We start from the raw sequence: 57,671 nt of genomic DNA on the forward strand, positions 1-57,671 counted from the left end.
TGGCCGCGGTGACCGGTGCCTTGTCCTTCGGCTTCACGACCAGGATGTGGTGCGACATCGTCGTGACGGCGCCCTGGGCGGCGTCGACCTCGTGGTGGACCGGGTCCTTCAGGTACCGGTCGACGAGCGTCTTGATCTCGTTCTCCATGGTCGCGGAGAACAGCATCCGCTGACCGCCCGCCGGGATCTGGTCGAGCAGCTCGGTGACCTCGGGCAGGAAGCCCAGGTCCGACATCTGGTCGGCCTCGTCGAGGACGGCGATCTGCACGTTCTCCAGGGAGCACGCGCCGCGGTTGATGATGTCGCGCAGGCGGCCGGGGGTGGCGACCAGGACGTCGACACCGCGCTCGAGGGCGTAGATCTGGTTGCCCATGGAGGTACCGCCGCAGACGACCTTCATCTTCAGCCCGAGGACATCCCCGTACGGCTGGAGCGCGTCGGCCACCTGCATGGCGAGCTCACGCGTCGGCGTCAGGATGAGGGCGCGCGGCTTGTGCTTCTCGGTCCGGCCGCCGGCCAGCGTGGTCAGCGTCGACAGACCGAAGGCGAGGGTCTTGCCGGAGCCGGTGCGGCCGCGGCCGAGGATGTCCTTGCCGTTCAGGGCGTCCGGGATGGTCGCCGCCTGGATCGGGAAGGGGCTGGTCACGCCGTTCTGCGTGAGCTTGCGCACGACGCCCTCGGGCAGGCCGAGGGAGGCGAAGGTGAGCTCGGGGGTGCTGTCCGCGCTGTCACCGTCTTCGGTGACGTCGTCGATGACGTCGTCGGTGACGTCGTCGGTGACGTCGTCGGTGACGTCGACATCGGTGGCGACGTCGATGGTGTCGATGTCGTCGGTGATGACGTCCGCGACATCGGTGACGATGTCAGCGGTGACTGTTGCGGTGGTGATGGTGTCGGCGTCCTCGGTGTTCTCGGGCACGACGACATGATCAGTACTGGCGATGGGCATACGAATGCGAAACCTTCCGGAGTCTCTTCGGCACGCGCCCGTCAACTCCGTGATTCGCAATTCGCAATATGACCGCCTCGATGCGGTCCACCACGGTAAGGGGAGAGTACGCGCCACACGGCGCGCTCTGCAGTGGCGCCGGGCAAATAGGATCAAACGATCTGCCACCATACGCACCCTGTACCCCCAAAAGCAAACCGGGAGCTCACAGCGGTGGCACGAGGCACTGAAGTAGGTTATCAGACCGGAGCCCCCGCCTCCGGCGCGGGCTCCCGGTGCACCAGTTGGGTCTCCGGCGGCTCGTGTGCCGACGAGGACGGCTCCGCGGCCGTCGGCTCCGGCGGGACCGAGGGCTCCGGCGGCACCTGTGTGGGCTCCGGATCCACTGGCCGGGTGGGCTCCGGCGGTTCCGGCCGGCTGTCAGGGGTCGGTCCCGCCGGCTCACCCGGCCCGCCGTCGTCCGGCGCCGGCCCGCTCGCCCCCGGGGAGGGCGACGCTCCGGCGGCGGGCGAGGCTCCCGCCCCGCCCTTCTTCCGCTCACCCTGCTCGCCCTTCTTGCCGCCGCCCTCACGGTGCTCTCTCCCGCCCTCGGCCGCCGCGGCACCATGACCGCCCTTGTCGCCCGGCGCCTCGGGCCCCCCGTCGGGCCCCCCGCCCTCCGAACGCTCCGCGGAATGCGACGGCTCGGCCCCGGCCGGCCCCTCCCCACCGACGCTCATACAGCCGGCGGCAGCGGCGGCGGCCAGGACGGTGGCGGCCAGGCGGACGGATACGTACAAGGGGCGCACGAGGCCACCTCCGGTCGGGACACTGGGTCGGACTGCCCAACTCCCACCGCCCGCAAGAGGACACGCCGTCAGCACACCGGTGACAAGCCGGTGACCTATCCGTAGCCGAGTGCGTGCAGTCGGGCGTCGTCGATCCCGAAGTGATGCGCGATCTCGTGCACCACGGTGATCTCCGCCTCGGCGACGACGTCCTCCCGGGATTCGCACATCCGCAGGGTCGGCCCCCGGTAGATGGTGATCCGGTCCGGCAGTACCCCCGCGTACCACTCGCCACGCTCGGTCAGCGGGGTCCCCTCGTACAGCCCCAGCAGCTCGGGATCGTCCGCCGGCGGCTCGTCCTCGACGAACACCGCGACGTTGTCCATCAGCCGCGTCAGCTCCGGCGGGATCCGGTCGAGCGCCTCGGCGACCAGTTCCTCGAACTCCCCACGCGTCATCTCCAGCACAGGGCCATTGTCGGCCATGACCCATCCGTACGAGTCCCGTCGAGCACCCCGCATATCCGGCGCGCCGTATGGGCATACGGGATCAATGGCACGCGTCCCCTCCGCAGTCAGGAACCTCCGACACCGCCTCCGAAGGGTCCCGCGAGCCCTCACCCGCCGTCACCACTCCCGCCGCCCCGCCGCCCCGGCCACCACGGCCGTCGCCGGCACACTCACCGCCCGGCCGTCCCGGCCCTGGAAGCGCGTCGCCGGACTCTTCGCCGTCGTCCTGCTGGGCGCCTGGCTCGGCCTGCTGATCGTGGGCAATGTGCGCGTCCCGGTCGGCCCCATGGACACGACCATGACCCTGCGCCCGTCCCTCACGGGCGGCACGAAGATCAACGTGTCCCCCCTGGGCGCCCTCGAACTCGACAGCCACCACGCCCCCGTCCGCCTCGACGTGAACGTCGACCAGCTGGACCCCGCCCGCTCCCAGGCCCTCGTGGACCACCCCGAGCGCCTCTCCGGACTCCAGGACGAAGTCACCCAGGACATCGCCCGCGGCACCGCCGACCTCGCCGTGCGCTCCGTCGTCGCCGTCGTCACCGGCGCCACCGCTCTCGGTCTCGCCGTCTATCGCCGCCCGCGCCGGGCGCTGGCCGCGGGCGGTCTCGCCCTCACCCTTCTGGCCGCGTCCGGCGGTACCGCTTACGCCACCTGGAACCCGGACTCCGTCCTCGAACCGAGGTTCTCCGGGCTGCTCTCCTCGGCGCCCTCCCTGGTCGGCAACGCCCGCAGCATCGTCACGGAGTTCGACGTCTACCAGAAGGAGCTGGCCCGCCTGGTCACCAACGTGACGAAGCTCTACGACGCCACCTCCACACTCCCCGTCTACCAGCCCGACCCGTCCACCCTCCGGGTCCTGCACGTCTCCGACATCCACCTCAACCCCGCGAGCTGGGCGATCATCGCCTCGCTCGTCAAGCAGTACCGGGTGGACGTCATCGTCGACACCGGCGACACCATGGACCACGGCACCGCCGCCGAGAACGGCTTCCTCGACCCCATCGAGGACCTCGGCGCCCCCTACGTCTGGGTCCGCGGCAACCACGACTCGCCCGTCACCCAGCGCTATCTCGAAGGCCTCGAGAACGTCCACGTCCTGGACGACGGCCGGGCCAGAACCGTCGCGGGCCTGCGCTTCGCCGGCATCGGCGACCCTCAGTTCACCCCGGACCGCTCCAAGAAGCCCGGCGCCGAACAGTCCCAGGAACTCGCGGGCGCCCGCCTGGCCTCCGCCCTGCGGGACCAGCGGGCCGCCGGCACCCCGGTCGATGTGGCGCTCGCCCATGAACCGTCGGCGGCCCGCGAGGTCGACGGCACGGTACCCCTCGTCCTGGCCGGGCACGTCCACCGCCAGAAGACCGAGGTCATGAAGTACGGCACCCGGCTCCGCATCGAGGGCTCCACCGGCGGCAGCGGCCTGCGCGCGATCGAGGGCGACCACCCCGACCCGATCGAGACCTCGATCCTCTACTTCGACCGTGACACCCGCCGTCTCCAGGCCTGGGACTCGATCAGACTGGGCGGCCTGGGCCTGACCACGGCAGAGGTCAGCCGGCACCTCCCGGAGGAGAACCAGCCGGGCGCGTCCCCGTCCGGCTCCCCGTCCGGTTCACCCACAGGATCGCCCGCTGACTCCCCTTCCGGCTCCCCCTCCCCGCCGTCGCCCCCGCCGCCCACACGGCTCCCCTCTCCCACCCCCTCGGCACCCACCCCGTAAACCGTTTTGGCGATCCCTCCCGGCATCACATATGCTTCGGACGTCCCCGACGCGCTGCGAAGCGCCCAGGCGGGCCGATAGCCCTCATCGTCTAGCGGCCTAGGACGCCGCCCTTTCAAGGCGGTAGCACGGGTTCGAATCCCGTTGGGGGCACGCACCACCCTGTGCGACACTGTCGTACGAAGCTTGGTCCTGTGGAGCAGTTTGGAGTGCTCGCCACCCTGTCAAGGTGGAGGCCGCGGGTTCAAATCCCGTCAGGACCGCTGAGGTTTCACGTGAAACCTCGTGGCTGGGTAGCTCAGTTGGTACGAGCGATCGCCTGAAAAGCGATAGGTCGCCGGTTCGACCCCGGCCCCAGCCACAACGCACACCCCCTCCGGGTTCCGGAGGGGGTGTTCTTGTGCACTCACCGGTCCTGGCGGCTCGAAGTGCGGCGAGGGCCGGGCGTGCGGGCCAAAACCGTTCGCCACAGAATTCTCGAGAATGAGATCCTGGTTCCCGTATGTCCACGCACCCTGCCTCCGCCCCCTCCTCCGGCGCCCTCTCCACCGGCGCCCCTTCCTCCGACACCCCCTCATCCGGCGCCCCTTCCTTCGGCGCTCTCGCCTCTCGCCTGACCAAGCTCTCGTTGCGCGACACGCAGCGGCTCGGGCGCAGGCTCGAGGGCGCACGCAGGATCCGTAAGCCGGAGGCCAAGGCCACCGTGCTCGGTGAGATCGAGGCGGAGGTCGCCAAGGCCGAGGAGCGGATGGCCGGGCGGCGGGCACGGGTACCGGCGATCACGTATCCGGAGCAGTTGCCGGTCAGCCAGAAGAAGGACGCGATCGCCGAGGCCATCCGCGATCACCAGGTGGTGATCGTCGCGGGTGAGACGGGTTCCGGCAAGACCACGCAGATCCCGAAGATCTGCATGGAGCTGGGCCGGGGCGTCCGCGGGATGATCGGGCACACCCAGCCCCGCCGGATCGCCGCCCGCACGGTCGCGGAGCGGGTCGCGGAGGAGCTGGACACCCCCCTCGGGGAGGCCGTCGGCTGGAAGGTGCGGTTCACCGACCAGGTGAGTCCGGACGCCACCTTCGTGAAGCTGATGACCGACGGCATTCTGCTCGCCGAGATCCAGACGGACCGCGAGCTGCTCGCCTACGACACGATCATCATCGACGAGGCCCACGAGCGGTCGCTGAACATCGACTTCCTGCTGGGCTATCTCGCCCGGCTGCTGCCCAGGCGCCCGGACCTGAAGGTCGTCATCACCTCGGCGACCATCGACCCGGAGCGGTTCTCCCGGCACTTCGACGACGCGCCGATCATCGAGGTCAGTGGTCGTACGTATCCCGTCGAGGTGCGGTACCGGCCGCTGCTCGAGGAGGACTCCGAGGACGCCGACCGCGATCAGATCACCGCGATCACCGACGCGGTCGAGGAGCTGATGGCCGAGGGGCCCGGCGACATCCTGGTCTTCCTGTCCGGCGAGCGGGAGATCCGGGACACGGCGGACGCGCTGACGAAGAAGGCGCTCCCCCGCACCGAGGTGCTGCCGCTCTACGCGCGGCTCTCGCACGCCGAGCAGCACCGTGTCTTCCAGCAGCACAGCGGCCGCAGGATCGTTCTGGCGACCAACGTCGCGGAGACGTCACTGACGGTGCCGGGCATCAAGTACGTCATCGACCCCGGGTTCGCGCGGATCTCCCGCTACAGCCACCGCACCAAGGTGCAGCGGCTGCCGATCGAGGCGGTGTCGCAGGCCAGCGCCAACCAGCGCAAGGGCCGCTGCGGGCGTACGTCGGACGGCATCTGCATCCGGCTGTACAGCGAGGACGACTTCGTCGCCCGCCCGGAGTTCACGGACGCGGAGATCCTTCGTACCAACCTGGCGTCGGTCATCCTGCAGATGACGGCGGCGGGCCTCGGCGAGATCGAGAAGTTCCCCTTCATCGACCCGCCGGACCACCGGAACATCCGTGACGGCGTGCAGCTGCTCCAGGAGCTCAACGCCCTCGATCCGGCGCAGAAGGACCCCCGCAAGCGGCTGACGGAGACCGGGCGGAAGCTGGCCCAGTTGCCGGTCGACCCGCGGCTGGCGCGCATGGTGCTGGAGGCGGACCGCAACGGCTGTGTCCGCGAGGTCATGGTGATCGCGGCGGCGCTGTCCATCCAGGACCCGCGCGAGCGGCCGGCCGACAAGCAGACCCAGGCGGACCAGCAGCACGCCCGGTTCCGGGACGAGACCAGCGACTTCCTCGCCTACCTCAACCTGTGGCGCTACGTGCGGGAGCAGCAGAAGGAGCGCGGCTCGTCGTCCTTCAGGCGCATGTGCAAGCAGGAGTACCTGAACTTCCTGCGGATCCGTGAGTGGCAGGACATCTACACGCAGCTGCGCACGGTCGCCAAGCAGATGGGCATCCACCTCAACGAGGAGGACGCCCCCGGCGACCGCATCCACGTCTCCCTCCTCTCGGGCCTGCTCTCCCACATCGGGATGAAGGACGTGGAGGAGTCGAAGGACTCCGTTCAGGCCGGGCGCAAGGACGGGAACGGTCGCAAGGACGGCGGCGGGCGCGGCGAGTACGTGGGCGCGCGCAACGCCAAGTTCGCGATCTTCCCGGGTTCGGCACTGTTCAAGAAGCAGCCGCGGTTCGTGATGTCGGCGGAGCTCGTCGAGACGTCCCGGCTGTGGGCGCGGGTCAACGCGAAGGTCGAGCCGGAGTGGGTCGAACCGCTCGCCGAGCACCTGCTGAAGCGCACGTACAGCGAGCCGCACTGGGAGAAGGACCAGGCCGCGGTGATGGCGTACGAGAAGGTCACGCTGTACGGCGTACCGATCGTCGCCCAGCGGAAGGTGAACTACGGCCGGATCGACGCCGAGGTGTCGCGTGAGCTGTTCATCCGCAACGCGCTGGTCGAGGGCGACTGGCGCACGCACCACAAGTTCTTCGCGGACAACCGCAGGCTGCTCACCGAGGTCGAGGAGCTGGAGCACCGGGCACGGCGGCGGAACATCCTGGTCGACGACGAGACCCTGTTCGACTTCTACGACCAGCGGGTGCCCGACCATGTCGTGTCGGGGGCGCACTTCGACTCGTGGTGGAAGCACGAACGGCACGAGCAGCCGGACCTCCTCGACTTCGAGCGCGAGATGCTCATCCGCGAGTCGGCCGAGGCCGTCACCAAGGCCGACTATCCGGACTCCTGGCGGCAGGGTGCCCTCACGTTCCGGGTGACGTACCAGTTCGAGCCGGGTGCGGACGCCGACGGGGTGACGGTCCATGTGCCGCTGCAGGTGCTGAACCAGGTCACGGACGAGAGCTTCGACTGGCAGATCCCGGGCCTGCGGGAGGAGGTCGTCACGGAGCTGATCCGTTCCCTCCCCAAGCCGATCCGCCGCAACTACGTGCCGGCGCCGAACTACGCGAAAACGTTCCTGGAGCGGGCGGTGCCTCTCCAGGAGCCGCTGACCACGACGATGGCCCGCGAACTGAAACGCATGGTCGGGGTGCCGTTCGACGCGGACGACTTCGACTGGTCCAAGGTCCCCGACCATTTGAAGATCACCTTCCGGATCGTCGACGAGCGGCGCCGGAAGATCGCCGAGGACAAGGATCTGGAAGCGCTCCGGCTCCGGCTGAAGCCGAAGGCCCGCCAGGCGCTCTCCCAGGCGGCGGCCGCCACGGCCCAGCGCGAGGGCGGCGAGTCACTGGAGCGGACGGGTCTGACCGACTGGACCGTCGGCGCGCTGACCCGTGTCTTCGAGACACGGCGGGCCGGTCAGCCGGTGAAGGCGTTCCCCGCACTGGTCGACGACGGCGACACCGTCTCCGTACGCCTCTTCGACACGGAGACGGAGCAGCAGCCGGCGATGTGGAAGGGCACGCGCCGCCTGATCCTGCGCAATATCCCGGTGAACCCTGCGAAGTTCGCATCCGAGAAGTTGACGAACCCCCAGAAGCTCGCCCTGTCGGCGAATCCGCACGGTTCCATCCAGGCGCTGTTCGACGACTGCGCGATGGCGGCGGCGGACCGGCTGATCGCGGACTTCGGCGGGCCCGTGTGGGACGAGGAGTCGTACCGCAAGCTGTACGAGAAGGTGCGCGCCGAGATCGTCGACACGACCGTCCGCGCGGTGGGCCAGGTACAGCAGGTACTGGCCGCCTGGCAGGCGTGCGAACGGCGCCTGAAGGGCGCACGAAGCCCCGCGCTGCAGGCCAATCTCCAGGACGTACGCGGGCAGCTGGACGCCCTGGTGAAGCCGGGGTTCGTGACGGAGACGGGGCTGCGCCGGCTGCCGGACCTGATGCGGTACCTGGTGGCCGTGGACCGCCGCCTCCAGCAGATGCCGGCGAACGTCCAGCGGGACACGGCCCGCATGGAGAAGGTCCACGAGATGCGGGACGAGTACGCCTGGCTGCTGGAACAGCTGCCCCAGGGACAGCCCGTGCCGCAGCGGGTGCTGGACATCCGCTGGATGATCGAGGAGCTCCGGGTCAGCTATTTCGCCCATGCGCTGGGCACCGCGTACCCGGTCTCGGACAAGCGGATCGTGAAGGCGATCGACGCCGCCGCCCCGTGACAGGCACGCCACGCAGAGTGAGCTCGACCAGCGGGCCGCGGCTCCTGTACAGTCTCTTTTCGCAGCGCAAGGCAACAATCGCACTGCGAAACTCCCCCAGCACCCTAAAGGCCTGGGAGGGGCTCCAGGTCCTGTGGAGCAGTTTGGAGTGCTCGCCACCCTGTCAAGGTGGAGGCCGCGGGTTCAAATCCCGTCAGGACCGCACGATTGGAAGGGCCCCGTCATCACGACGGGGCCCTTCCCCATTCCCCGCGCCAAGGGGGACGGGCACCGGACCGCGCCCGCGGCGACAGCCGCCCTCGGACACAGCACATCCCGTCAGGACCGCATGACCGGAGGGGCCCCGTCATCACGACGGGGCCCCTCCGCATTCCCCGCGCCAAGGGGGACGGGCACCGGACCTCGCCCGCGGCGACAGCCGCCGTCGGACACAGCACATCCCGCCAGCAGGGCCCCACCCTCGCGTGAGGCCCTACCCGCGTCCCCGGCCTGCCCCCTCCCCCGCAACCCTGTCGCCGGGGAGGCCGCGCCCGCCCCAGCAGTGGGACCCGTCTCATACGTCCCGCACCCCCCTCCCCGTACCCGCGACCCTGCCCCACTGCCGATATCCGCCACCCAACGCCCCTCACCGGCCGACTGAGGGCCTTTCAGGTGGTCCTGAGGGTTCGGGAGGCCCTCGCTCCGCTTCGTGCGCCCCTGCGGCCCTCCGGCGGGAGCCCGGACGGCTTGACGGAGCGGGATTCCCTGGGTACCTCAGAGAGCAGGGCCGCCCTCGGCGCGGCCACGGGAGGTGGCACATGCCGGCACCGGCCAGGCACGAGACACAGGCGTTGCTCCGCGCACACCTGTCGGCCGCCTCGTCGTTCGGGCATGCCACCCGGCACTGCCCGGTCTGCCACCGCCTGTTGCGGCTGGCCATGGACTCCGCTCCCCCCGCCACCACCGAGCACACCGAGCGGCCCCCGCGCCCCGCCGACCCCTTACGTCCGGCCGAGTCCACGGAGCGCCCCCCGGAGCGCGTCGAAGGCGAGGGCGCCCCCACCGCCTAGCCCAGCCGCCCCAACCCCCCAGCCTCCTGGCCTCGCAACCGAGTTGCCCCTCATCGCACCCAACGCCCGCCGCCCTAGCGCATATGCCGGTGGCCCAACAAGACGACCGGGATGTGACGGGTGTCACCGTGTGAGTTTCGGGAAGTCCGGTACCTACCCACCCCCTGCAACAAGTCAATTTAATATGTGCAATTGCACCACCCTCGGAGGCCCGCACAAACCTCCGCACAGGCGACCTCACAGGCACCCCCGAAGCCGGACGAGCCCGCGCAGGGAACCCCGTAGGGAACCCGCACGGGGCCCGCACGGAACCCGCACGGGCCCCGTGGGTACCGCACCGGCACACCACCGGGGGCGCACCGCACAAAAAAATCGCGCTGGACTCGGCGGAGTCCAGCGCGATCGACGACGCACCCGGTTCAGCTGCCGGGAAAGCTCTGATCGGCTTGGGCGAGGGGCCTGTTGGGGCAGTCCCCACGTCGTGTGGAGCTAGGGGCCCGAACACCTCGGCGAGTTGGGGGACCAGCCGGTTTGTCCGGGTTATTCAGTTGTTCAGGCCTCGCTGCGCTGCTGCGGAATGCCCGCGAGCAGGGCGCGGACCTCGGCTTCGCGGTAACGGCGATGCCCGCCGAGCGTGCGGATCGACGTGAGCTTGCCGGCCTTCGCCCAACGCGTGACCGTCTTCGGGTCCACGCGGAACATGGTGGCGACCTCAGCCGGGGTCAGCAGCGGCTCGGCATCAGGGGTGCGAGCGGTCATGAGCGGCCTCCTCGGGAGAACCGAACCTTCTCGGTTCTTTCCTCTAAATTCTGCACCTTGACCCGCGTTGCCCGAAATGGCGGACGCGAGTCGAGTCGGTTATAGGACGAACGGCTTGTCCTCGGCACTACAACTACACCATCCGTCCAGCCGCGTCGGCCAAACCGATGGAATTGCCCTCCCAGGTGTTCATCAGCCGCGGAAGCCGATGGACCATGCCATAGCGGACAGTCACGCGCTTGTGACGATCAGTCACAGGCGCGATCAGGAGGCACTGGTCCCCCCAAAGCAGGCAATGCTGAGATTCCGCCCATAGTCGAGCACAGCAGGACGGAGGAGTCCTCCCCGGACTCCTTGTCCTATTTTGGCACGAGGGGGGGCAAGGGGCGCAAGGGCCGCGTACGTGCGGTCCGTCACCCTTGACCGGCTTGGGGCATACGCCCGGATAGGCTCGTACGTCCGCTGTCCGGTCCAGGCTGACGAAACCTCAGGGCGACGACAAAACCCCAAGAAGGGCGTTTGGTCAAACGCCAGTTCGTTACCGCGGCCGGAACGGCCGACCGGGCCCTTCCCGAGCCCCACCGGAACATCGGCCGGGCCCCGACCCTCCGCGGCCGGCCGTCAGTTGGCCGACCGCAGGTCCCGGACCGAGCGCCAGCGCTCCACCAGCCGCCCGTACGCCTCCCCCGCGGTCTCCCCGTCGCCGCGGCGCAGCGCCGCGATCCCCTCGGCCACATCCGCCGCGGAGTGGTCGTCCTCCAGCGCGCCGGCCGGCAGGGCGTGCACCAGGCCGCCGTAATCCAGTTCGACCAGTGACCGCGGATGGAACTCCTCCAGCCAGCGCCCCACGTCCACCAGACCGTCGATCAGCGGCCCCTCGTCCATGGCGGTCCTCAGGGCCCGCAGCCCGCGCGCCACCCGACGGCGCGCCTCGACCATGGGAGTGCGGTACCGCAGAACGGGGGCCTCGCCGGTGGAGCTCGTGGAGCCGACGGAACCGGGTGCGCCCCGGGCGCCCTCCTCGTACTCGCGTTCCTCGTCCGAGACCAGCACGAACCAGTTGATCGGCACCTGCCAGGTCGCGGTGCGGATCCACGGCCGTGCGTCGGGGTGGGCCGTCAGCCAGCGCTCGTAGTCCTCGGCGGCCTGGCGCCGTACGAACGGGGGCAGGAGCGCGTCCAGGACCGGCAGGGGGAACTCCTCGGCGAGCTCTCCCAGTGCCTGCCAGCCGCGCAGCCGGGTGCGCCAGGGGCAGACGCAGACCACGCCGTCGATCTCCAGCACGAACGCGTCCTCGCTCTCCCGCACCGGGACCGGGACCGGTGGCGTCGGCACGACGTCGGCCAGGGCCAGGCGGAGTTCGTCCTGGTAGGAGGGGAGGTCGGGGCGGCGGGCATAACGGGCCCAGTGACCGCGCTCCGGCTCGGGGAAGGCGGTCAGTGGTTCGTACACGCGCAGGTAGGCCGCGTAGGGGACGATCACCGAGGAGACCTTGGGCACGCCTGCTCCCTCCCCCGCGCACCGGCGCGAAAACCTGCGGGTCCGCCCACGGGCGCCCGGGCGGCGAACGGACGGCGAACGGACGGCACGGACATACGGGCGATCCCGGCGAATCGTCGCACGGCGCTCCCGCGCGGAAAGCCGCGCGGGGGTGATCCTGGACACGTTGCCGCCCCCGTGGGCGGCAGGCTCTAACCTCGTGCTCACAGCCTCCGCCACCGCCCCCACAGCCACAAGCGCGGGGGAGTTTCGGGAACTGTGTCCACCCGCCGCTACTTACTCAGGAGTCACCACCGTGACCGACGTATCTGACGGCGTCCTGCACACCCTGTTCCGTTCGGAGCAGGGCGGTCACGAGCAAGTCGTGCTCTGCCAGGACCGTGCCAGTGGCCTCAAGGCCGTCATCGCCCTCCACTCCACCGCCCTGGGCCCCGCCCTCGGCGGCACGCGCTTCTACCCGTACGCGACCGAGGAGGAGGCCGTCGCCGACGCGCTGAACCTCGCGCGCGGAATGTCGTACAAGAACGCCATGGCCGGCCTCGACCACGGCGGCGGCAAGGCCGTGATCATCGGCGACCCCGGGACGGACAAGACCGAGGAGCTGCTGCTCGCCTACGGCCGGTTCGTCGCCTCACTGGGCGGCCGGTACGTCACCGCCTGCGACGTCGGCACCTATGTCGCCGACATGGACGTCGTGGCCCGCGAGTGCCGCTGGACCACCGGCCGCTCCCCCGAGAACGGCGGCGCCGGCGACTCGTCCGTCCTCACCGCGTTCGGCGTCTACCAGGGAATGCGGGCCTCGGCCCAGCACCTGTGGGGCGACCCCTCGCTGCGCGGCCGCAGGATCGGTGTGGCGGGCGTCGGCAAGGTCGGCCACCACCTGGTCGGTCACCTGCGCAAGGAGGGGGCCGAGGTCGTGATCACCGACGTGCGCGAGGACGCCGTACGACGGGTCCTGGACCGGCACCCGCAGGGCGTCACGGCCGTCGCCGACACCGAGGCGCTGATCCGCACCGAGGGCCTGGACGTGTACGCCCCGTGCGCACTGGGCGGCGCGCTGAACGACGACAGCGTGCCGGTGCTGACCGCCGCGGTGGTCTGCGGCGCCGCCAACAACCAGCTCGCCCACCCGGGTGTCGAGAAGGACCTCGCCGACCGCGGGATCCTCTACGCGCCCGACTACGTGGTGAACGCCGGCGGTGTCATCCAGGTCGCCGACGAGCTGCACGGCTTCGACTTCGACCGGTGCAGGGCGAAGGCGGCGAAGATCTTCGACACCACGCTCGCCATATTCGCACGTGCGAAGTCGGACGGGATTCCGCCGGCCGCGGCGGCCGACCGGATCGCCGAACAGCGGATGGCGGAGGCGCGCGCTTCACGCTGAACCCCGCACGGAAGCCGTACCGGAGCGCACGGCCCCTGTACCGGGCCCTGTACGGGGGCCGTACAAGGGCTGTACGGGGGCCGTACAGCTCCCGTACGAGAGCTGTACGGGACAAAGGTCGTGAGGCATACGGGGCGCGTACGGGCACCTGCGTGACGCGTCGAGGCGCGCACGGGGCATGTGCGGCACGGAGGGCGGGGGCGGGGCGGGCCGGTGGGTCCGCCCCGCACGCCGTTCGCACATTTGACCGGTACCCGCGGAGTGCCACTTCGAGAGAACTCTCACTTCTCCCGGCGGGTCGCCCCCCGACAAGTGCTTGAAAACGCACGTGACCAGGGAGAACAGGGTGTCCCGAGGGTCCCGGACGGGGCCACGTCATACGGGCGACGTACCGTATGGGCGTGGGCTCAGGTACCGTGGGAGCCCTACGGACCGGCCTCTCCAAGGAGAGTCCGTTCCGGACCATGAACGCGTGTCAAGACTCTGGGGCCGTCGAGCCCCGTCGTTGAGGGGGTCGAGCCATGGGGCGCGGCCGGGCCAAGGCCAAGCAGACGAAGGTCGCCCGCCAGCTGAAGTACAACAGCGGCGGGACAGATCTCGCACGCCTGGCTGAGGAGCTGGGCGCATCGCCTTCGAACACGTCACCGAATGTCATTGGTGACCCTGTTGAGGACGATGAGCAGGATGACGATCTGTACGCACGGTACGCCGACCTCTATGAGGACGACGATGACGAGGACGGCCAGTCCCCGCCACAACGTCGTGGCGCTTGACCTTGCACTGAACCACCAGCCCGGTCGGTGACTCCGGTCACCGACCGGGTTCTGTGCTGCCCGCCCGCACGGGCGGGCTCCGTACCGGGTGCGCTCCGCGTGCTCGGTGCCTTTCGCATGTCCGCGTGCTCGGGCGTCAGGACGCCCGAGCACAACCGGTCACCCGGCACGCCCGGCTCGCTCAGCCCGCGTAGTCACCCACCAGTTCCGCTCCCGTGGTCCGGTCGCCGCGGCCGGTGACCGCGCCGGCCACCCAGGCGTCCAGCCCCCGGTCGGCCAGTGTGGTCAGCGCCACGTCCGTGGACTCCTCCGGCACGATCGCGATCATGCCGACGCCCATGTTGAGGGTCCGCTCCAGCTCCAGGCGCTCGACCGAACCGGTGCGGCCGACGAGGTCGAAGACCGGGCCCGGGGTCCAGGTGGAGCGGTCCACGACCGCGTGCAGCCCGTCGGGGACGACACGGGCCAGGTTGGCCGCGAGGCCGCCGCCGGTGACGTGGCTGAAGGCGTGCACCTCGGTGGTGCGCATCAGGGCCAGGCAGTCCAGCGAGTAGATCCGGGTGGGCTCCAGGAGCTCCTCGCCGAGGGTGCGGCCCAGGTCGTCGATGTGGCTCTCCAGGGCGAGTCCGGCATGGTTCAGCAGGACGTGCCGGACCAGCGAATACCCGTTCGAGTGAAGTCCGGAGGCGGCCATGGCGATGACCGTGTCGCCCTCGCGGATACGGTCCGGGCCGAGCAGCCGGTCGGCCTCCACGACGCCCGTACCGGCGCCGGCGACGTCGAAGTCGTCCTCGCCCAGCAGGCCCGGGTGCTCGGCCGTCTCACCGCCGACCAGGGCGCAGCCGGCCAGCACACAGCCCTCGGCGATGCCCTTGACGATCGCGGCGACCCGCTCGGGGTGGACCTTGCCGACGCAGATGTAGTCGGTCATGAACAGCGGCTCCGCGCCGCACACCACGATGTCGTCCATCACCATGGCCACCAGGTCGTGGCCGATGGTGTCGTAGACGCCCATCCGGCGGGCGATGTCGACCTTGGTGCCGACGCCGTCCGTGGCGGAGGCGAGCAGGGGACGCTCGTAGTTCTTCAGCGCGGAGACGTCGAAGAGGCCGGCGAAGCCCCCGAGGCCGCCGAGGACCTCGGGACGCCGGGTCTTCCTGACCCACTCCTTCATCAGATCGACCGCTCGGTCGCCCGCGTCGATGTCGACGCCCGCGGTCTTGTAGGACGCCGCCGCGGGGCCGGCGCCAGTGTTCTCAGACATGACTGTGAGAGCCTTCGTCTCGTTGCGGCAGGGCTTACGGGCGGCGGATCGCGTCGACCGCGGCCGGCTCGGCCGTACCGGCGGCCAGCTCGGTCTCCAGCAGCCGCTTGCCGAGGAGCTCCGGGTCGGGCAGATCCATCGGGTACTCGCCGTCGAAGCAGGCCCGGCACAGGTTCGGCTTGGCGATGGTCGTCGCCTCGATCATGCCGTCGAGGGAGATGTACGACAGGGAGTCGGCGCCCAGTGTGGTCCCGATCTCCTCGACGGACATGCCGTTGGCGATGAGTTCGGCGCGGGTCGCGAAGTCGATGCCGAAGAAGCAGGGCCACTTCACGGGCGGCGAGGAGATCCGGATATGCACCTCGGCGGCGCCCGCCTCACGGAGCATGCGGACCAGGGCGCGCTGGGTGTTGCCGCGCACGATCGAGTCGTCGACGACGACCAGGCGCTTGCCCTTGATGACTTCCTTGAGCGGGTTCAGCTTCAGGCGGATGCCGAGCTGCCGGATGGTCTGCGACGGCTGGATGAACGTCCGTCCGACGTACGCGTTCTTGACCAGACCGGCGCCGAAGGGGATGCCGGACGCCTCCGCGTAGCCGATGGCGGCCGGGGTGCCGGACTCCGGTGTCGCTATCACCAGGTCGGCTTCGGCGGGCGCCTCCTTGGCGAGGCGGCGGCCCATCTCCACACGCGACAGATAGACGTTGCGTCCGGCGATGTCGGTGTCCGGGCGGGCCAGGTACACGTACTCGAAAACACAGCCCTTGGGCTTCGCTTCCGCGAACCGGGAGGAGCGCAGGCCGTTCTCGTCGATGGCGACGAACTCGCCCGGCTCGATCTCGCGCACATAGCTGGCGCCGCAGATGTCCAGGGCGGCGGACTCGGAGGCCACCACCCAGCCGCGCTCCAGGCGGCCGAGGACCAGCGGGCGGATGCCCTGCGGGTCGCGGGCCGCGTACAACGTGTTCTCGTCCATGAAGACGAGGCTGAAAGCGCCCTTCACCTGTGGAAGGACCACGTGCGCGGCCTGCTCCACGGTCACCGGTTCGCCGTCGGCGGCGTGCTGGCCGGCCAGCAGGGCGGTGATCAGGTCGGTGTCGTTGGTGACCGCCGCCCTCGGGGCGCGGCCGTTCTCCTTGGGGAGTTCGGCGACCAGCTCGGCGAGCTCCGCCGTGTTGACCAGGTTGCCGTTGTGGCCGAGCGCGATCGATCCCTGCGCGGTGGCACGGAAGGTCGGCTGGGCGTTCTCCCACACGGAGGCGCCGGTGGTCGAGTAGCGGGCGTGACCGACCGCTATATGACCCTGGAGCGAACCGAGCGAGGTCTCGTCGAAGACCTGGGAAACCAGGCCCATGTCCTTGAAGACGAGGATCTGGGAGCCGTTGCTGACCGCGATACCCGCGGATTCCTGGCCCCGATGCTGGAGGGCGTAGAGCCCGAAGTACGTGAGCTTGGCGACCTCTTCGCCCGGAGCCCAGACACCGAAGACGCCGCAGGCGTCCTGGGGGCCCTTCTCTCCAGGGAGCAGGTCGTGGTTGAGTCGTCCGTCACCACGTGGCACGCCACCGAGTGTAGGCGAGATCGAGTGCTGATCCGAATGGGGTACGCGGCCTCAGCCATGGCTCACGTGGTGGCGAAGACCTCGACGGGCTGACCGTTTTCGCTGGTCAGCGTCATGTTCCGGTGATCGGCCCGATGGCTGAGCCTGGTGTCGAAAAGTCTCGGCAGCCGCTTCTCGGCCTTCATGAGTGAGTCTTCGCACACCATTCGGGTCGTGATGGGCGTGCCGACGGTGATATGGCCGTCGCGGACGGTGGCGCCGGCGTTCACCTTGTGGCAGCCGAGGTTCCCGGAGACGGCGCCCTCCTCCCCGTCGAAGGTGGGGTGGGCGCGGCCCTCGGCTTCGGGGGTTTCCCTGTGCGTCGGCCCGTCTCCTCACGTCATCAGCGGCAGGTACGGCCCGAGGTCCGCCCGCTCCCCGCTCGCGCCGACCGTGCCGTCGGCCACCGCGTCCCGCCACGCCGTGCGCCCGGTGGCCAGGCGGAGCCAGGTCAGCGGGTCGGTCTCGACGACGTTGGGAGGGGTGCCCCTGGTGTGCTTCGGCCCCTCCACGCACTGGACAACCGCGTACGGCGGGATCCGCACCTCCGTCGAGCCGCCGGGCGCCTTCGCGGCGAGCGTGTCGGCCAGCATCCGGGTGCACGCGGCCAGGGCCTGACGGTCGTGGGGGATGTCCAGGCCGGGCACGGCGGCGTTCAGGTCGTCGGTGTGGACGACGAGCTCGACGGCACGGGTGACCAGGTGGTCGGTGAGGGCCATGGCATCGGCGCGCATCGCGAGGACGCGGGTGTGCGGGGCGGCGGCGAGGTGCCGGGCCAGGTCTTCCCCGGTGCGGGTGAGCAGGGCGTCGAGGTCGGGGGTCGCCCCGGCGAGGTCCCGGGAGGCCTCGGCGATGGCACCGGCGTGGGCGGCGGTCGCGGAGGGTTGGTCCAGCAGTGCGAGGCCGGGCTTCGCCGGTTCGTCCCGCTCCAGGGCCCGGCCGACGCTCCCGACGGTCAGGGCCAGGTGCGCGACCAGGTCCCGTACGGTCCAGTCGCCGAGGCGGGTGGGCAGCGCGAGCTGCTCGGGGGTGAGGGTCCGGACGGCCGCGCGGACGTTCTCGAACTGGGCCAGTACGGCGGCCCGGGTCCTGGCGGGGTCGTAGGAGCGGGTGCGCTTCTTGGCCGGTGGCATGGCGGCAGCCTATGCGGGGGTGGAGGGGGCCGGGCCGGGGGTGACCGGTGCCGGTTCGGGTGCGTCGAACACCTCGCCGCCCCGGGGGACGCCGACGCCGCGCCAGGTGAACGGGACACCCCGCGCGATGTCCGGGTCGGGGCCGTCCATCAGCTGGAAGTGCAGGTGCGGCTCGGAGGAGTTCCCCGAGTTGCCGCAGTGGGCGAGCACCTGCCCGGCCCGCACCCTGTCGCCCTCGCGGACGGTGAACGAGCCGCGCCGCACGTGCGCGTAGGCGGCGTACGTTCCGTCGCCGAGGTCCAGCACCACGTGGTTGCCGATGATCCGGTGGACCCCGCTCATCTCGCGCACCGGGCCCTCGACGAGCATCAGGTACAGCAGCCCGGGCAGCGAGGCGCGGCTGAGGTGGTCGCGCTGTCCGTCCGAGACGCGGACGACCGTGGCGTCGGCGACCGCCCGCAGCGGGACGCCGAACGCGGGGAAGTCGGCAGGACGGCGGGCGAGCGGCCACAGCGGGGAGAACGCGGGACGGGCGCCCGGCTCGGGCTCGGCGACGATGTCGATGGCGTACGTCTGGCCGTAGGCGTGGACGCCGTGGCTCGGGGTGCGGTCGGCCGGGCTGTTCAGCGCGGACCAGCGGCCGGTCACGGGCGGGGCGACCTCGACCGGCTCACGCGCGACGCGCGGGTGGTCCGGGGCGCCGCCGCCCCACCGGTTGACCACGGTGATCAGGACGTAGGCCAGGAACAGCGGCAGCAGGTTCCACAGGATCGGGTAGCCCCAGCCGAGGCAGATGTGGGCGGTCACCAGGGCGATGAAGCCCAGCTGCAGACCGCGGAAGGTCCTCATGGCGAGTTTGCGTCCGGACATGGTTCCCCCTGGTCGTCATGGGTACGGCGAGCCGATGCGGTGAGCAGGCGCCGTGAGCAGGCGCGGCGAGCAGATGCGGTGAGCAGGCGCGGTGAGCAGACACGTCAGGGCCGTGCCGCGGACAGCAGCACCAGCAGCGGTACGACCCGGCCCGCCGGCACCTCGTGGCGGCCCCGGCCGGTGGTGTGCAGCCAGCCGGCGCCGGTGAGCTGGCGCAGATGGTGGTAGATCTGGCCGGTCGTGCCGACTCCGTCCAGCTCGGCGAGTTCGGCGGCGGTGCGCCGGCCGCCGAGGATCTCGCGGAGCAGCCGCAGCCGGACCGGGTGGCCGAGGGCGGCGAACGCCTCGGCGGCGTCCTGCCAGTCGTCGTTCAGCAGGCCCGGGGTGAGCGCGCCGTGCTGCCACTCGTACTGCTCGCCGGTCGGCAGCCGGACCGCGCCGGTGAACAGCACGCCCCCGTCGACCGCCCTCAGTTCGGTGAGCTGGTTCTTCAGTCCTTCCAGCGCCCAGAAGTCACCCTCGCCCGGGCGGGGGGCGCCGCGGCGCGCCGTCTCCGCCGTCTCCAGTGCGGCGAGCCGACGTTCGAGGTCGGCGACGCGTTCTTCGAGTTCCACGATTTCGAGATTACGTAACTACGTAACCATTGGCAACCCCTTCCGGCCGCGGCCCCCGCTCAACGCCGAAGCCCCCGCCCTGACCCGGGCGGGGGCTTCGTACGGAAAAGGTCGTGCGGAGGGCGTACGGGAAGGGCGGAGCCGGTCAGGCCAGCAGCGCCGGGATCGTCTCCTCGTGGACCGTGCGCAGCTCGTCGAGGGTGAGCGTGAACTCGCCCTGGAGCTCCACCGTGTCCCCGTCGACGACGCCGATGCGCGTCGCCGGGAGACCGCGGACACCGCACATGTCGGTGAAGCGGAGCTCCTCCGAACGCGGCACGGCCACGACCGCGCGGCCGGCCGACTCGGAGAAGAGGAACGTGAACGCGTCGAGCCCGTCCGGCACGACCAGACGCGCGCCCTTGCCGCCGAGCAGCGCCGACTCGACCACGGCCTGGACCAGACCGCCGTCGGACAGGTCGTGCGCGGAGTCGATCATGCCGTCGCGGGAGGCGGAGATCAGGATCTCGCCGAGCAGCCGCTCGCGCTCCAGGTCCACCGCGGGCGGCAGGCCGCCGAGGTGGTCGTGGACGACCTGGGACCAGGCCGAGCCGCCGAACTCCTCACGGGTGTCGCCCAGCAGGTAGATCAGCTGGCCCTCCTCCCGGAAGGCGGCCGGGGTGCGCCGGGCCACGTCGTCGATGACGCCGAGGACCGCGACCACCGGGGTCGGGTGGATGGCGGCCTCGCCGGTCTGATTGTAGAGCGAGACGTTGCCGCCGGTCACCGGGGTGCCGAGCTGCAGGCAGCCGTCGGCCAGGCCGCGCACGGCCTCCGCGAACTGCCACATGACGGCCGGGTCCTCGGGCGAGCCGAAGTTCAGGCAGTCGGAGACGGCGAGGGGCTTCGCGCCGGTCGTCGCCACGTTCCGGTAGGCCTCGGCGAGCGCCAGCTGCGCGCCCGTGTACGGGTCGAGCTTGGCGTACCGGCCGTTGCCGTCGGTGGCGATGGCGACGCCGAGGCCGGTCTCCTCGTCGATCCGGATCATGCCGGAGTCCTCGGGCTGCGCGAGCACGGTGTTGCCCTGCACGAAGTGGTCGTACTGCTGGGTGATCCACTGCTTGGACGCCTGGTTCGGCGAGCCGACGAGCTTCAGGACCTGGTCCTTGAGCTCCTCGGACGTCTGCGGCCGGGGCAGCTTGTTCGCGTCGTCGGCCTGGAGCGCGTCCTGCCAGTCGGGACGGGCGTAGGGGCGCTCGTAGACCGGGCCGTCGTGGGCGACGGTGCGCGGGTCGACGTCGACGATCTTGCCGCCGTGCCAGTAGATCTCCAGGCGGTCGCCGTCGGTGACCTCACCGATGACGGTGGCGATGACGTCCCACTTCTCACAGATCTCGAGGAAGCGGTCGACCTTCTCCGGCTCCACCACCGCGCACATGCGCTCCTGCGACTCGCTCATGAGGATTTCCTCGGGAGACAGGGTCGAGTCGCGCAGCGGTACGTCGTCGAGGGTGACGCGCATGCCGCCGGATCCGTTGGAGGCCAGCTCGGACGTGGCGCAGGACAGGCCGGCCGCGCCGAGGTCCTGGATGCCGACGACCAGCTTCTCGCGGAACGCCTCCAGGGTGCACTCGATGAGGAGCTTCTCCTGGAAGGGGTCGCCGACCTGGACGGCGGGGCGCTTGGAGGGCTTCGCGTCGTCGAAGGTCTCGGAGGCCAGGATGGACGCGCCGCCGATGCCGTCACCGCCGGTGCGGGCGCCGTACAGGATGACCTTGTTGCCCGTGCCGGAAGCCTTGGCGAGGTGGATGTCCTCGTGCCGCATGACGCCGATGGCGCCGGCGTTGACCAGCGGGTTGCCCTGGTAGCAGGCGTCGAAGACGACCTCGCCGCCGATGTTGGGCAGGCCCAGGCAGTTGCCGTAGCCGCCGATTCCGGCGACGACGCCGGGCAGTACGCGCTTGGTGTCCGGGTGGTCGGCGGCGCCGAAGCGCAGCGGGTCCACGACGGCGACCGGGCGGGCGCCCATCGCGATGATGTCGCGGACGATGCCGCCGACGCCGGTCGCGGCGCCCTGGTAGGGCTCGACGTAGGACGGGTGGTTGTGCGACTCGACCTTGAAGGTCACCGCGTAGCCCTGGCCGACGTCGACGACGCCGGCGTTCTCGCCGATGCCGACGAGCATCGCGTCGGACTGCGGGGCCTTCTCGCCGAACTGGCGGAGGTGGACCTTGGAGGACTTGTACGAGCAGTGCTCGGACCACATCACCGAGTACATGGCGAGCTCGGCGCCGGTCGGGCGGCGGCCGAGGATCTCCACCACCCGCTCGTACTCGTCCTTCTTCAGACCGAGTTCGGCCCACGGCAGCTCGACGTCGGGGGTCTCGGCCGCGTGCTCGACCGTGTCCAGAGGCGTCCTGCTCATGCGCTTACCAGCTTCTTGAGGATCGAGGTGAAGAACGGGAGGCCGTCGGTGCGGCCCGTACCGATCAGCGGCTCGACGGCGTGCTCGGGGTGCGGCATCAGGCCGACGACGTTCCCGGCGGCGTTGGTGATGCCGGCGATGTCGTCGAGCGAGCCGTTGGGGTTGCCGTAGCCGTCGGCGGCCTCGCCGTCGGTGGCGTAGCGGAAGGCGACCCGGCCCTCGGCCTCGAGCTCGTCCAGCGTGCGCCGGTCGGCGACGTAGCGGCCGTCCATGTTCTTCAGCGGGATGCTGATCTCCTGCCCGGCGGTGTAGTCGCCGGTCCAGGCGGTGTCCGCGTTCTCCACCCGCAGCTTCTGGTCACGGCAGATGAAGTGCAGATGGTCGTTGCCGAGCATGCCGCCGGGGAGCAGGTGCGCCTCGGTGAGGATCTGGAAACCGTTGCAGATACCGAGGACCGGCAGTCCCGCCTTCGCCTGCTCGATGACGGTGTCCATCACCGGCGAAAAACGGGCAATGGCGCCGGCGCGCAGGTAGTCGCCGTAGGAGAATCCGCCGCAGAGCACCACGGCGTCGACCTGGTGGAGGTTCTTGTCCTTGTGCCACAGGGCGACCGGCTCGGCGCCCGCGAGCCGGATCGCGCGCCGGCTGTCACGGTCGTCGAGGCTGCCCGGGAAAGTGACGACGCCAATACGAGCGGTCACTTCACGGCCTCCGTGACTTCCTCGACCCTGACGGTGAAGTCCTCGATCACGGTGTTGGCGAGGAAGGATTCCGCAAGATCATGGATGCGGGCGAGCACGGCCTCGTCGACCGGCCCGTCAACTTCCAGTTCGAATCGCTTTCCCTGGCGGACGTCCGAGATCCCTTCGAATCCCAACCGCGGCAGTGCGCGCTGCACCGCCTGGCCCTGGGGGTCGAGGATCTCCGGCTTGAGCATGACGTCGACTACGACGCGTGCCACTGGCACTCCCGGTGTGTGGTGCTGAGCAGGTTCCTTCAGACTACCCGCACAAAATTTCTACGCGGGTAGAGTTGGAGGAATCTACGTGACCCCGATCACGATCCGGCAACCATGGGAGGCCTGCGGGAAAAGATCCGGGAAAGATCCACGTTCTGTCACGTATCGCTATTGCGCACAGGACACGCGGGCAGATTTAGTCGAGCTTCACAATGCAATGCCGGGCACTGTACAAATGAATTGTCATTAGCAGATACTTTGCCCGATTACAGGCGGACAGCCGACATCTCGGCGACGCTCCGGCACGACATCACGGACGTCACCACAGAGGTGTCGCACGAAGGGACCGATATTCGTGGCGCAGAAGGTCGTGGTCACTCTCTTTGACGACATCGACGGCTCGGAAGCGGCGGAAACGATCGCCTTCGGACTCGACGGCAAGTCGTACGAGATCGACCTGAACGAGATCAACGCCGACGGACTGCGGAAGGCGCTCGCGCCCTACGTGGAGGCCGGCCGCAAGCGTTCCCGCTCGGGGCGGGCGTACAAGCAGACGGAGATCGCCCCCGATCCGGCGGCCGTGCGCGCCTGGGCCCAGTCGAACCGGATGGACGTCCCCGCGCGCGGGCGGATCCCCAAGCGGGTCTACGAGGCGTTCGCCGCGGCGCGGTGAACGGACCGCGGGGCGGAGGCCGGTCGGGCACAGGGCCGGGCGGCCGTCGTTGCCCGCACGGTGGTTCCGTGGCCCGCGCGGTGGTTCCGTGGCCCGCGCGGTGGGCCGCGGGCCACGACGGCCGGGAGAGCCGGCTACCGACCCCACGGAACAGCCGACTTGCGCAGCACCCCCACTGATCAGCTAGAGTCTGGAACACGCCGAGGGGCAAGGCCGAAAGGCCCAGCTCACGGGGTACATGCGGGTGTAGTTCAGTAGTAGAACATCCCCCTTCCAGGGGGAAGGCGCAGTGTGCAATTCCTGTCACCCGCTCTGCGTAGCCGTACCGATCGGTCGATTCGATCAGGTAGGCTGGTGCTCGCACCGATCGGTGAAAGCCGGTCGGGAGCAATGCGGACGTAGCTCAGTTGGTAGAGCGCAACCTTGCCAAGGTTGAGGTCGCGAGTTCGAACCTCGTCGTCCGCTCGGGAATCAGACCCCGGTCCACCGGACCGGGGTCTTTTCGTGCGCCCGTATCCCCCGTGTACTCAGGCCTCACGTGCCGCTCCGGTCCCACGTGCCACGTACCCCGGCCCCGGGCTCCGCCGGGCATCTGACATTTGTCATGCGCGCCGATGACAGGGCGCACTGCTGTCCGGCCGGTACGACCGGGATGATCGAGGCATGCAAGCGAACGAACACGAACGCGTGATCGAGGTCACCGACCTGCGCCGTGTGTACGGGGGCGGATTCGAGGCCGTGCGCGGGGTCAGTTTCTCCGCCCGGCGCGGGGAGGTCTTCGCGCTGCTCGGCACCAACGGCGCGGGCAAGACCTCCACCGTCGAACTGCTGGAGGGCCTCGCGGTGCCGACCGGCGGACAGGTCAGGATCTTCGGGCACGACCCGTACACCGACCGTGCCGCGGTACGGCCCCGCACCGGCGTGATGCTCCAGGAAGGGGGTTTCCCCTCCGACCTGACCGTCATGGAGACCACCCGGATGTGGGCCGGCTCCGTCAGTGGCGCCCGTCCGCCGCAGGAGGTACTGCCGCTGGTCGGCCTGGCCGGCAAGGACGACGTACGGGTCAAGCAGTTGTCCGGGGGTGAGCGGCGCCGCCTCGACCTGGCCCTCGCGCTGCTCGGCGACCCCGAGGTGCTGTTCCTCGACGAGCCGACGACCGGCCTGGACGCCGAAGGCCGGCGCGACACCTGGCGGTTGGTGCGGGCCCTGCGCGACAACGGCACGACCGTGCTGCTGACCACCCACTACCTGGAAGAGGCCGAGGCGCTGGCCGACCGCCTCGCGATCATGCACAAGGGGCGCATCGCCACCACCGGCACGCCCGCCGAGGTGACCGCCGCGCAGCCGTCCCGGATCACCTTCGAACTGCCCCAGGGCTACCTCCCCGGCGACCTGCCGCCGCTCGACGAGCTGGGCGTGACCGGTCACGAACTGGACGGACGGACCGTCAAGCTGCACACCCGCGAGCTGCAGCGGGCCGCCACCCGCCTGCTGGTGTGGGCCGAGCGGACCGGTCTGGAACTGAAGGGACTGGACGTGCGCTCGGCATCGCTGGAGGAGGCGTTCCTGGGCATAGCCCGTGAGGCCTCCGCGCACGAAACCCCCGACCAGGGGGAGAGCAGCACCACCGGAAAGGAGTACGCGGCATGAGCGGGACGGCCGACACGACCAAGGGGACGGCCGGAGGAACGGCCGGGGAGACGGCCGGAGCAACGGCCGGGGCGGGGAGCGGGCGGAACACCGCGGCCAGCACCCCCATAGGGCGCATGCGGGCCCTCGCCCGCGCCGAGTTGACGCTGCTGGGGCGCAGCAAGGGCACGCTCTTCGCCGCGCTGTTCGTGCCGCTGGTGCTGCCGCTCAGCCTCTACTCGGCGGCCGGACAGATGGACCTCGACGAGGTGGGGCTCAGCATCGGCGCCATGATCCTGCCCGGCGCGATCGGCTTCTCCCTGCTGTTCGCCGTCTACTCGGCGCTCGTCAGCGTCTTCGTCACCCGGCGCGAGGAACTGGTGCTGAAGCGGCTGCGCACCGGCGAACTGCGGGACGTCGAGATCCTGTGCGGGGCCTCGCTGCCGTCCCTCGCGACCGGGCTGGTGCAGTCGCTGGTGCTGGCGGTGGGCTGCGCGCTGCTGCTGGACGTGGCCGCGCCGCAGGCCGTCCACCTGTCCGTGCTGGGGCTGCTGCTGGGCCTGGTGCTGTGCGCGGCGCTCGCCGCGGTCACCGCGGGCTTCACCCGGACCACCGAGAGCGCGCAGGTCACCGCGATGCCGGTGGTCATGATCTCGATGCTGGGCTCCGGGATGGCGGTCCCGCTGGAGGTCCTGCCCGACCGGCTGGCCTCCTTCTGCGAACTGCTGCCCCTCACACCCGCCGTGACCCTGCTGCGCGGCGGCTTCACGGGCAGCCTGTCGGGCTCCGAGACACTGTTCGCCGTGGCGACCGGGGTGGCCTGGGTGCTGCTGGCGGTGTTCGCTGTACGCCGGTGGTTCCGCTGGGAACCGCGACGCTGAGGCACGCGGGCGCGGGCGCGGGCGCGGGCGCGGGAGCACACGAGCACGGAAGCACGCGAGTACAGGAATGCGCGGGCGACGGGAGTACACGGGCGCGAGAACGGCCCGGGGAGCGAGGCGGCGAGAACATGGGCAGGCCGGGCGAGGAGATACGCGGGCCGGGTCGTTGGTGGCGGCGCAAGAGCACCCCGGCGAAGGTGGAGGCGTACACAAGGTGGTCGTTCCACTTCATGGCGCTGTTCGAGTTCATGGTGGCCGGCGGATCGCTGCTCGGACAGCTGGTGCGGGGCGAGCGCGGTGGGGCGGGTGAGCCGGGTCCGACGGTTCTGCTGTTCCTCCTCGTGGCCGGGCACTGCGTGCTCTGCGGCGTGCTCGCCTCACGGTCGCTGGACTGGCACCGCGGGCAGCGGGCCAGGCCGACGCGGCTGCTCTGGGCCGTCGGAACCGCCACCGCGGCCGTCGCGGCGATGACCGTCGTGCTCACCGGCCCCGTCGGCCCTGGCGGGACCGACCGGAGCGTCGACGATGTCGCCTTCGGGACCTTCGTGCTCGTCATGGCCTTCGGTGCGGGAACATCCACGCTCGGCATGCGGAACCAGCGGCGGGTGTTCGCCGGTGTCGCGGGTTCCGCGGCGGGCTCGGGACTGGTGGCCTTCGCCTTCGGCGTACCCGGCGCCGTCGCGCTGGCCACCGCGGTGGTGGTGCTGTTCACCGCCGGATTCCTCACCCTCACCTACGTCCTCTCGCTCTGGCTGCTCAACGTCGTCCACGAACTCGACGAGGCCCGCGAGACCCGTACCCGGCTCGCCGTCGCGGAGGAGCGGCTGCGGTTCGGCAGGGACCTGCACGACGTCATGGGCCGCAACCTCGCCGTGATCGCCCTGAAGAGCGAGCTGGCCGTCCAGCTGGCCCAGCGCGAACGGCCGGAGGCGGTGACGCAGATGGTCGAGGTCCAGCGGCTGGCGCACGAGACCCAGCGGGAGGTGCGCGAGGTCGTACGCGGCTACCGCGAGGCCGACCTGAGCAGCGAACTCGCGGGCGCGAAGGGCGTGCTGACCGCGGCCGGCATCGACTGCACGGTCACCGGCCCCGCGGTCGGGCTCCCGGCGCAGGTGCAGTCCGCGCTGGGCTGGGTGGTACGGGAAGCGGCGACCAACGTGCTGCGGCACGGTGACCCGCGCTGGTGCGCGGTGGAGGTACGGGTGCTGGAGGAGCGTGCGGTGCTGACGGTGGAGAACGACGGGGCACCGGACGGCTCCGACGCCGACGGGCCGGGCCGGGGATCCGGCCTCATCGGGCTGCGCGAGCGGCTGGCGGAGATCGGCGGCACGCTGCGGGCCGGGCCCGCCGGGGACGGACGGTTCCTGCTGACGGCGGAGGTCTCGTTGCCGTCAGCAGCGGGGGCGGAAGCAGGGGTGGAAGCGGGGACGGACCTGGACTCACGGGACTCGGACGTGTCTCCGAGCGTGGTGGAGTCCGATCGGTTCCGTATCGCGGGAACCAGAAGCGAGGTCACGCCGTGACGACACCGTCCCCCTCCCTTTCCCCGCCCCCGCCCCTCCGGCTGCTCCTCGCCGACGACGAACATCTGATCCGGGGGGCCCTCGCCGCCCTGCTGTCGCTGGAGGACGACCTCCTGATCGTCGCCGAGGCGGCCACCGGCCCGGAGGCGCTGGCGATGGCACGGGCGCACGCCCCCGACGTCGCCGTACTGGATCTGCAGATGCCCGGCGCCGACGGTGTGAAGGTCGCCACATCCCTGCGGGCGGAACTCCCCGGCTGCCGCGTGCTGATCGTGACCAGTCACGGACGTCCCGGGCATCTGAAGCGGGCCCTCGCTGCGGGGGTGCGCGGCTTCGTCCCCAAGACCGTCAGCGCACAGCGCCTCGCGGAGATCATCCGTACCGTGCACGCGGGAAACCGTTACGTGGATCCCGAGTTGGCGGCCGACGCGATCGCCGCCGGTGACTCGCCGCTGACCGCGCGTGAGGCCGAGGTGCTGGAACTCGCGGCCGACGGGGCACCGGTGGCGGAGATCGCGGAGCGGGCCGCGCTGTCCCAGGGGACCGTGCGGAACTATCTGTCGTCCGCCGCCACGAAACTCGGTGCGGAGAACCGCCACGCCGCGGTACGACTCGCGCGTGAACGAGGTTGGGTATAGTTGTTCTCGCGCCACGGCGCATGCGGACGTAGCTCAGTTGGTAGAGCGCAACCTTGCCAAGGTTGAGGTCGCGAGTTCGAACCTCGTCGTCCGCTCGGGCAGCAGGAAGACCCCGGTCCATCGGACCGGGGTCTTCCTCGTACACGCCCGGCGTGAGGACCCGGCACCCGCCGGGCCCCCTGCCCCGGGCCCGGGCCTCAGCTCCAGCTCATGCCGGTCAAACGCTCGTACGCCTCCACGTACTTCGCCCGGGTCGCGTCCACCACGTACTGCGGCAGCGCCGGCGGGGGCTGCTCACTCGCCCGGTCCCAGCCCGACTCGGCGGAGGTCAGCCAGTCCCGCACGTACTGCTTGTCGTACGACGGCTGCGCGCGGCCCGGCTCCCACTGCTCGGCCGGCCAGAAACGGGAGGAGTCCGGGGTGAGCACCTCGTCCGCGACCACCAGCGTGTCGCCGTCGAAGCCGAACTCGAACTTGGTGTCCGCGAGGATGATCCCCCGTTCCCGGGCGATGTCGCGGGCCCGCGTGTACGCGGCGAGGGTGGCCTGCCGCAGCTGCGCCGCGGTGTCGGCGCCGACCTGGCGGGCGACCTCCTCGTAGGAGACGTTCTCGTCGTGCTCGCCGACGGCGGCCTTGGTGGCCGGGGTGAAGATCGGGCCGGGCAGTTCCGACCCGTCCACCAGTCCTTCGGGGAGTGCCAGGCCGCAGACCGTACGGGACTCCTGGTACTCGGCGAGACCCGAGCCGGTGAGGTAGCCGCGGGCCACGCACTCCACGGGGGCCATCCGCAGCGACTTGCAGACCAGGGTGCGGCCCGCCCAGTCGGCGGGGGCACCCATGGGAAGTTCGGTGCTCAGGACGTGGTGCGGGACCAGGTCGGCGAGCTGGTCGAACCACCAGAGGGAGAGCTGGGTGAGAACCCTGCCCTTGTCCGGGATCTCGGTCGGCAGCACCCAGTCGTAGGCGGAGATGCGGTCACTGGCGACCATCACGAGGTCGCCCGCCTCATTCCGGTACAGCTCGCGCACCTTTCCGGTGTGCAGATGCACCAGACCCGGAACCTGGATCGGCTCGGGCTTCTCGACGAATCCGGACACGGTTCCTCCGCGTGGTTCGGACCAACAGGGCACCCGCGGGGCTCGCACTAGGTGGGGTGGGAGACGGCGGGACAAGTACCTCCGATTGTCCCGTACGGGCGCTCGCCCCCGCTGGTCGGGGCGGTTGCGGCGGGTCGGGGCGGGGCAGAGGCCGTCGGGCGGCGCCAGCGGCCGGTGGGGCGGCGACGGCGGCCGGGCGACGGCGCGGTCGGACAACAACGGCGGTGGGCGACGGCGGTGGGACGCCAGCGGTCGATCGGACGACGGCGCGGTCGGACGACAACGGTCGGGCGGGCGGCGACAGCGGTGGGGCGGCGACAGCGGCGGGCAAGCGGGTGGTGGCGTGTGCCGGGCAGCCAGAACGTCGGCCGGCCGGGTCAGTCGCTCTTGCAGATGCGGTCGAGGAGGTTGGCGGTGGCGCGCTGGATACGCGGGTCGGTCCGGCCGGTGCGGCCCAGGGCCGGGGACCAGGCGAGCGTGCCCGACGCGAAGACCCAGGCCCCGGAGGGCGCCCGGTAGAGCGAGGTCTCCTGGTGCCGTCCGGCACCCGCCCCGTCGGTGTACGGGGAGTGGGCGAGCAGCACCCGCTCCTCGTGCTCGGGCAGCGGGGTGCGCGGGAAATAACGGTCGGCGCCGACCGCGACCAGCCCTTCGATCGCTTCGCCCTCGAAGCTCCCGGTCGCCTCCCACAGCCAGTGGCCGGCGTTGCGCACGATCAGCGGATGCGGCTCGGGGACCCGGCCCGCGTACTGGACGCCGATCAGTTGCTGCTCCGCGCGGTCCGCCTCCCGCCACAACGTCGCCCTGCCCGGCACCCTGCGGTCCTGGGTTCCGCGGTCCTGGGTCCTGCGGTCCGGGCCCCGACGTCTGCCGCTGCGGCTTCGGCTTCGGCAGGTCAGCAGACGGTCGGGGACTCCGGACGGGGAGGGCGCGAGTTCCACCTGCCCGTACAGCGTCCGGGCGGAGAGGAAAACCAGGGAGGTGCCGTACTCACGGGCGTGTTCCGCGGTACCGCGCATGGCCTGGGACCAGTACGCGTCGGGGCCCGGGAAGAGGAGGCCCTTGTACCGGGTGGGGTCGACCAGGCCGGCGTGCAGGTCGCGGGCGTCGGCATAGGCGAGGTCGTAGCCGTAGCGCTCGGCCCAGCGGATGACGTCGTAGGCGTGACCGGCGGACGGTGGCAGACCGGCGCCCGCGTACGGGCGGTCGAAGGAGACGGTGGTCGCGGAGTCGGAGTGGGGGCCGATGTCGGAGTGGGGGTCGCTGTCGGAGTGGGGGTCGCTGTCGGAGTGGGGGTCGCTGTCGCCCTCGCCGGGCAGCCGACCGCCGCCGCCCTCGTTCCCGTCCCTGTTCCTGTTCCTGTCCCCGGGCTGGTGGAGGGTCCCACCGGTCGTGTGGGTTCCGCCCCTCCCGTCGTCCTCCGGATAGCGGTTGTGAAGCTGCCAGGTGATGTCGGGCAGGACAAGGAGCAGGTCGGCCGGGCGGTGGTCACGGACCGTGAAGGGAATCCGGGCGCGGTTGCGGCCGTCGGCGGTGGTCAGAACGGCCACATAGGCGCCGACGCTCCAGTCCGACGGGACCGGCAGCCGCCAGGACAGCCACCAGTGATGACAGGAGACCGTACGGTCGGCGGTGAGCGGCGAGGGCTGCGCGATGCCGGCGAGGCGCGGGCTGGACATGATCCGGGTGGCGCCCTGCCCGTCGTAGTGGCCGACGCGGTGGACGTCGACGCGGAACTCCTGGGGCGGGTCGACGGTGATGTGGAAGTCGATCACCTCTCCGGGTGCCACCCCGCCGGTGGAACTGAACCCCTCGATCCGGCAGTGACCCTGCTGCGCACCCATGGTGGCTCCCCTCCCGCAGGCCCCGTCGCCGACGGTCAGCAATGTGCTTGTCGTATGTCGCAAGCCCTGGCCGAGGAGCGCGAACGACCCCAGCACATCACATTACGCATGCGCGGCGTTACCCTTCGTCGCGAACCGGCCATAAGCGGAAGGGCTGATTCCGGGACAGTCGGAAGAGGTGGAGGGAACGGAGAGGAAGCGTTGAGTGCCGGGACGGGCTCCGGCACTCCGGCTCTTCGGCGCTCCGGCACTTCGGCCGTCCCGCTTCCCGCCTTCCCGCTCGGCCGGCTCAGACGAGCCGGACCGGCTTCTCCGGGCGTATGCCCTGCCGGGCCAGCCACAGGCGCAGGGCCGTGGGATCGCCGTCCTCGATCAGCATCATGACCTGGGCGGACAGGTCCGTGACGCGGGCGCCTCCCACGAGGAGAGCCGGTCCGTCGAGCCAGTCGAGTCCGGGGGTCGCGCCTGTGGTGTCCATGGCCGCGCAGCAGACCATCGCGGTGATGTGGTCGGCGAGCAGTTCGCGTCCGGTACGCGGGGGCTGGATGGGCAGCAGGGGCAGCGCCCGGTCGTCCCAGAGAGAAGCGGGGTCGGCCGGCGCGGCCGGCAGGGCCTGGGCGGTCAGCGCACCCGGAGCCGTCGAAGCGCTCGCGGCCGAGGCGGCTCGCGCGGCGGCCGCCGCGCCCTCGCGGGCCACTTCGGCGCTGATACGGGCGGCCAGGGCCGCGCTGCGCGGGGTGGTACCGACGAGGTCCTCGTCGTCGTCCGGGTCGGCTCCGGCGACGAGGGCGGGGGCGGGAGCGGCTTCTCGTTCCCCGCCCGCCCCGCGCCCTTCGCCGGCGGGCGGGTACGGGTGCGGAGGCCGTTCCGCGCGGAAGTCCGGTCCCGGACGCGGACCCTGGCGCGGGTCCGGATCCGGGTCCCGGCGCGGGTCCGGATCCGGGTCCGGACCGGGGCCCGTCAGGTGGTCGAGGACGCGGGAGAGCGTCGGGCCGTCGGGACCCCGGCTCTCCGTCCCGGCGCCGGGACGTACGCCGAGGGTGTCCAGGACACGGTGGAGGCGGGCCGCGTCCGTACGCCACTTACGGTCGACGACCTCCTCCGGGTAGTCGCCCCAGTGGACCGGCGACCAGTCCGGTCCGCGCCCGGCGGGGCCGCCGTGGAAGAGGCGGGCGGCGAGGAGGGAGGTGGCCTCGTCCACCGTGCCGGGCTCCTCGAGCAGGTCGCAGGCGGGACGCTCGCCGAGGCGGGAGGCGAATCCCTCGGCCAGCCGGTCCCGGCGGGACAGTTCGGTGAGCGCGGCCACCACCCCCGCGTTGAGCCGCGAGGGCCAGCGGCCCATCCGCCAGGCGGGCAGCGCGACCCGGGTGAGCAGCCGGTCCCAGCCCGCGTACGCCAGCCCCACCTGCTCCTGGGCAACGATCCGCAGTCCGTAGTCCACCGTCTGGGCACGCTCGGCCGCCGCCGCGGCGACCCCGCGCTCCATCTCCGCGGCATGGCCCCGGCAGCTGCGCAGCAGTACCCGCGCGACCCAGCCGACGCCCGCGAACACCGTACGGAACAGCGGCCCGCGGCGGTGCTCCGAGGTCACGGCCACCGCCGCGTCGAGACCGCGGACGAAGCGCCGGGCGGCGGCTATGTCCGGGTGTGCCGAAGGCCCTGTACCGGCGACGACCGGCGCGAGGACCGCGCGCAGCTCGCCGACCCGCATCCACCACAGGAACGGGGAGCCGATCACCAGCACGGGCGCGGCGACGGCCCGGCGAGGCGGATGCCGGCCCGCGTCCGCCATGTCGTCGTGCTTCTCGGCGGGCGGGGGGCGGCCGTGCGCCGGGTGGGTGCGGTCCTCCAGCCAGCTGTCGCAGTCGGGGGTGAGCGCTATCGCGGACGGAGCGGGGACGGCGAGCCGGTCGGCGAGGTCGCGCACCATCCGGTACAGGTCCGGGGCGGCCTCCTCGGCGATCGTGACCGTCGGGCTCATGGCGGGCCGGGCACGGGTGACGACCAGGGCGACCCCGGCGGCGACGAGCAGGACCAGCACCGCGAGCGGCGTGAGCGTCCAGCGGACGGCATCCCAGCCGGCACCGGTGAAATGGCCGGTGGGGACGCCGACGAGCAGGATCACGGCGACGGCCGCGGGCAGCAGGGCGACGGCCAGTGCTCTGCCGCGCAGGCGCAGCACCGCGAGCGCTCGTGAACGCGCAGCCTGCGCGCCCGCCTCACTGATCATGCCGCCTCCGCTCATGACCCGCCTCACCCCCCTCCCGACGGTTCTGACGCTGTCCCGGCGTTACCCACTCCCCCACTGTGGCACCCGTCACTGACATCGCAATGCCGGTGGGCCAAGTGCGCGGGACGCTTGCGCGGCACCCTAGTTGGGGCTCCGGCCCTCGTCAGCCGGATAGCGCATCGGTCACTCGATGGAATGGCTCAGGGGAAAGGTGGATGACGAACGGCAAGGATCGGGCCCCGGATCCTGAGACGGATCCGGGGCCCCTGAGGTTGAGTGCCGTTCGTGGCGCGGCCCGACGGCGCGCCCGCACGGTCGACCTGCGCCGGCCGCGCGAGCCACCGCTGAGCGGCAGGGGCCCGCGCGGGCCCGCGCAAGAGTCCTTACGCGGTCTTGGCCGCCTCGGCCGCTTCCGCGGCGATGTCCGTACGGTGCTGGGAACCGTCGAGGCCGATGCGGGCCACCGCGCGGTAGGCACGGGTGCGGGCCTCGGTGAGGTCCTCGCCGGTCGCCGTGACGGACAGCACCCGGCCACCCGCGCTGACGGTCGCGTCGCCCTCGCGCTTCGTCCCCGCGTGCAGTACGTACGCGTGCGGGGCGTCCTGCGCGGCGACCTCGTCCAGGCCGGTGACGGCGTCCCCGGTACGCGGGGTGCCGGGGTAGTTGTGCGAGGCGACGACGACCGTGACGGCGGCGTCGTCACTCCAGCGCAGCGGCTCCAGATCGGCGAGGTTGCCGGTGGCGGCGGCCATCAGCACCCCGGCCAGCGGAGTCTTCAGGCGGGCCAGCACGACCTGCGTCTCGGGGTCGCCGAAACGGGCGTTGAACTCGATCACGCGGACGCCGCGCGAGGTGATCGCGAGACCCGCGTAGAGCAGACCGGAGAACGGGGTCCCGCGCCGCCGCAGCTCGTCGACGGTCGGCTGGAGCACCGACTGCATGACCTCGTCGACCAGCTTCGGGTCGGCCCACGGCAACGGGGAGTACGCCCCCATGCCGCCGGTGTTGGGGCCCGCGTCGCCGTCCAGCGCGCGCTTGAAGTCCTGGGCGGGCTGGAGGGGCAGCACGGTCACGCCGTCGGTCACGGCGAAGAGGGAGACCTCGGGGCCGTCCAGGTACTCCTCGATGACGACCTGCCTGCAGGCGTCGGCGTGCGCCCTGGCCTCCTCGATGTCGTCGGTGACGACCACGCCCTTGCCGGCGGCGAGCCCGTCGTCCTTGACGACGTACGGCGCGCCGAAGGCGTCGAGCGCGTCGGCGGCCTGGACGGGAGTCGTGCAGACGTACGACCGCGCCGTGGGCACGCCGGCTCCCGCCATGACCTCCTTCGCGAAGGCCTTGGAGCCCTCGAGCAGCGCGGCCTCCTTCGAGGGGCCGAAGGCGGGGATGCCCGCGTCGCGCACGGCGTCGGCGACACCGGCGACGAGGGGGGCCTCCGGGCCGACCACCACGAGGTCCGCACCGAGCCGTGTGGCCAGCGCGGACACGGCCGCACCGTCCAGGGCGTCGACCCGGTGCAGCTCGGCGACCTCGGCGATACCGGCGTTGCCGGGGGCGCAGTGCAGCGCGGTGACGTCGGGATCGAGGGACAGGGAACGGCACAGGGCGTGTTCGCGGGCACCGCTGCCGATGACGAGGACCTTCACGGGAGTCAGCCTAACGGGAGTCGAGGGTTTGCCTTGTACGGGCTTCCGAAGGACCGGGCCGAACCCGTTCGTGGCTTCCTCCAACCCGGACGCCGGCCGGGCAGACCCCACCCGGGTCACCGGGCCGCTGCCACCGGGCTCTGTTTCCGGGTCGCCGTCGCCGGTTCTCCGCCACCGGGCGCTCTACTCGTTCGTGATCTCCTCGACCACCGTCGCGCCGAGTTCCCGGACGATCAGCTCCTTCCCGGAGAGGGCGGACTCGTCCAGGTCGGGGTCGTCGTCCTCCGGGGTGTCGTCCTCGGGGGAGACGGGGGGCGGCGGCTCCGGGGCGTAGGGCCGGGACGCCGGGCCGGGGGCAGGCGCGGGTGCGGAGGAGGCCGTCGGGGCGCCGCCCGACCGCGCGGAGGCGGAAGGACCGGCCGGGGCAGCCGGGCCCGGGGTCTCCGAAGGGCCCGACGGCTGGGAGGCGCCGGGGCGCTGACCGGCACCGGCACCCGCACCCCCGTACCCGCCGCCCATGCCCCCGGCGCCACTGTCGGAGCCGTACCCCGCACCGCCACCCCGGCCGCCGACGGGGCCGGAGCCCGGGGCCTGAGCCGCCGCACCGCCCCCGGAGGGGTCGACCACGGCCTCGATCCTCCACTGCACGTTGAACTGCTCGGCCAGGGCCTGCCGCAGTACGTCCTCGCTGCCGCTGCTCAGGAAGTTGTCCCGCGCGCCGGAGTTCACGAAGCCGATCTGGAGGATCGTCCCGTCGAACCCGGTCACCTGGGCGTTCTGGCTGAGCAGGATCCAGGTGAAGCGCCGACGGTTCTTGATCACTTCAAGGATGTTCGGCCAGAGCGTCCGGGGGTCGAGCCCGCTGCCGCCTCCTCCGGAGGGCGCGGGGGCCGACGGAGGCGCGGACGCGAAGGCGGGTGCGGGCGCCGGGGTGGGAGCGGGGGCGCTCGGAGCAACCGGAGCCTGCCCTCCTCCCGCCGCGGCGGCCGTGGGCCAGCCACCGGGCCGCCGCCCGCCCCCGGCGGAGGCGGCGGTGGGCCAGGCGCCGGGAGCCGGCGCACTGGGCGGCGCGGGCGCACTCGACGCCGCGGCCGGAGCCTGAACCGGAGCTGCCGGAGCCGGTGCAGGAGGTACAGGTGCCTGTGCCTGTGCCTGTACCTGTGCAGGCGCCGCGGCCGGAGGCTGCTGAGCCGCGGCCGCTGCCGCCCCCGGCCCCTGCACGGGCTGCTGAGGCTGATCGGGCGCGGGCGCACCCTGCCCCCGTACCGCCGCCCGGGCCGCGGCCGGACCGCCCCCCGGCGCGACCGAAGCCGGCGGGACCGGCGCCCCCGCACCACCGCCGTGCCCCTCGGCCCCGGGCACGTACCCCATGGCGGGCATACCGGCTGCGGAACCGCCCGCCGAGAAGTTCACACCGCGCTCGATCCGGTCCAGGCGGGCCATGACCGACCGCTCGTCGCCGTACGCGGCGGGCAGCAGCACGCGCGCGCAGATCAGCTCGAGCTGGAGCCGGGGCGAGGTGGCGCCCCGCATCTCGGTGAGCCCCTCGTTGACGAGGTCGGCGGCACGGCTGAGCTCGGCGGCGCCGAAGATGCCGGCCTGGGCCTGCATCCGCTCGACGACATCGGCGGGAACGTCGATGAGCCCCTTCTCCGCGGCGTCCGGAACCGCGGCGAGGATCACCAGGTCCCGGAGCCGCTCGAGCAGGTCGGTGACGAACCGCCGCGGGTCGTTGCCCCCCTCGATCACACGGTCGACGACCTCGAAGGCCGCGGCACCGTCCCCCGTGGCGAAGGCCTCGACCACGGAGTCGAGCAGCGAGCCGTCCGTGTACCCGAGCAGGGAGGTGGCCATGGCGTACGTCACACCGTCGGAACCGGCACTCGCGAGCAGCTGGTCCATGACGGACATGGAGTCACGCACGGAGCCCGCGCCGGCCCGCACGACGAGCGGCAGCACTCCCTCTTCCACGTGGCTGTTCTCCTGCCCGCACACCTCGCCGAGGTAGTCCCTCAGGACCCCCGGCGGCACCAGCCGGAACGGATAGTGGTGCGTACGCGACCGGATCGTCCCGATGACCTTCTCGGGCTCGGTGGTCGCGAAGATGAACTTCAGATGCTCCGGAGGCTCCTCGACGACCTTGAGCAGGGCGTTGAAGCCCTGCGGGGAGACCATGTGGGCCTCGTCGATGATGTAGATCTTGTACCGGCTGCCGGCGGGCCCGAAGAACGCCTTCTCGCGCAGGTCACGGGCGTCGTCCACACCACCGTGGGAGGCGGCGTCGATCTCGATGACGTCGATCGAACCGGGCCCGTTGCGCGCGAGGTCCTGACAGGACTGGCACTCACCGCACGGCGTCGGCGTGGGACCCTGCTCGCAGTTCAGGCACCGGGCGAGAATGCGCGCGCTGGTCGTCTTGCCACAGCCTCGCGGACCACTGAACAGGTACGCGTGATTGACCCGGTTGTTCCGCAGCGCCTGCTGCAACGGGTCGGTGACATGTTCCTGCCCGATGACCTCGGCGAACGACTCCGGGCGATAACGGCGGTACAGCGCGAGAGACGACACGCCTACGAGGTTATAGGCGCCCACCGACAACCCACCCCGCCCCGCCCCACGGCGGAGGGACGGCACACGAAAGCGCCCCCCACGCACCCGCCAGAGCCGACCTACCCTTGCTGCCTTCCGGCCCTGGGGGAGTTCAGTCAGATAGCGCCACGTGAGGGGCTGCGCACAGGCTACCCCATGTCACGGGGGCAGAACGAGTTCGCAAGCACTCCTTCGGGTCATGTAATGTTCCTCCCGGAGGATTCGCCTAGTGGCCTAGGGCGCACGCTTGGAAAGCGTGTTGGGGGCAACCCCTCAAGGGTTCGAATCCCTTATCCTCCGCCAGTGCCTCACCGGGCACGAAATCGAAGGCCCCGACCGGGAAACCGGACGGGGCCTTCGGCGTTCCTCCGTACCCTCGCACCGAGGGCACGACCGCCGACCGACTCCTCAGATCTGCACCACGTGCACGTCCTTGGCGTCCAGAGCCTTCAGATAGGCATCGAGGTCGGCCGGATCGCTGGTGAAGACCACGGCACTGCCGTGTCGGGCCGCCGTCAGAGCCACCAGGGCATCCACGGCGTCCGGCCGCTTCTTCGGGGGCAGCTCTGCCGCACCAAGGGCGCTTCCGATGCGCTGCCATTCGGTGATGTCCGGGCCGGTGGCGCACATGATGCAGGCCGTCTGCCCCACGCTGGTGGGGCGCATGGCTGGGGCCGAACTACGAGCCTGCGGCACCGTGCAGTCCTTCATCACCCCGGCCAAGGCATGCACCGTGGCGGGGCTGGGCCGCCAGACTTGTGCCAGTACCGGTCCGAGCACGAGCGCCCGATGCGGCGTGCCCTGGAGGCCGGCGTGCAGACGCACGGCCTTCGCCTTGCGATCCGCGAGCGCAATCAGCATGCCGGTGTCGTAGACCGGCACCCGGGCAGTCACGCCGCGTTACCGGATCGGGTAGCAGGACCATCTGCGCCATAGACGAGCCCCATGGCCTCCTGCACCTCCTGCCGCTCTTGCTCCGTGAGGTCGTCGTCAGCGACTTCAGGCAGCGGTGCCAGTGCCGCAGCCTCCGCCTCAGCTGCCGCGATCACCGCGTCAAGTCGGGCGAACTGCGCCTCGGCCGCTTCCGCCTCGGCCATCTGCCGGGTCGCAGCGTTGACGAGATAAGCGGAAACATCCATGCCGGCCCGCTCCGCGTGAGTCCGGATGCGCTCGGCATGATCACTGTCCAGGCTGATACTGATCCTCGTCTTCGGCATACCAGAAGTGTATGACGCGTATTACGACCCCGCCAGGCATTCCTCCCGACGAAGGCCGGCGACTCAGGCTGTCACGACTCGACCACGGTCGCCCGAGCTCTGCCCGACAAGGTTCGCGGTCTCAGTCCTGGTCTCGTTCACCGCTGTACGGCGCCATCCGACCGTGCGGCAGTTCCGTCACCCGCCGCAGACCATGACGCACCTGATCGCCGCCGGACGGCCTGACGAAGACTTGGAAAGCGTGTTGGGGGCAACCCCTCAAGGGTTCGAATCCCTTATCCTCCGCCAGTGCCTCACCGGGCACGAAATCGAAGGGCCCCGCAGCTTGCTGCGGGGCCCTTCGACGTTCCGGAAGGATGTGTCGCCCTCGCCTGGAACCGTGCATCGCCGACTGCCCCGCCACGGCCGAACCAGCACGACTTGATCTTCACGACCGGTCATCGTTGCGCTGAACCGCCGAACGAAGCCCGCAAGCCGCCCACCCCACCGGCTCGCACATGCCATTGACGCCGGCCAGGCCATCACCGTCCAGCGCGTCGCCGCCCCGGACGACCGAACCGTGCGCACCCTCACCTCCGCCCCGGCCACCCACGAGGCGCCGAGCGTTTTTCGCCCCTTCCCTCATTCCACAGCGTCATGAGCGGCACGCCCCGAACGAAAGGGAAGATGGTATCGACAGGGATAGTATCCCGATTGAAACTATCTTCTACGGAAGGTCCGCCATGCGCCGCTTCATCGGACGGGGCCGCGAGCTGAACATCCTCGGCAACGCCTTGCAGGCGGTTCATGATGCCGTCGGGTCGGCGAAACCCGGCCAGTGCATCCTCATGCGCGGACGAAGGCGGGTCGGCAAGTCCAGCCTCGTCGAGGAATTCCTCCAGCGCACCGAGGCGCCGTACCTTTTCTTCACCGCGGCGGGCGGCACCGCGGAGGACGAGCTGACGGAGTTGCTCGATGCCGTCGCCAGATCCACCCTTCCGGAGCGGGAACTGTTCTCGGAGGAGACCCCGGAGCAGTGGAACGCGGCATTCCGGCTGCTCGCGGAGCTCCTTCCCGACGACAGCCCAAGCGTGGTCGTCATCGATGAGGTGCCGTATCTCATGGATCGCGTCGACGCCTTCGAGGGCATGCTCCAGCGGGCGTGGGACCGCCTGCTCAGCCGCAAACCCGTGCTCCTCCTCCTGGTCGGATCCGACCTGTCGATGATGGAGTCGCTGAACAGCTACGACCGCCCCTTCCACCAGCGGGGCCGGGAAATGGTCGTGGGGCCGCTGAACCCGGCCGACATCGGCGAGATGCTCGGTCTTCCGCCCGCCGCCGCCTTCGACGCCGCCTTGATCACGGGCGGTCTCCCGCTGATCTGTGCGGAGTGGCGGCCCGGAGCGGACGTCTGGGAGTTCCTCCGTGACTCGCTGGACAACCCGACCTCGGCACTGCTGGTCTCCGCCGAGCGCTCCCTGGCCGCGGAGTTCCCACCACAGGCGATGAGCAGGGAAGTCCTGCGGGCCATCGGAAGCGGGGAGCGAACCTTCACCAACATCGCGCGCGCCGCCGGCGGCATCGCCCACACCACTCTCACCCGGGCCACGGACGTCCTGACCGAGAAGCGGGTGGTGGCAGCCGAACTACCCCTCTCGCTGCGGCCGTCGAGGGAACGGCGCTACCGAGTTGCCGACCCTTATCTGCGGTTCTGGCTCGCGTTCCTGGATCCGCATATGGCGGAAATCGAACGGATGCGGGGAGACCTCACGCTGAGCCGGATCAAGGAGCGGTGGACGAGCTGGCGGGGCCGTGCGGTCGAACCCCTGGTCCGGGAATCCCTCGCACGCCTCCTGCCGGACGGGCTCCTGCCCGCCGCCCCGGCGATCGGCGGTTACTGGACCCGCAGCAACGACATCGAAATCGACCTGGTGGGCGCCGATCGGCAGCCGGTGGCGAAGCAGTTGCTCTTCCTCGGCTCGGTCAAGTGGCTGGAGAATTCCGCGTTCGACGACCACGACCTTGCCGCGCTGCAGAAGCACCGGGCCGCGATCACCGACGAGCCGGTACCGCTCGTGGCGGTCTCACGCAACGGAACCAGCTGTTCCGGGCTCCGGGCGGCATACGGACCCGACGTACTGCTCAGCGCCTGGCGCAGGGCATGACCAGGGCCTGGGCTCCCCCGGTTGCAGTTCTGGTCGCATTCGCCTCCATCCGGCACCGTCCGGACGGGGGAGGACACCAGGGGGCGCCCGCGTCGAACGCCGCCGGCACGCCCGCGAGTCCCTCGCCTCCGGTAAGGCGGCGGACCGCCGCTCGCGGCTGATCGCATGGGCGAGAATCGGGAAGGGGGAAGGGGGAAGGGGGAACCGGACAGGAGAGCTTTTGTGGCCACACCGCGGATCGACTACCGGGCGTTGTTCGCCGTGCTGCCCAGCCCTTGCCTGGTGCTGGACCCCGACCTGGTGATCGTCGAGGCCAACGAGGCCTACCTGCGGGTCACGGACCGGGCCCGGGAAGAGCTGCTCGGCCGGCACCTCTTCGCCGTCTACCCGGACAATCCGGCGGATCCGGACGCCGACGGGGTGCGCAATCTGCGGGCCTCCCTGCGGCGGGTCGTCCGCTCGAAGGAACCGGACACGATGGCGGTGCAGAAGTACGACATCCCGGTCTCCGGCCGCCCGGGAGTGTTCCAGGAGAAGTGGTGGTCGCCCCTCAACACACCCGTCCTCGGAGCCGACGGAGAGGTGCGGTGGATCATCCACCGGGTGGAGGACATGACCGAGTTCGTGCTGACCCGCCCCCTCCACCCCAGGCCGGACGACCCGAGCGGGGAACACCGGGCGATGGAGGCCGAACTGTTCACGCGGGCGCAGGAACTCCAGGACCTCAACGAGGAACTCCGCGAGGCCCACGACCGGGAACGCCGTACCGCCCTCGCCCTCCAGGAAGTCATGCTGCGCTCTCCGGACCTGGCGGGCCATCGCGAGATCGCCGTGCGCTACCTGCCCGCCACCCGGTCCCTCAACGTCTGCGGCGACTGGTACGACGTGGTGGACCTGTCCGACGACCGGTTCACCGTCGCGGTCGGCGACGTGGTCGGCCACGGCCTGGAGGCCGCCGCCGTCATGGGCATGCTCCGCAGCGCCCTGTCCGCCGCCGTCCGCGCCATCGACGAACCCGGCAAAGCGATGGACGTCCTGAGCCGGTACGCCCGCACCTTCGAAGACGCGCTGGCCACGACCGCGGCCAAAGCCGTCGTCGACACCCGCCACCGGCGCATCACCTACACCAGCGCCGGCCACCCCCCGCCCCTCCTGGCCCGGCCGGACGGCACCGTCACCCTGCTCGACGAGGCCACCGACCCTCCCCTGGGCGTCCTCGCCGACCTCAGCACCCCGCGCCCCAGGCCACGGTGCCCTACACCCCGGGCGACACCCTCGTGCTCTACACCGACGGGCTCATCGAACGCCGCGGCGAGGACATCGACGCCGGCCTGCACCGCCTCACCGAGGCCCTCGGCCATCACACGTCCCTCGGCCCCGACCAACTGGCCGACACCCTGCTCACCCGCCTCGGCGTGGCCGACGGCGGACGAGACGACGTGGCTCTGATCGTCGTCCGCCTGTAAACCCGCCCCTGCCCGCTCGGCGCCATGAGGTTCCACGTCTCATGAACCGCATCGATGTCCTCGAGGGCATGCTCCGGCGGTCAGGGCCGCGACTCCGGCCAAGAACGAGCCCCTTCGTCCTCATCCGCTCTCCAGGCGGATCGCTGCGCTCACACGTCATCGACCGGCCGGAGCCCCGGCCCTCGCGTGGGGAGCCGCGGGCGTCCGCCGGGGGCCACGGAGGCGGCCGGCGGGAACGGCACCGAGCGGGAACGGCACAGGGGAGGAAATGAAAACAACCCGTCAGGAGAGACTCCTTCTCTCAAGAACGGGTAAAGTGAGAGTAAAATACGAAGTAGGCAATTGCGGCGAGGGTCGCATCACCCCGTCTCCGCTCGTTCGGCAGGTTTTCCTCCCACAGGACTACCGCGACCCTCTCCTACCGAGGTCCAATGGTGGGGTTCAGCCCTTCGCGCCCGCGCCGGTCGGAAGAGGTACGCAATGGATCCGTGGCTGATCTGGTTGATCATCGCAGCCGTGCTGGCTGTGGCGGAGATCTTCACTCTCACCGCCGCGCTCGGAATGCTGAGTGCCGCCGCACTGGTCACGGCGGGGTGCGCCGCACTGGGACTTTCGCCGCCCTTCCAGCTCCTGGTGTTCGCCGTCGTCGCCACCGTCACCGTGCTGTTCGTGCGCCCCCTCGCGGTACGTCACGTGCTCCAGCCCCAGGTGGCGCGATTCGGTATAGACGCCCTGGTCGGCAAGGCCGCCTATGTCGTCTCGGAGGTGTCGGGGCTGGGCGGCAGGGTACGTATCGACGGCGAGGAGTGGACGGCCCGCGCCTATGACGAGACGCTGGTGATTCCTCCCGGCAAGACCGTCGATGTCATAGAGATCAGTGGCACCACAGCTTTCGTCTACCCCCGGGACTGAAAAAATGGAGACCTCTGCGTTTCTCATCGCCGGTCTGATCATCGCGTTGTTCGCGATCTTCACCGTGGTGCGGGCGGTGCGCATCGTTCCCCAGGCGCGCGCTCGTAATGTCGAGCGGCTCGGCCGTTACCATCGCACCCTGAATCCCGGTCTCAACCTCGTCATTCCCTACATCGATCGCGTTCACCCGGTGATCGACCTGCGGGAACAGGTCGTCTCCTTCAAACCGCAGCCGGTCATCACCGAGGACAACCTGGTCGTCGAGATCGACACCGTCCTGTACTTCCAGGTCACCGACGCGCGAGCGGCCTTCTACGAGATCGCGAACTTCCTTCAGGCCGTCGAACAGCTGACCGTCACCACCCTGCGCAACGTCGTCGGCTCCATGGACCTGGAGAAGACGCTCACCTCACGCGACACCATCAACAGCCAGCTCCGCGGCGTGCTGGACGAAGCCACCGGCAAGTGGGGGCTGCGGGTCAACCGGGTGGAGATCAAGGCCATCGACCCCCCGCAGACCATCAAGGACGCGATGCAGAAGCAGATGCGCGCCGAGCGGGACAAACGGGCCGCGGTCCTCGGGGCCGAGGGACAGCGCCAATCCCAGATCCTCACCGCCGAAGGCGACAAACAGGCCGCCGTCCTGCGCGCGGAGGGCAACCGCACCGCCGCGATCCTGCAGGCCGAGGGCCAGTCCCGGGCCATCGACGAGGTCTTCCAGGCCGTGCACCGCAACGACCCCGACCCCAAGCTGCTCGCCTACCAGTACCTCCAGGCCCTGCCGCAGCTCGCGCAGGGCTCGGGCAACAACTTCTGGGTGATCCCGAGCGAGATCACCTCAGCACTCCAGGGCGTGTCCCAAGCCTTCACCCAACAGCTGCCCCGGTCGCCGGCCACCCGCGAGAAACCTGTCGACGACGACATGGTCGTCCAGGCCGCCCACGACACGGCGCAGGCCGCGGAAGCCGCCGCCAAGGCCGTCGCCGACGCCGCCGAGGCCGACGGCGCCGTCCCGGAAGTCCTTCCGTCCGAGCCGCCCCGCTGACAGCCTGACGACAGCCCCCGCACCGGTGTACGGGGGCTGCGGGCCGTCGGAGCCGGGAGACGCCGACGCCCCGACGAGACCGGTTCCGGGCGCCGGCGTCCCACCCGTGTTACCGTGAAGAGTTGCAGTTTTGGTTACCAGAGGCTTGTGAGTGCTCTTCCGACCTTCCGTCGACGAGCACTCTTTTTTCGTCCTCGAGAGGCTTCACGGCTTCCCGGGGAACAACAGCCAGGTGAATCATTGTTGCGACCACGGGCCCACAAGGTGTGGGCCCCGGGCACTGCCCAAAAGGAGATACAGCATGGCATCTGGCACCGTGAAGTGGTTCAACTCGGAAAAGGGCTTCGGCTTCATCGAGCAGGACGGCGGCGGCCCCGACGTCTTCGCCCACTACTCGAACATCGCCAGCTCCGGCTTCCGTGAGCTTCAGGAAGGCCAGAAGGTTACCTTCGACGTCACGCAGGGCCAGAAGGGCCCGCAGGCCGAGAACATCGTTCCCGCCTGACGCGTACGCTGACACCGGCGTCGGTATCCGACGCCGGCATGCAGCGCGTGGCCGGGACCTCGCACCCCTGTGGCGCGGGGCCCCGGCCCACTGCGTTCCCCGGCCCGGCAACGAAGCCGACGCCGTACTCGTGCTCGTGGCCCGCCACTCGCGGCCGCTTGCCGCTGTCTCACTCATGTACTGATGCAGCGATACACCGATTCACCGTTTTTCGGCTCATTCTTGCGAATTCTCATTCGGCCAGCACCTCGCCGTTGGGCGGAATTCCTCGATACGTGCCGCATCGAGGAAGGTTCCGCATGAACCGCAATCACACAGCTCGTTCGAACAACAGCGCCGGCAACACCGGCTCGTCCCGCTCCCGTACGGACAAGACCGCGGGCTCCGCGGGTTCCGGGCGGGGAGGCCGTGTCCGTTCCCAGGGGTCGGGCGGCCGTCAGGGCGGTCCGTCCCGCGGCGCCGCCGTCAAGGGCGGACGCGGCAGCGGTCGCGGAGGCCGTCCCGCCGCGTCCGGCGGGGAGTTCGCGCCGCCGGCCACCCTCACCCCGGCGCTGCCGCCGGTCGAGACGTTCGCCGAACTCGACATGCCCGAGCAGTTGTTGACTGCCCTGAGTGCCGAGGGCGTGACCACCCCGTTCCCGATCCAGGCCGCGACGCTGCCGAACTCGCTGGCCGGCCGGGACGTGCTGGGCCGCGGGCGTACCGGTTCGGGCAAGACGCTGGCCTTCGGCCTGGCGATGCTGGCGCGCACCGCCGGGCAGCGGGCCGAGCCCCGGCACCCGCTGGCGCTCGTCCTCGTCCCCACCCGGGAGCTGGCCCAGCAGGTCAACGACGCCCTCACCCCCTACGCCCGTGCGCTGCGTCTGCGGATCGCCACGGTGGTCGGCGGGGTGTCGATCGGCCGACAGGTGAGCGCCCTGCGCGGCGGTGCCGAGGTCGTCGTCGCGACGCCCGGCCGGCTCAAGGACCTCATAGACCGTGACGACTGCCGTCTGGACCAGGTCGCCATCACCGTTCTGGACGAGGCCGACCAGATGGCCGACATGGGCTTCATGCCGCAGGTGACCGCCCTGCTCGACCGGGTGCGTCCCGGTGGCCAGCGCATGCTGTTCTCCGCCACGCTGGACCGCAATGTCGACCGTCTGGTGCGCAATTACCTCCACGACCCCGTCGTGCACTCCGTCGACCCGTCCGCGGGCGCGGTCACCACGATGGACCACCACCTGCTGCACGTGGACGACGACGACAAGCACGCCACCGCGACGGAGATCGCCGCCCGCGAGGGACGCGTGATCATGTTCCTGGACACCAAGCACGCCGCCGACCGGCTGGCCAAGAAGCTCCTGGCCGTCGGTGTGCGGGCCTCGGCCCTGCACGGCGGGAAGTCCCAGTCCCAGCGGACCCGGACCCTGACCCAGTTCAAGGACGGCCACGTCACGGTCCTGGTGGCCACCAACGTCGCGGCCCGCGGCATCCACGTCGACAACCTGGACCTCGTCGTCAACGTCGACCCGCCCAGCGACCACAAGGACTACCTGCACCGCGGCGGGCGCACCGCCCGCGCCGGTGAGTCCGGCACCGTCGTCACGCTGGTCCTGCCGCACCAGCGCCGGGAGATGTCCCGCCTGATGGCCGACGCCGGCATCACCCCGCAGACCACCCGGGTACGTCCGGGCGGGGACGAACTGAACCGCATCACCGGAGCCCAGGCACCGTCGGGCGTGCCCGTCGTCCTCACTCCGCCGCCCGCCCAGAACCAGCCCGCGCGCACGGGTTCCCCGTCCCGGAGCCGGCGCAGCCGCCGTCCCGGGCAGGCTGCCCGCCGCAGCGCGACCGGCAACAAGGGAAGCGGCCGCTGAGGGGCTGCTGAAGAGCCGTTGAAGGGCCGTTGAACGGTCATCCCGTGAGTGCCGAGGCGGCACCCACGGGTACCGCGATCATCACGAGGCCGGGGCGCAGACGCGCCCCGGCCTCGCCCGTTCGCAAAAGCCTCCGGTGCCCCTGATGGACGCCGACGGGCCGCTGCCGCCTGCCACCCGAGGTCGAGGCTGTCGCCCTCCGGTGGTCCGGTGCGTCGGTGCGTCGGTGCGTCGGTGCGTCGGTGCGTCGGTGCGTCGGAAACGGGTGGCGGGTGGCGGGTGGCATCGGACCGTCCGTCACATTACCGAACCGTAACCTTCCTACCGCTACCGCGAGTAACTTACCCACAGGTAAGTTCAATGCGAACCACTGCCGAGCGGTGTGGGCAAAACCGTGGCACGCGCGTGCCACGCCTCGCCGCCGGACCGCTGTGCCGCCGGACCGCTGTGCCGCTGTGCCGCTGTGCCGCTGTGCCGCCCTACCGCCTCACCGCCGTGCCCGTCGTAGCTCCGAAGCCCCCACTCCCCCCAGCTCAGCTCCGCAGCTCCGCCACCACGCCTCCCCGTCCGGGCCGATCACGGGACGCCCCGGCACGGAGGCCGCTTCCTGACAGCCGCTCCACAGGAGGTTCGCCATGCCCGCACGCCCGCGCCCCAGACTTCTGGCCGCCGCCGTCACCGCCGCCGCCTGCCTCAGCGCCCAAGCCGTCGCGGCCGCTCCCGCCGCGGCGACGGACAAGGTCGTGTCCCGGGGTGTCACGATCCCCGCGTTCTACACCCCGCCCGCTTCTCTGCCCGACGCCAACGGCACCCTCATCCGCAGCGAGCCCCTCCCGCTGGCCCTGAGCCTGCCCAGTCTCAAGGGCCCGCTGCCGGGAACCGCGACCCGGCTGATGTACAAGTCCACCGACTCGAGCGGGCAGCCGGTCGCCGTCACCGGCGCGTACATCGAACCGTCCGCCGCCTGGAAGGGCAGCGGTCCGCGTCCTCTGGTCGCGGTGGCGCCCGGCACCCTGGGGCAGGGCGACCAGTGCGCCGCGTCCATGGGGCTCGAGCACCCGCTGCGGTTCAACGGCGAGACCGTGTCCGTCGGTTACGAGGACCTGGTGATCTACCGCCTCCTCGCGAAGGGCGTCGCCGTGGTCGTCACCGACTATGCCGGCCTGGGCGCGACCGACCGCCTGCACACCTATGTGAACCGGGTCGACGAGGCCCACGCGGTCCTGGACGCCGTCCGCGCCGCCCGTTCGCTCCGCGGGACGTCGGTCACCGCGGCCTCCCCGGTCGGGCTCTACGGGTACAGCCAGGGCGGCGGGGCGACCGCGGCGGCCGCCGAACTCCAGTCCACCTACGCCCCCGACGTCACCCTGTCCGGGACCTACTCCGGCGCGCCGCCCGCCGATCTGACCAAGGTCACCAAAGCCATCGACGGCAGCGAACTCGCGGGCGCGCTGGGCTGGTCGCTGAGCGGCTTCCTCCAGTCCGACCCGGAGCTGAAGCCCATCGCCGAGGCGCATCTGAACGCCGCCGGCAAGGCCGCGCTCACCGACCTCTCGACGATGTGCGTCGGCGACGCCCTCTTCGCGTACGGCTTCACCAAGAGCACCAAGTGGACCACGGACGGAAAGTCCCTCGGTGACGTCATCGCCGCCACACCCGTCCTCCAGACCTTCCTGGACAAGCAGTTCATCGGCACGATGAAGCCGTCCGGCCCGGTCCGCCTGGCCACCGGCGTCAGCGACAACCTCGTGCCGCACGGACAGTCCCGCCGACTCGCCGTCGACTGGTGCGCCAAAGGCGCCGACGTCACCTACAAGGCCGTAGTCCTCCCTAACGTCGGCAGTGCGCTGCTCAACCACTTCGCCCCGCTGCTGACCGACCAGGGGGACGCCGTCGACTGGCTGACCGACCGGCTGTCCGGCAAGCGGGCCACCTCCAACTGCTGGAGCATGCCCCTGCAGCCCTGACGTGGGAGGGGCGCGCCACCCCCGACAACCGCCCCCGTCAGCCGGTCCCGTCAGCCGCCCCCGTCAGCCGGTCCCGGCAGCAGGTCCCGACATCGGATGTCTCCTGGCTCCGGCCCGCCCGACCCACCGGGCGGGCCGGAGCCGGCACGGGTCCCGGCGGCCGCCACGTCGAAGTGATCCGGACCCGCATGGCCCGGCCGGGCCGGGGCTCGGCTACGCTCTTTGACCATGTCGCACCCTGACGATCTGCTCGTCGCCGTCGCCGCGATGGTCGAGACGGACCAGGACAGCCAGATGTCACTCACCGTAGTGATCCCCGGCGCCGTCATCACCGGCCGGCTGGCCCCCGAGGCCCTGTGGCGGGAGCGCGTGGCGGAGGTACTCCGTGACTCCACGCGCCTTGGCCACTTCGCCGTTCCGTTCACGGAGGCCGGCCGGAGCGAAACGCCGTCGCGCCCCTCCCACCTGCATTTCCACGTCGCCCGGATCCTCCAGGGGAGCTACGGCATCCCGGACACGGGTGGCATGTACCGGGTGGCTCTCGCCGATGTGAGCGCATGGACGGTGGGAGACATCGGGTACTCCGACCAGCAGTGAGCGGGCCGGCGCCGTCCTGCCACGGCGCCGGTGGCGCCTACTGTGTGAGACCGATCGACGCACAGGCCGCCCGGTACCTCGCCGTGCAGATGTCCTCCACGTCGTAGACGCCGTCCCGGATCACCGTGTCCTCGATGTTGTCCTGCGTCAGGGCGACCACCGGCACCAGCATCGACGGGACGCTCTTCCGCGTCGGGCTGTCGACCCGCTCACTGGTCAGCGAGTCGAACTGGATGTCCCGCCCCTGGACCCTGGCCACCGCCATCTCGGCGGCACCGGCGGCCTCCAGCAGGAACGATTTGTACACCGTCATGTACTGCGTGCCCGCGACGATCCGCTGCACGGCCTCCAGATCGGCGTCCTGCCCGGTCACCGGCGGGATGCCGGAGACGCCCGCCTCCTCCAGCGCCTCGATGACGGCTCCGGCCATGCCGTCGTTCGCCGCGTAGACGGCGGCGACGTCGTCGGCGCCGACGGTCTTGAGCGCCTTCCTCATGTTCGCCTTGGCGACGGCGGGCAGCCACTTCTCGGTGTCGTAGGACTTGGCTATGTCCACGTTGCCCTTCAACTCGCCCATCGCACCGTCCTTGAACAGCGCGGTGTTCGGGTCGGCGGGCTCACCGTTCATCATGACGATCTTGCGGTTCTCCGCCTCGCCGCCGAGCGCGTCGACGATCGCACGGCCCTGCACCTCGCCGACGAGTTCGTTGTCGTGCGACACGTACGCGTCGATCGGGCCCTCGGCCAGCCGGTCGTACGCGATGACGGGGATGTCCGCCTCCGCGGCCTTCTCCACGTCCGGCCCGATGGCCTTGGCGTCCACCGCGGCCACGATGATCACGTCGACCTCGTCGGCGACCATGCGGTCGATCTGCTCGCTCTGCCTGGCCGTGCTGCCCTCGGCGTTGGCGTAGACGACCTTGCCCTCCTTGCCGGTGAGGACGTCGACCCGTTCCTGGACGAGGGGACGGTCGAACTTCTCGAAGCGCGCGGTGTCCCTGTCGGGGAGAAGGAGTCCCACGGTGATGTCGTTGCGCTCGTCCGGCGACGCGGAGTCGCCGTCCGCGCCGATGGAGTCGGACGCACCGCACGCGGAGAGCGAGAGCACCGACAGGGCCGAGAGAGCGGCCGTCAGAACGGTGGTGCCCCGACGTCCCCGGACCGTGCGGCGTGCGGGAGTGGTGCGGGGGGTGCAGGGGGTGTGGGGGGTGCAGGGGTTCACATCAGGTGCCTTCCAAGCGAGAGTGCAGCGTGGCGACCAAGTGGTGGGCACGCCAACGCCGCACGGGCCGGCAGCGTCGAACCGCGTCTTTCACGGAACAGCCCTTGTTGTTTCCGTGTCCTGTGCGCCTTCCGCCGGTTCCGATTTCCGGCCGTGACAGCCCAGATCGACTCCATGCGCGGCCATCAACTGCCTTTGTCCCACAGGATTTTGGTTGAAAGAAGTTCAGTCCGGGCCGCATTGCGCGCCGATTGACGCACATGCTCACGGCATTCACCCGAAGCGGGCAGAGAATGTGCGCAGGAGTGACACACGGGCTGCACACAGCGGCTCGTGGGTGTCGTCGGCGTTGCCGTCCTGCTTCACCCGCTCCCGCGTCGGCGGTGTCCGCGCCCACGGGGCGGGCGGCGCGGCGGCAGTTGGCCCGCTGGAAGAAGACCCAGCGCCGCGCTCTGGTCGCCACGGCGGTGGCCTTCGTGGGCGGTGGACTCACCCTCGCCTCGGTGGACCGGGATTCCGGCGACCGCGCCCGGGCCGCCACGGCACCCGAGGTGTCCGGCTCGGGCGGTGCGGACGGGCCCGCGGACCGGTACGGCGGACCGGTACGGCGGACCGGCGCCGTCTGTGAGTCCGCCCGGCGCACAACGCTCCCGGTACCGTCCCTCGCAGCCGGTCCCGGGCGACGACGCACACCGGCAGCCGGCCGGCACCGTGCCGGCGTCCACCACCACGTCGGGCACTCGGCCCTACGGAGCCACCGGCGCCCCCTACGGGGACTGCCCGGAGCCGTTCGTCAGTGACCGCCGACGAGTTCCCCGCTGAGCTTGTCGTGGAGGCGGGCACTGGGCTCGTTCAGGCCCGTGATCTCGACGGTCTTCCCGCGCTGCGCGTACCGCGTCTCGACGGCGTCGAGGGCGGCGACGGAGGAGGCGTCCCAGACGTGGGCGGACGACAGGTCGATGACGACGCGGCCGGGGTCGCCCGAGTAGTCGAAGCGGCCGACGATGTCGTTGGACGAGGCGAAGAACAGTTCGCCGGTGACCCGGTAGACGACGGACGTGCCGTCGGGGTCGGTGACCGCGGTGACGTCGGCGAGGTGGGCGACCCGCCGGGCGAAGATCACCATGGCGGTGACCGTGCCGACGACGACGCCGACGGCGAGGTTGTGCGTGGTGAGCACGAACACGACGGTGGTCACCATGACGCAGATCTCCCCGGCCGGCATCCGCTTGAGGGTCTTGGGTGCGATGGAGTGCCAGTCGAAGGTCGCGAACGACACCATGATCATCACCGCGACGAGCGCGGCCATGGGAATGTCGGAGACGACCGGCCCGAAGACGATGCACAGCACCATCAGGAACGCGCCCGCGAGGAAGGTGGACAGACGGGTCCGGGCACCGGAGACCTTCACGTTGATCATCGTCTGGCCGATCATGGCGCAGCCGCCCATCCCGCCGAAGAACCCGGTGACGATGTTGGCGACGCCCTGGCCGATCGACTCGCGGGTCTTGGAGGAGTGCGTGTCGGTGATGTCGTCGACCAGCTTGGCCGTCATCAGCGACTCCATCAGGCCGACCAGCGCCATGGCGAAGGCGTAGGGGGCGACGGTGGTGAGGGTGTCCATCGTGAACGGCACGTCGGGCAGGCCGGGCACCGGCAGGGACGAGGGCAGCTCCCCCTTGTCCCCGACGGTGGGGACGGCGATCCCGGCGGCGAGAGTGATCACGGTGAGGATCACGATGGAGACCAGGGGCGCCGGGACCACGGTGGTGACCCTCGGGAAGAACACCATCAGGACCAGCCCGGCGACGATCATCGGATACACCGGCCAGGGCACGTCCCGCATCTCGGGGACCTGGGCCATGAAGACCAGCAGGGCCAGCGAGTTGACGAAGCCGACCATCACCGAGCGCGGGACGAACCGCATCAGCTTCGCCACGCCCAGTGCGCCGAGGACGATCTGGAAGACGCCGGCGAGGAGCACCGCGGCGACGAGGTACCCGAATCCGTGCTCACGGTTGAGTGGCGCGATGACCAGCGCCACGGCGCCGGTCGCCGCGGAGATCATCGCCCGGCGTCCGCCGGTGAACGCGATGGTGACGGCCATGGTGAAGGACGCGAACAGACCGACGGCCGGGTCGACACCGGCGATGATCGAGAAGGAGATCGCCTCCGGGATCAGCGCGAGCGCGACGACGAGGCCACCGAGGATCTCGGTCCGCCAGACCTTCGGATCGTTCAGCCAGTCGGGGCGCACGGCACGCAGCCGAGCGGCGGGGGACAGTGCGGGAGAGGGCAAGGGAGCAGTACCTGTCGTGCTCGGGCGCGCTCCGGCCCGGCGGCGACGACGGCGCGGGGGCAGGGCGGGACGGGGCGGGGCGGGTCTGTGCGAAGGCCGGGGCCGGCCGGGGGGACGGTCCGGGCGGCGCGGAGCAGAGCGACTCTACCCTAACGTTAGGGTAGAGATCGGGGTGTGCCCGACGGCCGGTCACGCCCCGGGGGGCCGACCAGCGGAGCAGTACATGGACGAGAAGGACCGGATCAGGCACGTGGAAGGCAAGCACATGCAGATCGGTGAGGTCGCCGCGCGCACCGAACTGTCCCTGCGCACCATCCGGCACTACGAGGAGACCGGCCTCGTCGTCCCGTCGGCCCGCTCTCAGGGCGGCTTCCGGCTCTACACCGAGGGCGACGTGGTCCGCCTCATGGTGATCCGCCGGATGAAACCGCTGGGCTTCACCCTGGACCGGATGCGGGAACTGCTCGCGGTCACCGACCGTCTCGACGGACACGTCGGGAGCGGCCCGCCCGAGGGGCGGGAACGCGAAGAGCTGTTCGAGTCACTGCGCGGCTTCGAGGAAGCGGCACGCCGACGGACGGCGGACCTTCGTACGCAACTGGCGCGGGCGGAGGAATTCACCACCACCCTGCGCGAACGAATCGAACGAATCGAACGAACCGATCCGATCAGGACAGGCCGGTCGGGTGAAGAAAGCGAAGGCGGCCCTCACCCGGAACTCACCGCCCCCGCCTGACCCCGGCACGCCGGGAAGGCCCCCGCCCGCGTCCCGCACCGGCGCTGCGGAACAATCGGGTCATGAGCATCGTCAAAATCAACGTACTCACGGTCCCGGAAGAGCAGCGGGAGACGCTGGAGAAGCGGTTCGCCGCGCGGGCGGGCGCGGTGGAGGGTTCGGACGGATTCGAGTGGTTCGAGCTGCTCCGCCCCGTGGAGGGCACCGACACCTACCTCGTCTACACCCGCTGGCGGAGCGAGGAGGACTTCCAGCGCTGGCTGGCCGGCCGCGGCCAGGCCGCGCACGGCGGTGGCGCGCAGGGTGGCGGCGCGCAGGGCCACCGGCCGAAGCCCGCTGCCACGGACGCGACGCTGTGGTCGTTCGAGGTGGTCCAGCAGACCGGCCCGAAGCAGGCCTGACCCGCCCACCGGCGCCGCCGAAGCACATGCCGTGAAAGAGCCGGGAGTGACGCACCGGCCCTTTCCGGAGGACGAGCACCGGAGAACGGGATCGCGTTCGGGAGCCTGAACGCGCATGGGCCCGGACGCCCGGAAACACGGAGCAGGGCCCCGCACTGATGTGCGGGGCCCTGCTGCAATCCCTGCGTACTCGCGTACGTACGGGTCAGGCGGGAACGATGTTCTCGGCCTGCGGGCCCTTCTGGCCCTGCGTGACGTCGAAGGTCACCTTCTGGCCTTCCTGGAGCTCACGGAAGCCCGAGGTGGCAATGTTCGAGTAGTGGGCGAAGACGTCGGCGCCGCCGCCGTCCTGCTCGATGAAGCCGAAGCCCTTTTCCGAGTTGAACCACTTCACGGTACCGGTGGCCATATCAAATCTCCTGAGACAGTGCTGGGAAATCGCACTTTACGAATTCCCTCATCGTCGCGATGATCACCTGCCCGGAGAACCGGTAGCAAAATGGCAACCACAACTGCAACTGACGTCAGCGTAGCACGAACCATATCCATGGCAAGCGAGGAAAATCACCAAGGAAAGCGCGGTCAACGCGTTTGAATAAATAGATTTCTGCGACGAGCGCTAAATTTCTGTTCTGGCGAGAACAGATTTTCACTGCTGCCGATGCCGATGCGCGGCACGCTCGCCCCACCGGCGCAGCTCCTCATCATCCCGCTCGACCTGCTTCAGCCGCTCCCCCAGGTCGACGACGCGGCACGCGGCGTCGACCGGGGCCCCCGGTCGAGAGGGCATGCGCGCCTTCCTGCGGACCGCCGGGGGCACGGACCGCCACGGGGACCGGCTCCCCGCACAGGAACTCTAGTCACCTCGGTGGAAAAACTACCGCGGCGCACACAGATATCCACTCCTGTTCACAGCGTCCGCGGCCGGCGCGTGCCCGTCCGGACATCAGAGCCTCCCTTCGGGCCCTCCCCCTGCCGTACCCGGTGCGGCCCCATCTCCTGGAGCACGTCGCCGAGCTCGGCACCGGTGAGGGCGCGGCCCGGCAGCGGCGACGGTGGGGCGGTGCGCAGGCCGTCGAGGAACAGGGCGAGAGGGCGACGCCAGGCGTCGGGCGTGGCGGCCGTGCCGTGGTGAGAGGCGGTACGGCGCGACCGAGGGCGGCGAGGGCGAACAGGACGTCCTCCGTAGCGACGTCGGGACGCACGGTGCCCTCCTCGCGGCCCCGGCCGAGCAGCAGCTCCACCGTCCGGCGGTTGTGGGTGTGCACGGCCTGGAGGGCCTCGACGTCCGGCAGGCGGGTGGTCATGAGGTCGTTGGTGCCGCGGTCGGCGGCCGGGACCGTCCTGACAGCCCCGGCCGCACCGCTCACGCGGGCTTCGGTTCGGCCTTCCGGGACGTCGGCCGCTCGAGGTGGACCACCACAGTGGAATAGAACCGGTTGACGGCGTCGTCCACGCTGCGGATGAACCCGGACTCGGCGTTGCCACGCGTGCTGCCCATGCCCTTGAAGAGGGTCAGCCGGAAACCGGTGATGTGCGTACCGTTCTTCGGCAGCAGGTCCCCCGGCTCGGGCCTGAGCCGTTCCAGAGTGCCCCTCGGCCCACCCGTCCCGGCATCGACCAGCGTCTCGACGTGCAGGTCGGCCGGGGCCTCGCTCAACCACTTGAGGAGCCGCTTCGCCCGGGCCAGGGGGTAACCCTGTTCGGGCGCCGGGATCTCGATGGACGTGCGCAGCTTGCCGGTCCGCAGGTCGGCGCTGATCGCTAGGACACCCGGTGTGTCCTCGATCCGCACCTCGGCCTGCAACCGCCCTTCCAGGCACAACTGGTCGGCCATCCGCGCACGGTGCTCCCCGGGACCGGCCCCCCGCCTGACCCTGCGCACGGGAAGCACCTTCTGGCCGATTTCGCCGCCCAGCCCCAGACAGACCTGGCGGATCAGCTGTTCCCAGCTCTCGACCACTTCAAGGGCACGGGAGTCGCCCTGGCACAGGGTCTCGTCGTCGATGCCCCGGCGCACGGGGACCCACGCCGCACCCATGTTCTGGAAGCCGTGGCAACCGGAGTTCTCGTGCTGGACGTAGTGCAGCAGTTCATGGAGCAGCCAGGCGTGCGCACTGTTGCCGACACCCTCGTGCCGGATGAGCATCTGTGCCTGGTGCGCCACTTCCGCCCAGGACAGATGCCACAGGGCCACCTTGTGCTTGCGCCTGCCGTCGACCTTGACGTCGACCAGCGGGCTGCCTTCCAGCGCGACGTCGTTGGACAGCGTGATCACGGCCTCGTAGCCACGCCGCGCCGCTATGTCCATGTACGCCTGCACTTGATCGGCCTTGAGGGCGTTGCCGTTGGTCTTGGTCTCGACGAGCGCCGTCCAGAGTTTTCCGGCCCGCTCGACCCGGATCACGCCGTCGGGACGCCGTGGGGAGTCGCCGTGCGGCAACGTGACTTCCGTATAGGTCTCCATACGGCCCGCCGGGGCTCCGAATCCGGCCGTCAGCCTGCGACCGAACTCCGGCACCTGCGCCATCACCGACAACAGCACGGAGGTGGCGCGCATCTCGCGGTCACGGTCGCTCTTGAGTACCGAGAGAGGGAAGAGCCTTGCCTGGTTCCACGCATCGTTCTCGGCGAGGGACTTCTGCTCCGCCTTGGGCAGCGTGACCTTCTTCTTGGCGGTGCGGGGCCGTGACGGCTTCCTGCTCCGCCCCGCGTCCGGCTGGGGCTGCCGCGGTGCGGGGATCGCCGCCGGAGACGCTTGCGGCTCCTGTCCGCCGGGGACGGCCGGCGACGAGGTGTCGGATTCCTCTCCGGCCGTTGTCCCGCCCACTGCCGCCGACTCGTACGGATCTCCCGCCTGGTCGGCCTCCGCCGAGTCGTCGTCGATGTCGACTCCGAAGTCGGCCGCCAGCCCGGCGAGGCCGGTGTCGTACCCCTGCCCGACGGCCCGGAACTTCCAGTCACCCGCCCGCCGGTACAGCTCACCGAAGATGAACGCGCTCACCGACCCGGTGCCCTCGATCGGGAACCGGAGCAGACCGTCGCCCGAACCGTCGGCCAGCGTGACCTGCAAGCCGTCCAGTTCGTCGAAGCGCATGCCCTCGTACCGGCTCGCGGCGACGACGATCCGCTCGACCTCGTCCGGGACCGCTGTCAGATCGAAGACGATCCGGTCCTCGCTGCCTTCTCCGGCCGGCTTCTTGCCCAGGAGTTCCACGCTGCCGTCGACGGCCACCGGATTGTTGTAGAAGTAGAAGTCGGCATCGCTGCGCACCTTGCCGTGTGGGCCCAGCAGCAGAACGGATACGTCCGCGTCTCCCTCGCCGGTCTGGCTGACCCACCCCAGACTCGCGATCACCGAATCCACGTTGTCACTCAGGGTGGCCAAACCGACGTTGGCCCCCTTGGTCATTTCGTGCATGAATCCCCCCAAAAAAACCACGGCGGGACAGAGGGACCCCTCCCTCGGCAGTCCGCCGCGCACCGTGCACGCCAGGACGCGCATTCAACGCACCCGAAACCCTAGTACGCGAAACGCGCAGTCAGCGATGTTCCGGCGGAAACAGGGTGATCGCGGGTGGACCTCACCCCGCGCACGCCCCGTGCGGGCGGCGATCACGACGTTCGCGCCCCGCGCACCAAAGGTCCGGGGCAGAGGCGACCCGGTCGCCGCCTTCGCGGCGACCGGTAAGGCCGGGGCAGGCCCCGAGCTGCACACGTGGGGACGCGAC

Annotated in this window: 44 protein-coding genes, 8 tRNA genes, 1 other RNA gene and 3 pseudogenes (1 of these 56 only partly in view); 28 read left to right on the forward strand and 28 right to left on the reverse strand. The window is 70.7% G+C overall.

Translation table 11 applies throughout. The annotated features are described in order from the left end of the window. The 3 genes from V4Y04_RS17635 to V4Y04_RS17645 form a co-directional block, all read right to left on the reverse strand. Nucleotides 1-949 carry the start of a DEAD/DEAH box helicase gene (locus tag V4Y04_RS17635; RefSeq protein WP_332429115.1) on the reverse strand. Its footprint begins 1,370 nt before the window's first position, so the window shows 949 of its 2,319 coding nt (coding positions 1-949); its start codon is at nucleotides 947-949; the stop codon falls past the left edge of the window. 239 nt (nucleotides 950-1,188) lie between these two features. Beyond that, nucleotides 1,189-1,737 (reverse strand): hypothetical protein, encoded by a 549-nt coding sequence (locus tag V4Y04_RS17640; protein WP_332429116.1) that lies wholly within the window; start codon nucleotides 1,735-1,737, stop codon nucleotides 1,189-1,191. A 95-nt stretch (nucleotides 1,738-1,832) separates the two neighbouring features. Continuing rightward, entirely contained in the window at nucleotides 1,833-2,183 is a 351-nt protein-coding gene (locus tag V4Y04_RS17645) for a metallopeptidase family protein (RefSeq protein WP_055593280.1), read from the reverse strand. A gap of 85 nt (nucleotides 2,184-2,268) precedes the next feature. Between V4Y04_RS17645 and V4Y04_RS17650 the strand changes: the two genes are divergently transcribed. The 7 genes from V4Y04_RS17650 (at nucleotide 2,269) to V4Y04_RS17680 (ending at nucleotide 9,561) form a co-directional block, all read left to right on the forward strand. Beyond that, entirely contained in the window at nucleotides 2,269-3,945 is a 1,677-nt protein-coding gene (locus V4Y04_RS17650; protein ID WP_332429117.1) for a metallophosphoesterase family protein, read from the forward strand. Nucleotides 3,946-4,025: 80 nt separating this feature from the next. Beyond that, a tRNA-Glu gene (locus V4Y04_RS17655) sits at nucleotides 4,026-4,098 on the forward strand. Between the two features lie 35 nt (nucleotides 4,099-4,133). Beyond that, nucleotides 4,134-4,208 (forward strand) — tRNA-Asp (locus V4Y04_RS17660). A 24-nt stretch (nucleotides 4,209-4,232) separates the two neighbouring features. Next, nucleotides 4,233-4,306: transfer RNA gene (locus tag V4Y04_RS17665), tRNA-Phe, on the forward strand. A 141-nt stretch (nucleotides 4,307-4,447) separates the two neighbouring features. After that, a complete protein-coding gene (gene hrpA / locus V4Y04_RS17670; protein ID WP_332429118.1) occupies nucleotides 4,448-8,512 on the forward strand; it encodes an ATP-dependent RNA helicase HrpA in 4,065 nt (1,354 codons plus the stop codon). Nucleotides 8,513-8,639: 127 nt separating this feature from the next. Next, nucleotides 8,640-8,714: transfer RNA gene (locus V4Y04_RS17675), tRNA-Asp, on the forward strand. A 595-nt stretch (nucleotides 8,715-9,309) separates the two neighbouring features. After that, nucleotides 9,310-9,561, forward strand: a complete 252-nt coding sequence (locus V4Y04_RS17680; protein WP_332429119.1) for a DUF6274 family protein — start codon at nucleotides 9,310-9,312, stop codon at nucleotides 9,559-9,561. 552 nt (nucleotides 9,562-10,113) lie between these two features. Here V4Y04_RS17680 and bldC read toward each other — a convergent pair. After that, nucleotides 10,114-10,320, reverse strand: coding sequence for a developmental transcriptional regulator BldC (gene bldC / locus V4Y04_RS17685; RefSeq protein ID WP_003949541.1), 207 nt, complete (start codon nucleotides 10,318-10,320; stop codon nucleotides 10,114-10,116). Between the two features lie 621 nt (nucleotides 10,321-10,941). After that, entirely contained in the window at nucleotides 10,942-11,820 is an 879-nt protein-coding gene (locus V4Y04_RS17690) for a hypothetical protein (protein ID WP_332429120.1), read from the reverse strand. A 295-nt stretch (nucleotides 11,821-12,115) separates the two neighbouring features. Here V4Y04_RS17690 and V4Y04_RS17695 point away from each other — a divergent pair, with 295 nt between their 5' ends. Together V4Y04_RS17695 and V4Y04_RS17700 are read left to right on the forward strand one after the other, a co-directional pair. Then, complete coding sequence (locus V4Y04_RS17695; RefSeq protein ID WP_332429122.1) at nucleotides 12,116-13,204, forward strand: Leu/Phe/Val dehydrogenase; 1,089 nt, start codon at nucleotides 12,116-12,118, stop codon at nucleotides 13,202-13,204. Between the two features lie 521 nt (nucleotides 13,205-13,725). Continuing rightward, nucleotides 13,726-13,977, forward strand: a complete 252-nt coding sequence (locus V4Y04_RS17700) for a DUF3073 domain-containing protein (protein WP_055604344.1) — start codon at nucleotides 13,726-13,728, stop codon at nucleotides 13,975-13,977. 181 nt (nucleotides 13,978-14,158) lie between these two features. On the opposite strand, the gene purM is transcribed toward V4Y04_RS17700, so the two are convergent. From purM to purS, 9 genes and pseudogenes are all read right to left on the reverse strand, one after another. Next, nucleotides 14,159-15,241: a phosphoribosylformylglycinamidine cyclo-ligase gene (gene purM, locus V4Y04_RS17705; RefSeq protein ID WP_332429125.1), complete on the reverse strand. Its 1,083-nt coding sequence runs from the start codon at nucleotides 15,239-15,241 to the stop codon at nucleotides 14,159-14,161. A gap of 34 nt (nucleotides 15,242-15,275) precedes the next feature. Further along, nucleotides 15,276-16,802, reverse strand: a complete 1,527-nt coding sequence (gene purF, locus V4Y04_RS17710; protein WP_332429127.1) for an amidophosphoribosyltransferase — start codon at nucleotides 16,800-16,802, stop codon at nucleotides 15,276-15,278. A gap of 62 nt (nucleotides 16,803-16,864) precedes the next feature. Then, nucleotides 16,865-17,128 (reverse strand): annotated as a pseudogene (locus V4Y04_RS17715) (META domain-containing protein); the annotation flags it as partial. Between the two features lie 48 nt (nucleotides 17,129-17,176). Beyond that, a complete protein-coding gene (locus V4Y04_RS17720; RefSeq protein WP_332429130.1) occupies nucleotides 17,177-17,974 on the reverse strand; it encodes a maleylpyruvate isomerase family mycothiol-dependent enzyme in 798 nt (265 codons plus the stop codon). A gap of 9 nt (nucleotides 17,975-17,983) precedes the next feature. Continuing rightward, nucleotides 17,984-18,844, reverse strand: a complete 861-nt coding sequence (locus tag V4Y04_RS17725; RefSeq protein WP_332429132.1) for a M23 family metallopeptidase — start codon at nucleotides 18,842-18,844, stop codon at nucleotides 17,984-17,986. A gap of 104 nt (nucleotides 18,845-18,948) precedes the next feature. Beyond that, the gene (locus tag V4Y04_RS17730) at nucleotides 18,949-19,458 is read right to left on the reverse strand and encodes an ArsR/SmtB family transcription factor (protein ID WP_332429134.1); all 510 of its coding nucleotides are present in this window, start codon (nucleotides 19,456-19,458) and stop codon (nucleotides 18,949-18,951) included. 145 nt (nucleotides 19,459-19,603) lie between these two features. Continuing rightward, entirely contained in the window at nucleotides 19,604-21,862 is a 2,259-nt protein-coding gene (gene purL / locus V4Y04_RS17735; RefSeq protein ID WP_332429136.1) for a phosphoribosylformylglycinamidine synthase subunit PurL, read from the reverse strand. Further along, nucleotides 21,859-22,563, reverse strand: coding sequence for a phosphoribosylformylglycinamidine synthase subunit PurQ (purQ, locus tag V4Y04_RS17740; protein ID WP_332429138.1), 705 nt, complete (start codon nucleotides 22,561-22,563; stop codon nucleotides 21,859-21,861). Before purQ ends, purL begins: the two co-directional genes overlap by 4 nt. Beyond that, nucleotides 22,560-22,823: a phosphoribosylformylglycinamidine synthase subunit PurS gene (purS, locus tag V4Y04_RS17745; RefSeq protein ID WP_326753587.1), complete on the reverse strand. Its 264-nt coding sequence runs from the start codon at nucleotides 22,821-22,823 to the stop codon at nucleotides 22,560-22,562. The genes purQ and purS overlap by 4 nt, the downstream gene beginning before the upstream one ends. A 352-nt stretch (nucleotides 22,824-23,175) precedes the next feature. Between purS and V4Y04_RS17750 the strand changes: the two genes are divergently transcribed. The 8 genes from V4Y04_RS17750 (at nucleotide 23,176) to V4Y04_RS17785 (ending at nucleotide 28,259) form a co-directional block, all read left to right on the forward strand. Next, nucleotides 23,176-23,493: a histone-like nucleoid-structuring protein Lsr2 gene (locus tag V4Y04_RS17750; protein ID WP_332429142.1), complete on the forward strand. Its 318-nt coding sequence runs from the start codon at nucleotides 23,176-23,178 to the stop codon at nucleotides 23,491-23,493. A 240-nt stretch (nucleotides 23,494-23,733) separates the two neighbouring features. Further along, nucleotides 23,734-23,805: transfer RNA gene (locus V4Y04_RS17755), tRNA-Gly, on the forward strand. An 80-nt stretch (nucleotides 23,806-23,885) separates the two neighbouring features. Beyond that, nucleotides 23,886-23,958, forward strand: a tRNA-Gly gene (locus V4Y04_RS17760). A 198-nt stretch (nucleotides 23,959-24,156) separates the two neighbouring features. Next, nucleotides 24,157-25,143 (forward strand): ABC transporter ATP-binding protein, encoded by a 987-nt coding sequence (locus V4Y04_RS17765; RefSeq protein ID WP_332429144.1) that lies wholly within the window; start codon nucleotides 24,157-24,159, stop codon nucleotides 25,141-25,143. Nucleotides 25,144-25,259: 116 nt separating this feature from the next. Then, complete coding sequence (locus tag V4Y04_RS17770; RefSeq protein ID WP_332432889.1) at nucleotides 25,260-26,003, forward strand: ABC transporter permease; 744 nt, start codon at nucleotides 25,260-25,262, stop codon at nucleotides 26,001-26,003. A gap of 149 nt (nucleotides 26,004-26,152) precedes the next feature. Beyond that, complete coding sequence (locus tag V4Y04_RS17775; protein WP_332432891.1) at nucleotides 26,153-27,526, forward strand: sensor histidine kinase; 1,374 nt, start codon at nucleotides 26,153-26,155, stop codon at nucleotides 27,524-27,526. Continuing rightward, nucleotides 27,523-28,164: a response regulator transcription factor gene (locus tag V4Y04_RS17780; RefSeq protein WP_332429146.1), complete on the forward strand. Its 642-nt coding sequence runs from the start codon at nucleotides 27,523-27,525 to the stop codon at nucleotides 28,162-28,164. Before V4Y04_RS17775 ends, V4Y04_RS17780 begins: the two co-directional genes overlap by 4 nt. A 22-nt stretch (nucleotides 28,165-28,186) precedes the next feature. After that, nucleotides 28,187-28,259 (forward strand) — tRNA-Gly (locus tag V4Y04_RS17785). A gap of 102 nt (nucleotides 28,260-28,361) precedes the next feature. On the opposite strand, the gene V4Y04_RS17790 is transcribed toward V4Y04_RS17785, so the two are convergent. The 6 genes from V4Y04_RS17790 to ffs all read right to left on the reverse strand — a co-directional run bounded on the left by V4Y04_RS17790 (nucleotide 28,362) and on the right by ffs (nucleotide 37,713). Further along, nucleotides 28,362-29,261, reverse strand: a complete 900-nt coding sequence (locus tag V4Y04_RS17790; protein WP_332429148.1) for a phosphoribosylaminoimidazolesuccinocarboxamide synthase — start codon at nucleotides 29,259-29,261, stop codon at nucleotides 28,362-28,364. Nucleotides 29,262-29,638: 377 nt separating this feature from the next. Then, the gene (locus V4Y04_RS17795) at nucleotides 29,639-31,147 is read right to left on the reverse strand and encodes a N,N-dimethylformamidase beta subunit family domain-containing protein (RefSeq protein ID WP_443080041.1); all 1,509 of its coding nucleotides are present in this window, start codon (nucleotides 31,145-31,147) and stop codon (nucleotides 29,639-29,641) included. Between the two features lie 247 nt (nucleotides 31,148-31,394). Then, nucleotides 31,395-33,350 (reverse strand): hypothetical protein, encoded by a 1,956-nt coding sequence (locus V4Y04_RS17800; RefSeq protein WP_332429152.1) that lies wholly within the window; start codon nucleotides 33,348-33,350, stop codon nucleotides 31,395-31,397. Between the two features lie 368 nt (nucleotides 33,351-33,718). Then, complete coding sequence (gene purD / locus V4Y04_RS17805; RefSeq protein ID WP_332429153.1) at nucleotides 33,719-34,981, reverse strand: phosphoribosylamine--glycine ligase; 1,263 nt, start codon at nucleotides 34,979-34,981, stop codon at nucleotides 33,719-33,721. 183 nt (nucleotides 34,982-35,164) lie between these two features. Then, nucleotides 35,165-37,549: a DNA polymerase III subunit gamma and tau gene (locus V4Y04_RS17810; RefSeq protein WP_332429154.1), complete on the reverse strand. Its 2,385-nt coding sequence runs from the start codon at nucleotides 37,547-37,549 to the stop codon at nucleotides 35,165-35,167. A gap of 65 nt (nucleotides 37,550-37,614) precedes the next feature. Further along, nucleotides 37,615-37,713, reverse strand: an RNA gene (gene ffs, locus V4Y04_RS17815) — signal recognition particle sRNA small type. Nucleotides 37,714-37,785: 72 nt separating this feature from the next. On the opposite strand from ffs, the gene V4Y04_RS17820 reads away from it, so the two are divergent. Continuing rightward, nucleotides 37,786-37,873 (forward strand) — tRNA-Ser (locus V4Y04_RS17820). A 105-nt stretch (nucleotides 37,874-37,978) separates the two neighbouring features. Here V4Y04_RS17820 and V4Y04_RS17825 read toward each other — a convergent pair. Further along, nucleotides 37,979-38,452, reverse strand: a complete 474-nt coding sequence (locus V4Y04_RS17825) for a hypothetical protein (RefSeq protein WP_332429155.1) — start codon at nucleotides 38,450-38,452, stop codon at nucleotides 37,979-37,981. 8 nt (nucleotides 38,453-38,460) lie between these two features. Next, complete coding sequence (locus tag V4Y04_RS17830; protein WP_332429156.1) at nucleotides 38,461-38,787, reverse strand: hypothetical protein; 327 nt, start codon at nucleotides 38,785-38,787, stop codon at nucleotides 38,461-38,463. Between the two features lie 722 nt (nucleotides 38,788-39,509). Between V4Y04_RS17830 and V4Y04_RS17835 the strand changes: the two genes are divergently transcribed. The 8 genes and pseudogenes from V4Y04_RS17835 to V4Y04_RS17870 all read left to right on the forward strand — a co-directional run bounded on the left by V4Y04_RS17835 (nucleotide 39,510) and on the right by V4Y04_RS17870 (nucleotide 49,282). Further along, nucleotides 39,510-40,931, forward strand: a complete 1,422-nt coding sequence (locus tag V4Y04_RS17835) for an ATP-binding protein (protein WP_332429157.1) — start codon at nucleotides 39,510-39,512, stop codon at nucleotides 40,929-40,931. Nucleotides 40,932-41,153: 222 nt separating this feature from the next. Then, a pseudogene (locus V4Y04_RS17840) lies at nucleotides 41,154-42,397 on the forward strand (PP2C family protein-serine/threonine phosphatase). Nucleotides 42,398-42,877: 480 nt separating this feature from the next. Beyond that, nucleotides 42,878-43,309 carry an NfeD family protein gene (locus V4Y04_RS17845; protein WP_332429159.1) on the forward strand — a complete coding sequence of 144 codons (432 nt, stop codon included), beginning with the start codon at nucleotides 42,878-42,880 and terminating at the stop codon, nucleotides 43,307-43,309. A gap of 4 nt (nucleotides 43,310-43,313) precedes the next feature. Then, entirely contained in the window at nucleotides 43,314-44,354 is a 1,041-nt protein-coding gene (locus V4Y04_RS17850) for an SPFH domain-containing protein (protein ID WP_332429160.1), read from the forward strand. A gap of 301 nt (nucleotides 44,355-44,655) precedes the next feature. Then, the gene (locus tag V4Y04_RS17855) at nucleotides 44,656-44,859 is read left to right on the forward strand and encodes a cold-shock protein (protein WP_042163016.1); all 204 of its coding nucleotides are present in this window, start codon (nucleotides 44,656-44,658) and stop codon (nucleotides 44,857-44,859) included. Nucleotides 44,860-45,158: 299 nt separating this feature from the next. Next, nucleotides 45,159-46,718 (forward strand): DEAD/DEAH box helicase, encoded by a 1,560-nt coding sequence (locus tag V4Y04_RS17860; protein ID WP_332429164.1) that lies wholly within the window; start codon nucleotides 45,159-45,161, stop codon nucleotides 46,716-46,718. Between the two features lie 635 nt (nucleotides 46,719-47,353). Then, a complete protein-coding gene (locus V4Y04_RS17865) occupies nucleotides 47,354-48,685 on the forward strand; it encodes a lipase family protein (RefSeq protein ID WP_332429166.1) in 1,332 nt (443 codons plus the stop codon). 228 nt (nucleotides 48,686-48,913) lie between these two features. Next, nucleotides 48,914-49,282 carry a hypothetical protein gene (locus V4Y04_RS17870; protein ID WP_332429168.1) on the forward strand — a complete coding sequence of 123 codons (369 nt, stop codon included), beginning with the start codon at nucleotides 48,914-48,916 and terminating at the stop codon, nucleotides 49,280-49,282. 37 nt (nucleotides 49,283-49,319) lie between these two features. Here the strand turns inward: V4Y04_RS17870 and V4Y04_RS17875 are convergent, their stop codons facing one another. Both V4Y04_RS17875 and V4Y04_RS17880 read right to left on the reverse strand, forming a co-directional pair. After that, entirely contained in the window at nucleotides 49,320-50,504 is a 1,185-nt protein-coding gene (locus V4Y04_RS17875) for a sugar ABC transporter substrate-binding protein (RefSeq protein ID WP_443080042.1), read from the reverse strand. 793 nt (nucleotides 50,505-51,297) lie between these two features. Beyond that, nucleotides 51,298-52,803: a SulP family inorganic anion transporter gene (locus tag V4Y04_RS17880; protein ID WP_332429170.1), complete on the reverse strand. Its 1,506-nt coding sequence runs from the start codon at nucleotides 52,801-52,803 to the stop codon at nucleotides 51,298-51,300. A gap of 265 nt (nucleotides 52,804-53,068) precedes the next feature. On the opposite strand from V4Y04_RS17880, the gene V4Y04_RS17885 reads away from it, so the two are divergent. Further along, nucleotides 53,069-53,539: a MerR family transcriptional regulator gene (locus tag V4Y04_RS17885; protein WP_443080184.1), complete on the forward strand. Its 471-nt coding sequence runs from the start codon at nucleotides 53,069-53,071 to the stop codon at nucleotides 53,537-53,539. A 62-nt stretch (nucleotides 53,540-53,601) separates the two neighbouring features. Next, nucleotides 53,602-53,940, forward strand: coding sequence for an antibiotic biosynthesis monooxygenase family protein (locus V4Y04_RS17890; protein WP_332429172.1), 339 nt, complete (start codon nucleotides 53,602-53,604; stop codon nucleotides 53,938-53,940). 205 nt (nucleotides 53,941-54,145) lie between these two features. Here V4Y04_RS17890 and V4Y04_RS17895 read toward each other — a convergent pair whose 3' ends face one another. The 4 genes and pseudogenes from V4Y04_RS17895 to V4Y04_RS17910 all read right to left on the reverse strand — a co-directional run bounded on the left by V4Y04_RS17895 (nucleotide 54,146) and on the right by V4Y04_RS17910 (nucleotide 57,361). Then, nucleotides 54,146-54,349: a cold-shock protein gene (locus V4Y04_RS17895; RefSeq protein ID WP_004985680.1), complete on the reverse strand. Its 204-nt coding sequence runs from the start codon at nucleotides 54,347-54,349 to the stop codon at nucleotides 54,146-54,148. 240 nt (nucleotides 54,350-54,589) lie between these two features. Further along, complete coding sequence (locus V4Y04_RS17900) at nucleotides 54,590-54,730, reverse strand: hypothetical protein (RefSeq protein WP_332429179.1); 141 nt, start codon at nucleotides 54,728-54,730, stop codon at nucleotides 54,590-54,592. A 119-nt stretch (nucleotides 54,731-54,849) separates the two neighbouring features. Next, nucleotides 54,850-55,304: pseudogene (locus V4Y04_RS17905) on the reverse strand (SbtR family transcriptional regulator); the annotation flags it as partial. Nucleotides 55,305-55,306: 2 nt separating this feature from the next. Then, entirely contained in the window at nucleotides 55,307-57,361 is a 2,055-nt protein-coding gene (locus V4Y04_RS17910) for a TerD family protein (protein ID WP_332429181.1), read from the reverse strand. Between the last annotated feature and the right edge of the window lie 310 nt (nucleotides 57,362-57,671).

The organism is Streptomyces sp. P9-A2 (assembly GCF_036634175.1).
In the GTDB taxonomy this organism is placed as follows: Bacteria; Actinomycetota; Actinomycetes; order Streptomycetales; family Streptomycetaceae; genus Streptomyces; species Streptomyces pratens.

Excerpts from the sequence above, each read along its gene's own strand:
- V4Y04_RS17650 (WP_332429117.1), top strand. The coding sequence starts at position 2,269 with ATGGCACGCGTCCCCTCCGCAGTCAGGAACCTCCGACACCGCCTCCGA.
- hrpA (WP_332429118.1), top strand. The coding sequence starts at position 4,448 with ATGTCCACGCACCCTGCCTCCGCCCCCTCCTCCGGCGCCCTCTCCACC.
- V4Y04_RS17680 (WP_332429119.1), top strand. The coding sequence starts at position 9,310 with ATGCCGGCACCGGCCAGGCACGAGACACAGGCGTTGCTCCGCGCACAC.
- bldC (WP_003949541.1), bottom strand. The coding sequence starts at position 10,320 with ATGACCGCTCGCACCCCTGATGCCGAGCCGCTGCTGACCCCGGCTGAG.
- V4Y04_RS17700 (WP_055604344.1), top strand. The coding sequence starts at position 13,726 with ATGGGGCGCGGCCGGGCCAAGGCCAAGCAGACGAAGGTCGCCCGCCAG.
- purM (WP_332429125.1), bottom strand. The coding sequence starts at position 15,241 with ATGTCTGAGAACACTGGCGCCGGCCCCGCGGCGGCGTCCTACAAGACC.
- V4Y04_RS17720 (WP_332429130.1), bottom strand. The coding sequence starts at position 17,974 with ATGCCACCGGCCAAGAAGCGCACCCGCTCCTACGACCCCGCCAGGACC.
- V4Y04_RS17725 (WP_332429132.1), bottom strand. The coding sequence starts at position 18,844 with ATGTCCGGACGCAAACTCGCCATGAGGACCTTCCGCGGTCTGCAGCTG.
- purL (WP_332429136.1), bottom strand. The coding sequence starts at position 21,862 with ATGAGCAGGACGCCTCTGGACACGGTCGAGCACGCGGCCGAGACCCCC.
- V4Y04_RS17765 (WP_332429144.1), top strand. The coding sequence starts at position 24,157 with ATGCAAGCGAACGAACACGAACGCGTGATCGAGGTCACCGACCTGCGC.
- V4Y04_RS17770 (WP_332432889.1), top strand. The coding sequence starts at position 25,260 with ATGCGGGCCCTCGCCCGCGCCGAGTTGACGCTGCTGGGGCGCAGCAAG.
- V4Y04_RS17800 (WP_332429152.1), bottom strand. The coding sequence starts at position 33,350 with ATGAGCGGAGGCGGCATGATCAGTGAGGCGGGCGCGCAGGCTGCGCGT.
- V4Y04_RS17830 (WP_332429156.1), bottom strand. The coding sequence starts at position 38,787 with ATGCCGAAGACGAGGATCAGTATCAGCCTGGACAGTGATCATGCCGAG.
- V4Y04_RS17835 (WP_332429157.1), top strand. The coding sequence starts at position 39,510 with ATGCGCCGCTTCATCGGACGGGGCCGCGAGCTGAACATCCTCGGCAAC.
- V4Y04_RS17845 (WP_332429159.1), top strand. The coding sequence starts at position 42,878 with ATGGATCCGTGGCTGATCTGGTTGATCATCGCAGCCGTGCTGGCTGTG.
- V4Y04_RS17850 (WP_332429160.1), top strand. The coding sequence starts at position 43,314 with ATGGAGACCTCTGCGTTTCTCATCGCCGGTCTGATCATCGCGTTGTTC.
- V4Y04_RS17855 (WP_042163016.1), top strand. The coding sequence starts at position 44,656 with ATGGCATCTGGCACCGTGAAGTGGTTCAACTCGGAAAAGGGCTTCGGC.
- V4Y04_RS17860 (WP_332429164.1), top strand. The coding sequence starts at position 45,159 with ATGAACCGCAATCACACAGCTCGTTCGAACAACAGCGCCGGCAACACC.
- V4Y04_RS17865 (WP_332429166.1), top strand. The coding sequence starts at position 47,354 with ATGCCCGCACGCCCGCGCCCCAGACTTCTGGCCGCCGCCGTCACCGCC.
- V4Y04_RS17870 (WP_332429168.1), top strand. The coding sequence starts at position 48,914 with ATGTCGCACCCTGACGATCTGCTCGTCGCCGTCGCCGCGATGGTCGAG.
- V4Y04_RS17885 (WP_443080184.1), top strand. The coding sequence starts at position 53,069 with ATGCAGATCGGTGAGGTCGCCGCGCGCACCGAACTGTCCCTGCGCACC.
- V4Y04_RS17890 (WP_332429172.1), top strand. The coding sequence starts at position 53,602 with ATGAGCATCGTCAAAATCAACGTACTCACGGTCCCGGAAGAGCAGCGG.
- V4Y04_RS17895 (WP_004985680.1), bottom strand. The coding sequence starts at position 54,349 with ATGGCCACCGGTACCGTGAAGTGGTTCAACTCGGAAAAGGGCTTCGGC.
- V4Y04_RS17900 (WP_332429179.1), bottom strand. The coding sequence starts at position 54,730 with ATGCCCTCTCGACCGGGGGCCCCGGTCGACGCCGCGTGCCGCGTCGTC.
- V4Y04_RS17910 (WP_332429181.1), bottom strand. The coding sequence starts at position 57,361 with ATGCACGAAATGACCAAGGGGGCCAACGTCGGTTTGGCCACCCTGAGT.